Source organism: Streptomyces longhuiensis (assembly GCF_020616555.1).
GTDB classification, from domain to species: domain Bacteria; phylum Actinomycetota; class Actinomycetes; order Streptomycetales; family Streptomycetaceae; genus Streptomyces; species Streptomyces longhuiensis.
This window is the reverse complement of record NZ_CP085173.1, coordinates 9,764,353-9,816,795: the sequence shown is the minus strand read 5'-3', so window position 1 is coordinate 9,816,795 and position 52,443 is coordinate 9,764,353. Positions and strand designations below refer to the sequence as shown.

The following is a 52,443-nucleotide window of genomic DNA, read 5'->3' as shown; positions in this document are numbered from 1 at the left end:
TCACCCGGCCTCGGGCCGGTCCTCGTTGTTCTCCTCTTCTGCATCTGGTTGCACGGCCCGGCCTCGTTCCCCTCCGAGGGCCAGGCTTCCGGAGATCCGCTCTGCCACTGCGTGCGCCGTGGCTTCCGGGATCTCGGATCGCACAAGTTGCTCGACGATCAGGTCGTGCACGGAGCGGAGTTGGTCGCGGGAGAGGTCCGGGATCTGGTCCACCCCCCGTGGATGGCGAGGCACCCGGCGCAGCCAGGCGGTCAAGCGCGCATACAGTGACCCGGTCACCGAGGTGGTGACCGTGGTGACGCTTCCGGTGACCGCCACCATCAGCAGCGGGCCGAGCACCCCGGCGACCTCTGCGGCTCCAAATCCGAGCGGTTCACCGTGCCTGCGCCGACGCGACAGTCTCCGCACGACCCGGGCGTCGTTGGGGTCACGGAGCAGGGCGTCGAGCAGACGGCGCTCCTCGGGGGGAGCGAAGCCGTGCGACACCGCGAAGTCCACCGCGTCCTCCACGACATCACGTAGGCAGACTCCCGCGTGATTCAAGGTCACTTCACCCGCACCCCCGTATCCAGATGGCTTTCACAGAGTCGTTCCGTGCTGTGTGGTCAGCTTCGCTCCGGCAGGCCTCCTGCCCGCATCACCTTGTCGTTGCGTTCTCTCATCAAAGCGTATGCGTGCATCGCCTTGGTCAATTCTTCCACTGAACCAAGGAATTTCGGGCCGTCGGACGCTTTGAGGGCACGCATGCAGTTCCGGCTGCCTTGTGCGTTGCCGGTGACGAACGCGTTCCAGTGCACTTGCGCGCGGGCATCGGGGACGGGGAAGTAGTCGGCGGCGTCCCGGGTGACGGCCTGGAGCTGCCTGCAGACGCTGATTCCCTCGGATTCGTCGATGTGGCGGGGGTCTTTGAGGAGGAGGTCTTTCATTCTGGTCTGGGCGGTGACGTAGCGGCGGGCGAGTTCCAGTCCGCCGTATTTCTCCCAGGCGTACACCTGTAGTGCCCTGAGCCGGGGCGAGCCCGCGTTCCGTGCTTCGGCGGTCAGCCTGGCGTCGGACGGTGTCGAGTGCGGGATCACGGGTGCTATGAGGTCCGCCAGTGTGATAACCGTGACCATGACGCCCAGCACTGCCAGGACGAGCCTTGTGCGGAGGGGCTGGGGCTGCGTGTACGGGGGCGGGGGGCTCTGCCGGGTCGGCCCGATGCGGCGGATTCCGGTGACGGCCGCGGTGGCGATCGCTGCGACGGGTACGGCCAGCACCAGCACAGGCCCGACCATGAGGCGCAGACCCAGCCAGGTCGAAGGCGTGGGGTGCGGTTGGCAGTTCAGCCGTAGGGTGCTCAGCTGCGGGACGCAGCCGTCCAGCGAGGTCACCAGGATCGTGCCGGCGAGGCCGACGAGGACTGCGATCTGGGCGGCGATCAGCGCCCACAGCAGTCGATGGCTGTTTCCACGGACCGCGGCCGTGGTCCCGGCGACCGCGGCTCCCGTGAGCAGGGCGATGAACACCCAGGCCAGGAAGGTCCAGATCAGCAGTATCCGCGCGGTGAGGCTCGGCGGTGGCCAGGTGTGCATGTACGCCATGGACCCGGCGACGACGCACGTGGCGAGGATTCCGCCGAGCAGGCCGGGCAGCAAGATCTGCCCCAGGGGCGGCAGCGGATTCTGTTCGGGCAACCGGTCTGCCGTCTTTGCGGCGGCCCCGGTACTTCGCTGCCGGGCGCCGTCGGCGAAGCGGACCGCCCAGGCCGCGAGCGGTGTCAGCCACAGCAGCGCGACCGACACCAGGGTGAGCGGCCAGGTGGTGAACGAGGTCATCGGTGGCCACAGCGTGGATATCGCTGTGATGATGCCGTCCTGCTGTGCGACCTCGGCGGGGGCCGCTCCGTTCGTCAGCGATTGCCGCATCTCCTGCGTCGATGGCGACAGGCCGTTGGCGAACGTCACTCCGTACCCCTGCCACCAGGCGAACCAGGAGGAGAGGAGGACGCTTCCGACGAGGACGCCGAGGATCAGCACGGGGCGCAGGGCGGTTCCCGGCCATGTTCTGGACCACAACCGGGCGCACTGGGTGGTCCACCAGCCGAAGAACGCGCCTGCGCATACGGGTAGCAGCAGGGCCGGGGGAAAGGCGGGCAGCAGTGAGTCCAACCCCACCCGGTACCCGGCCAGTTCACCGGCTGCCATGCCTGCTCCGAGCCACAGCCCGGCCCGTGCCCCTGATGACGGTCGCCGCCCGGTGAAGACGGCGTTGATCGCCGCCCTCCACAGCGCGGTCCCGGCTACGCCTGCGACGAGCACCGCCGACAGGGCCCATGCGCCGTTGTCCAGCCACCCGAGGTGGAACACCGCACCGTACAGGGACAGTTGGAAGTCGAGGAGCGGGGCGAGGACGCCAGTGAGGAACATCGGCAGGGCTCTGGCGGCGTAGAGCGGGGCGGGATCGGACAGAGACTCCTGACGCAGCTCGCCCCGTGGGTGGGTGCGCCATGCCTCCCGGAAGGTCAGCAGCGCACGGTGTGTTCGCCGGGGCCCGCTGTCGGACGTATCGGCGAGGTGGGCCGCGCCGGTCCAGATGCGCGGGTCGGCCCCCCAGCGGACTGCAGCGAGGTCAGCGTACGTCTCCCGGGTGCGCAGGACGTCCGCGCGCGAGAGATGGACCAGCACCGCGAGTATCGCCGGTGTGGCGAGCAGTTTCACCAGGACGATGGGGAAGTCGCCGCCGAGCCCTCGCATCACTTCCGGGTCCAGGGGCGCGCGTACGCCGATGAAGAACAGTGCCATCCATACCGCGAGGGTGAGGAGGACAGCGAGGTAGGGCAGCAGCACCAGGCCGAGGAACGCTCTCCACAGGGCCACGGTGAGGTAGGTGAGCGTGATGTCACCGTTGCGGATGTGGGCGTACTCGTGGAGGACCACGGCGCGGAAGCGTTCCGGGTCGGTGTGCCGACGGACGATGAGCCCGCCGTGCAAGCGGATGGTCGGCCGGCGGTTGCTACCGAACACCACCGCACCGCCTGACACCGCCGCGGGATCGACGATCACACGCGGCAGGTGGTCGAGTCCGGCCACCGTGGAGAGTTGGCGCAGCACCGCGTGGATCTCCCCGTCGGGATCGACCGCCTCCAGCGGGACGACCCGGCTCCGTCGTGCCTTCCAGGCGGGTATCGCCCACATGAGTACGGCGGCCGCTGCCACGACGAGGAGCGGCCACACCGCGGACAGCCATGGGGACGGGTCCGAGGGGGAGGAGACCTTGTCGATGCAGGTGCGATAGGCGCTGGTGTCTTCCTGGGGCACGGGGCCACCGATGCGGCCGGGGTCTCCCCCGGCGGCCAGGTCGCATCCGCTGGAGTCGCCGATAGATGTGCTGCCGGACGAGGTGTGTCCCGCGGCGAGAGGCAGCAGGCTCATCCAGGCGCTGCTCACCAGGATCAGAACCACGAGTACGGCGAAGCGCAGTGTGGTCCCGGAGACCAGGACGCGCTCGTCCGGCCGCTGCGGTGCGCGGCGTCCGGCGCTCATCCGGTTCCGGTATCCCGTGCTGAAGCTTTCCGGGCGCCGCCGCGCCCTGGTAACCAGGCTGTGCCAGCGCCCACTTGTGCCTCCTCCGGCTCGTGCTGGCACTGCCAGCAGATCCAAGTTAGCGCCGGGGGACGGCTGCTCGCCAGGAGCACTTCCCCGATGCGCGGGAGAGCTCACGCGGCACGGGGCGAAGCCTTCAGCCGGTGCGGCCGTCTTCTCGAACGGCGGTCAGCTCCCGGGGCCCTGCAGCCCCTGGTCCGCGGGATCCCGCCGACCCGCTCCCGCCGCGGCCCACGCCGACGCAAGCCCGCCAAGCTGCACGCCGACAAGGCCTACGCCATCCCTCACCTGCGGCGATGGCTCTGGGGCAAGCGCATCGGGGTCCGCATCGCCCGCAAGAGTGTCGAGTCCAGCGAACGATTAGGGCGCCGCAGGTGGGTGATCGAGCGGACGATGTCGTGGATGACGGGCTACCGCAGACTCAGCCCTCGTTACGAGCGCCAACCTGCCAACTACCTGGCCTTTCTCGGCCTCGCCACAGCCCTCTGCTGCTACAAACGGCTCCTGAAACTCACCATGTAGGACACCGTCTAAGTCGCGGATCGTCGCGACGCTCGCGTTCGTCGCCGTGTCATCCGTGTTCTGGCGGATCGTCGTCTCATAGTGGCGGATGGTGCGCTGCGCCATGGGGTGGCCTCTCCTGCAGCGAGCCTCCGGTGGGCCCCTTCACCCCCTACGGCCGTGTGCCCGGCCCAGGGAAGGACCCATGCCTCACCGGTTCGCGAAACCGTCTTCTTCGATGATCTCGCCCGGGTGGGCGTTGAGCTCGATCCACCACATGACCCCAGCCGCGTCCTCGACCTCAACGGCGAATCGGTAGCGGCCGGGCGGGGTCTCGTCTGCGCCGTATTCGAACCCGAGGACATCTTTCCTTGCCGAATGCCGTGCAGCGGCGATCCCGCTCGAGCTCGTGGCGTGGCATGACCTGGCCGGACTCGACGATCTTCCGCGCCTCCTCGCTGTCGATGCGTCTCACATCGCCACGCTATGCGGCCTCCCCCGCTCGGCGGCCGATGCGCACGCCCCTGAGTTGGTCGCGTTCTGGTGCCCCCAGACACGTGCCGCCCACCTCACAGCCGAGATCGATCCCCGCGCTGACCGCGGTTCCAGAACTCGTGTGAACCAGTCCGCGGGTCGAAGGCCTTACTGGAGTGAAGGCAAACACAACAGGCTGAGGGAGCGGGCATGGTGGTTCAGATGATCCGAGCGGCGCTGTCGCTCGCAGGCGGCACCCGACATGGAAGGGAAGGTGGCATGTGGCACACGATCCGCAGCTGGATCGACGGTAAGAACGCGGCAGTGTTCGAGCGAGAGCGGCGTACGACTCTGCTCACGGCGCCACTGGCGATCGAGCAGGGCGGCAGGATCTACGACCAGCGGGCCGACGGCAGCGTCCTGGAAATCACCGTCCCCGCTCGGGAGGAACAGCTGGACGTCATTGTTGGCGAGTCCGTCCGCCGCGATCGCGCTGTATCTGCGCCCTCAAAACTCCTGCTGACCCGCCACAATGCTCTCATCGCGGCTGAGGAGAAGTGACCCATGTCCCTGCCCATTTCTCCCCCGCCGGCAGGGCCGTTGGCGGCCCACCGACTTGAGATTCCAGTCGGCACCCAGCTGTACCGGGTCCACAGCAAGCGCGTCTCGTCGACAGCCTTCAACCCTCGACAGGCGGACCTCTTCACAGGCGGGCGCTTCGACGGCACGCCAGCGGATCCTTATCCCCATCTCTACGCGGCCCCCACCCCCAAGGCGGCCGTGGCAGCCACACTGCTGAGGGCACTGCCATTCAACCCTGACACGGGGCTGCGAGTAGTGCCTTTTGCGGCGGTTAAGGACCGCCAGCTCACACAGCTGCGGACCACAGAGCCTCTGCAGCTCATCGATCTGACGACGGCGGTGTCCGTCCAGGCCGCCGGTGGCTCATCCGAACTCGTTCTCTCCGACAACTTGGTCCAAGCACGGGCCTGGTCTTCGGCGCTACGCCAGCACAATCCTTGGGCCCAAGGGCTCCTGTGGCCCTCACGCCTCCCCGGAGAGCGCCTGATGGTCATTTTCGGAGATCGCTGCGCCCCCAACTTCCTCATCGAACACATCACCTGGCCACTTCAGGAGAGCGCCAACGCATTGCTCGCCGATCTGCGAGCCGCAGTTCAGCTTCCCCTCCAACCGACCATGAGCTTCGACAACTTCTTCAAGGCTCACTTCCTGAAGGTCTGCCGCATCCTCAACGCCCGGCAGGACAACTGGGAGCTCGCGCAGGAGGCAGCCAGCCGAGCCTTCGAGATCGCCTACCGCAAGTGGGGCGAAGTAAGCGAACACCCCAACCCCGTCGCCTGGGTGGTCTACACCGGCCGCCGCCTCCTGAACAGGGCGCATCAGAAGCTGGCCAACCGTCCTGAGCGCGCCTTGAACGACTCGGACGCGGGCACGCCGTGCGATGGCCTCGATGTTGCGTCAACAACGGCAGACAAGATTGCGCTGTACACCGCGGTCGGGGCCCTGACGCGAGACAAGCGCGAGTGCCTGCTCATGCACTACCTGTACGGGTACAGCATCAACGAGGTCGCCGAGATGGTGAACATTGCCCCGGGCACCGTGAAGAGCAGGCTCAGCGCGGCCCGCAAGGATCTCAAGGAATCACTCGGCTACGACTTCCGTGAGGGAGGCAAGCGATGACGCACGATCCCGAACTCTACGTTGGCGGGTTCGACCAGACCCTGTCCGACGAAGAGGTGCTCAGCCGCCTGGCCGCGCTTCGACACCACGCCGCCTCGAGCACACCGATCCTTGACGATGACGACTACGAGGCAGCCCTAGAGGAGGCCGCGGACGAGATCGCCGGTCTCTTCAGCTGCGAACAGCGGACTGGATGAGTGGGCAGCAGGCCGTTGAGGCCGAGGGATGTCGCAACTCACCGGCCACGTCTGGGTTGTGGTCCCGGTGGATCCCGCCGGAACGGCGTCTGTCATCTTGCCCACGGCGACGGGGCTCTGCAGCAGCGTGCCGAGCCGACGGATCAGAAGCGCAGTTCCCGAAGGGCCACTGCCAAGGCGCGTCGTGTCCGACATACACGCCAAAGGAGTCTGGCGATGGAAGCCGAGACAGGGGACCACGCGACACGCCACAGTCTCCGTCACGCGGGCCCTCTGACACGGTTGCCCGGGGCAGCGTTGCCCGCGCGCATCACCGCACGGCCTGGAGCTTCCTCATCCGTCTTCAGGTCGGCGCGCATCGCGTGGTGGAGTCTGACCAGGGCTTCCGAATACTGCTCCTGGGCCTCTCCAAACTCGGTCGAGCCGCCGTCTGCACCCGAGCCGACTACGTCCCGAAAGTGTCGGAGTCGGCGGAAGCACGTATCGGACGCCTCGACGATGTGGGCCGGACCCTTGATCGTGACGTGGTAGCGCAGGGAGTATGCGTTCCCAGTCCGCCAGAAGTCGTGCGCTCGGCGTAGGAGGTGAGAACGATCCGCGTCCATCCCCAAGGTCCATAAGTCGTCGGCCACACGAGCAATCGCCGCGAGGTAGTCGGCATACAGCTGGTGACGCTGTGACTCCTGGCGCTGTGTTCGTTCCCTGGCCGTACGCATCCACTCAGTCAGGACGGTCGAACCAACGCCGATCTGTCCCTCCCCTCATAGCGTGAAGACTGCGGCTGCAGGGGAAGTTGGGAGTCATGGCGGAGAAGCGACGGAAGTTCGATCCGGAGTTCCGTGAGGGTGCGGTCCGGATCGTGACGGAGACCGGGAAGTCAATCACCGAGGTCGCGAAAGACCTGGGGATCAACGAGACGACCCTGGCCACCTGGGTGTCCCGGGCTCGGCAGGCCGGGACGAGACCGGCTGTCGGGAGCGAGGAGTTGGAGCGGCTGCGGCGGGAGAATGCCCAGCTCAAGCGGGACAACAAGGAACTGGGCATGGAGCGTGATGTGCTCAAACGCTGCATGGTCCTGTGGGTGAAGTAGCCGTGGCGGACCCGGCCCAAGTGGTCGGGGTGATCAGCGACTTCAGGACCGAGCACGGCATTTCGCACCGCGTCTCGTGCCGGGCTTTGGGCGTCAGCGAGTCGTGGTTCTACAAGCACCGCTCCCGCAAGCCCACCCGGCGGGAAGTACGCCGCCAGCAGCTGGCCGAGGCGGTGACCGAAGAGTTCACCGCCTCCGGCGGCACCTATGGCTCACCGAAGATCTGGATCCAGCTGGTGCGGCAGGGCTGGCGTGTCTCGGTGAACACCATTGCCAAAGTCATGGCCGAGCTCGGTCTGGTGGCCCGCACGGTGCGTCGCCGGCGGGGGCTGACTCGGCCCGGCAAACGGCTGGCCGCCCCTGACTTCGTGCACCGCGACTTCGCCGCCGAGGCCCCTGACCTGGTCTGGTGCGGGGACATGACCGAGATCGCAACCGGTGACGGGAAGCTGTATCTGGCCACGGTCATCGACCTGTTCTCCCGTCGCCTGCTCGGATACGCGATGGGTCCGCGGCACGACGCCGACCTGGTGGTCGCCGCGTTGCACATGGCCGCGGCCACCCGCGGCGGCGACGTCCGTGGAGTGATCTTTCACAGCGACCGCGGGAGCGAATACGGATCACGGAGATTCCGCCGAGCCTGCCGCAAGCTGGGCGTCTTCCAGTCCATGGGACGCGTAGGCTCGTGCTTCGACAACGCCGTCAGCGAAGCGTTCAACAGCGTCCTCAAGGTCGAGTACGTCCACCGGCACGCCTTCACCACCCGCACCGAGGCACGGATCCGGATCGCGACCTGGATCACCGACTTCTACAACACACGACGGCTGCACAGCGTGTGCGGTTTTACGAGCCCGATCGACTACGAACACGACTACTGGGCCAGCCTCAACGAGAGGCTGGCTGCATAAGAAGGTCTCCACGATTCGGGGGGATTGACAATCACCGCACCCAGAACCGTGGCAAACAGGGGGGCCAGCCCATCGATCGCCCCCAACGTCAATCGGCATGCCAGTGGGCCCAGCTGAGTTATCCACAAGCACGCCAGTTCCCTGATGCTTGGTCATAACGTGCTCTCCCTATGGACCAAAAGGGGACGGTTATGTGCATGCTCAGCACACACCACGTCGAGCTCGCCCGGGCGGCCGACGAGGCTCTGACCGCAATGGCGGACGACGTCCACTAGGTCGTGTCCGATGGGTCGCGTGACGCTCCCGCTGGGGACTCGTTCCGTGGGGCATGGGGCGGGGAGATCTGTCGGATGAAGAGTGGGCTCGGCTGGAGCCGCACCTCCCGGCTAATCGCGGGCGGGGCGGACGCTGGCAATGCCATCGTCGTGTGATCAACGGGATTCTGTTCCGGCAGCGGACCGGCCTCCCCAGGCGGGACCTGCCTCCCTGCTTCGGTAGCTGGAAGACGATTCACGACCGTCATCGAAGGTGGTCGGCGGACGGCACGTGGGAGAGAATCCTGCGGGCCGTCCAGGCCGACGCCGATGCCGAGGACCACATCGACTGGACCATGGTCAGCGTCGATTCCACGACCTGCCGCGCTCATCAGCACGCGGCTGGCGCCTCCGCTCGTGCCCCGAAGATCCCGGGTCGGCGCAGGAGCCCGGCGCGTCACCGCTCCGATGAGGCCCTGGGACGTTCGCGAGGCGGGCTCACAAGCAAGATCCACCTTGCCGGGGAAGGCGGGTGCCGCCCGCTCGGGATTGTCATCACGCCCGGCCAGTGGGGGGACGCACCGCAGATGATTCCCGTCCTGGAAGAGATCCGCGTGCCCCGGCAGGCTGGTGGACGGCCGCGCACCCGGCCCGACCACGTCGGTGGAGATAAGGCGTACTCGTCACGCCGCAACCGGCGTCACCTGCGCAGACGCCAGATCAAGCACACCATCCCCGAGCCGAGAGACCAGCGGGCCAACCGCCGGCGCCGCGGCAGGCAAGGCGGCCGACCCACAGGGTTCGACAAGGCGATCTACCGCCGCCGCAACGAAGTCGAGCGGAAATAAAACCGGCTCAAGAACTTCCGCGCCATCGCCACGCGCTTCGACAAGCGGGCATACGTCTTCTACGGGACGGTCACCGTGGGCGCCATCCGTCTATGGCTTCGTCCGCAGTGAAGCGCCGTGTTCAGAGGTCCTTGGCGCCAGGGTAGTGGTGGCGAAGTTCGCTGAGTACGCGCTCGTCGGCAGCCCTGACATCCCACGAGGAGCTGTCGAATTCGGTGAGGACGAGCACCAGCTTGTCCTCGGCGAACCCACGTGCTTCGGCGTCGATCAACTGGAGGAAGGGGGTCGTCAACGACAACAGTGTCAACGTGTCCATGCCGACGTCGGCGGACCATCTCTCCATCTCGACACAGCGAGGATCGACGATCTCGTCGAATTCGACGCGCCACGTCAGGTCCAGGCCGAAGCTGCCGAGGCGAACCAGTAGCTCAGCCAGGGTCACGTAGTGCTTTCTGTGCCAGGCAGGAAACGTGATCCCCTTCATCCCCGCCTCCGCTTCGGCTGTATCGCGCGACATGCGACCCCCCTTCGTTCAGCGAACACTAGGCCACGGCCCTGATCAGCTCACATGACCCATCGGACAGCCCCTAGCCCCATACCGAGGCCACCACCGCCCCGCCACAACCCGACCGCACACCCCACAGCACAGTCCAACCGCCCGGCGAAGGGCCACGGCTGCTGCACACCCACCACAGCCACAGCCCACCCGAGACCACCGACGGCGAGAGAAATTGTCGGCGCTTCCACGGCGCACCCTGCTCGTGTGGCTGACGGCCTAGTTCGGCAGGCACCGGCGGGGTGTTGGCCATACGGTCGCCATGAGCGCTCCTGACAGGAACAGCGTTCCTTGCGCGGCCCCGCGCACCGACGCACGCGCGGGGCCGTGCAGCGTTGAGAGGAAAGCCCTGGGAGCACCATCGCGGTGTACACAGCGAGCACGCTTCCCAGCACCCTGCTGACGACAGGAGACAGGACCCCGCAGAGCTACCTCGCAGGCATGCATCTCCGCGCCTCCATGATCTGGCTCAACGGCCTCACCCGAACCACCCGTTGATCAAGGCCAGTTACAGGCCTGGCCGGGAGGTCAGACGGTCAGCGCCGCAAGCTCCGCGTTGGCGCGCTCGGTGACCAGAGCGAGGACGCGGCCGGCGGCGGCCAGGTCCTCGTCGGGTATCCCGCCCCAGATGCGGGCGCTGATAGGGGTGCTCTCCGCGCCGACGGCGGCGAGCAGCTCGCGCCCTGCGTCCGTGGGACGAAGATGCGCGCCGTCCGTATCGAGCAGCTGCTTGGCGAGCAGCTCATCGAGAGTGGAGCGGATGTCGCCCGGATCAGCCTTGAGGGAGCCCTGGACCTGGGCGACGAGGTCGTCCGGCGCCTGCGGGGCGTCGGCGGTGAGGGCGGCGCGCAGGGCGATCTGCTGGTGGAACGTGATGCCGTGCCGGGCCAGGACGTGCTCCAGGACGCCGCGGGCGGCGTAGTGGGCCAGGCCGAGGGCGCGGGCGTCGGCGGCGGGTGCAGTGGTGGTCATGGTGATATCCCCTGAGTGCTCTCGTCGTTCGGGACGGATGGAGCGAGAGGTGCGTCGAGCAGGGTCGTCAGCTCGTCGGTGAACGTGCGGGTCCGCAGGGCATCGCGGCCGCCGAGCGGCTCCAGCAACTGCTGATGCAGCTCTTGGACCACCGCGATGGCCTGCCGGGCGACGGACTGGCCCTGTTCTGTGAGGGCGAGTTGCACGGCGCGCGGGTCGCGGGGGTTGCGGGTGCGTTCGATCAGGCCGGCCGACTCCAGGGCGCGCGCCAGCTTCGATACGTACAGCGCCTCCAGGCCGGTGTGGTCGGCGAGTTGGCGCTGGCTGGGCCGCTCGCCGAGGTGCTGCATGCCGTGCAGTGACGCGACCAGTGCGTACTGCGCGTGGGTGAGGCCCAGCGGAGCCATCGCACGATCGACCGCGACACGCCACTTGTTGGCGAGCCGCCACACCAGGAATCCGGGCGTAGGGCTCGGCAGAACCTTGCTCATGAAAAATAGAGTACATAGCTACTATGTCCATGGCTACTGTTTTCGGCGGATGCGACGATGCACCCGTCGCGGCGCCGCGACGGGCTGACGCAACGCATCCAGCGGGACCGCCGCCTTGTTGCGTGATCAAAACAGCACCTCGATGCTGCCTACCCTGCCAGTACTCCAGGGCTGTCAAACTCAGGCTCCGGCACGCATTCCGTGACGCGCACACATTGAGTAGCGCGGGCGGGCTGAGAGTTCGAGGTCAAGATCGTGCACAACACAGAGATGTCTGAGCCGAAGGCGGGAAACCCACCCGCCCGAAACCAGTGCACGTGATCTACCACTGGTCATGCCATTGCTACTGCCGGACCTCGACAACCGCCCTGGAGACGACCAGGGTGGCGGCCGGCGACGATGTGATGCGAGCGAGGCCCCGCGGGTCCCCCGGACCGCCAGGAAAGGCCACCAACAGGAAGGACGGCGCCGCCGGGAAGGACTCGACGGTTCCGGGACCGTCCGGCGCCGACTCGACGGTCGCCGGGCCGCCCGGTCCGGCCGGCCAGAACGCCACGGGGGCGCCGGGCAAGGACGGCACCGACGGAACGGACGGCACGAACGGCAAGCCGCCGTCGAGTTGGACGTTCCAGTACGGCGGCACGACGTACACCTGCACCCCTGTGGAGGGATTCGACCCCGACGATCCGCGCTACGAGTGCACGTCGCCGGAACCCTCCCCCGACCCCACACCGAGCCCGAGCGTCCTCGGGCTGCCGGCGGACCGCCGCCGCTCATGACGACTTGCGCCCCTGTCTGGTCTCACGGCCGGGCAGGGGCGCTTTCGTCGTGTCTGCGTGCAGCGGCTACGCGCCGAGAGTGTCGAACATGTGGTCGTCGAGGTCGGCGACGAAGTCCTCGCGCCGCCACGGCCGCAGGTCCCGGCGGGCTCGGCGCAGACGGATGGTAGGCACCCGGCCGCCCGTCGAGGCGGCGGCGTCGACGCACTTGTGCAGCAGCGCGGCCGCCGCTTGCGGATCTTCGAGACGAATACGCGCGGCTGCCTGGTCGGTCGACACGATCGCTCGTTGTACCCGCTCGCGCGGGGCGGACAGGGAGGCCGCCGACTTCGCGAAGTAGTCGTGTGCCTCGGACGCGTCGCCGACGTAGAGCGACGTCACCCCCTCGAAGCCCCGCAGGTGAGCGGGGGAGAAGCTCGTCGTCGCTGCCGCCGGGTCGCCGTCGCGGCTGCTCTCCATGTCGTACCAGGCGAGCCCGAGCGCAGCTTTCGCGTGCTTGCTCGAACCGGCCCGAGCCGCGATTTCTGCCTGCAAGGCATGGGCACGGGCGCGAACGGTCACGCTCTCACCGGCTCGTGCGTCGCGCACCGCGGCGTCGACGAGTGCCTTCGCGGGATCGAGCCCGGGGATCGAGTACAGCGTGACGAGCGCGTGACTCATGTGCACCATGGCCCGTCGCCACGGCGCCCCGATCGCACCGGCCGCCGTCGTGGCTGCGGAGTAAAGAGATTGCGATGCCTGGTCGTCCCGGGTCTCGAACGCGAAGCGCCCGGCGAGGGTGTACGCCTGTGCGGCGACCGTTTGAAGATCAGGAACGAAGACGTCGGGGACTGCTGCGACCTCGTCGAGCAGACGTCGACACGACTCGACGACCGGCGCGAGCAAGAGCTGTAGGCGCACGAACGGGATGCTGCCTACTTGCCCGTTGACGAGGTTGATCGAGATGCGCATCGCGTCGAGCACCCCCTCGTCGACTCGGGACGGGTCCGCAAGGGCAGCCGACAGAGCGCACTCGGTCGTCGGCCCGAGCAGTGCGAGCAGCCCGCCGCCGGCGTCTGTGGCTGTGCGCACGAGCAGAGTGCGCAGCTCGTAGAGGCGCTGCTCGCTCTCCCCGAGGTGAGCGAGCGCGTCGAGCAGCTCGGCGAAGTCCGAGCCAGGGCCGAGCGAAGCCTGCCCGGCGGCATCCTGCGCGTACCGGTGCCCGAGCAACAGTTGATAGCGCTTGCTCGGCAGGATGGGCGCCGTAGCGCTCTCCCACCGCGCGACTGATCGCTGCACGCTGGCGAGGCGGGAATCGAGCGGCTGCCCGAGCTGCGTAGCGGTGTCGATCAGGGCTTTCGCGGTGTCGCGCAGGGACCAACCGCGGCGTTGCCGAAGTCTCTTGAGAGTGGCGGCGCCGACGGCACTGTCGTGCGTGCTCATGTCCTCATGATGCCCGCCGAGCGGGTCATACGGGCACGATTAGACGAGGTTTACCCTGCTGTGCCCCGTAGTTGATCGTCTGCCAGGTTCCGGACGTGCCTTCCGTTCCTTCCCTGGGGAACCCGATCACCATGTCGGAGCGATCGACCATCCACCGGTTCCGGGCGTGGTACGCCGGGGTGCGCAGTTCCTCGGCGCCCAACTCGACGATCTCGACGATCCGTTCGCGGCACCGGTCGATCGCCTGCCGCGCCTCGGCCGGCTGCTGCGCCACAGTCCCGGGCGCGACGATGGTGATCTTCGACTTCGAGTTCCCGGCGAGCCACAACAACGTGAGGCTGTCGATTCCCTTCGCGCCCCCGATGTAGAAGTGCGATTCGTCGTCGGCAAAGGCGCCCAAGTACCGGGCGAACAGGTCCGCGTACCAGGTGAGTTCGTGGTGATCGGTTGACCGCGTGCCAGTAATAGTCAAGGTCAGAGGCATGATCAACTCCGTGTCATCGGTTGTCATATCCCGCGCCGCAGGCTGCTGCGGTGGGATCGGGGCATGGACGCGAACACCGCAGCCATTCTGGCGGAGCAACTTACGGCGCATGGCCTGTCCGTAACAAATATGGATGAAACGATAGTAAGTGTGTTGAACCCCCTGAACCTCGGCGTCGTCGAGGCGGTTGACCACCGCGACGGGCGCTATGTCACCGATTGGGGATACGAGCTCGGCGAGACCGGCGACGAGGAAGGCACGGCCCAACGGCTGGCCTACCTCCTGGGCCTTCCCCGGCGGTGAACATGCCGACGAACCTGACACGCGAAGGTGGGCCGCCCGTGCAGCAACCACGCGAGCAACTGTTCAGCCGCCAAACGGTATCCGTCGGACAAGCCCGTTCGTTCGTCGAGGCGGCGCTCACCGGCTGGGAGCCCGACGACCGACTCGACGACGTGAAGGTGTGCGTCTCTGAGCTCGCTACGAACGCGATCAAGCACGGCAGCCGCGCTGGCCGCGGTTTCCTCGTGCGGGTGGCGAGCCGAGACGAGCGGCTGCGGGTCGAGGTGTGCGACGGCGGCGGCAACGACGGACAGGACCCGTATGTGAAGGAACCGGCCGCAGACGTCGCCTCGGGCCGCGGTCTCTACCTTGTCGCGACCCTCGCGGACGACTGGGGCGTGAAGCGTCACGACGGTCCCGGTCACACCGTCTGGGCCGAGTTCAAGGTCGGCCCGCCCGACAGATGCGAGGGGGCAACGAAGTGACGACCGACCAACTCACCCCGGCTGTGCCGGCACCGGGCGTGATCGCGTCCCTGTCGGTCCGGCCGTGGGTCGACCACATCAGCGACGGCAAGGGGTTCGCTCCCATGCTAATCACGCACCCGACGCCGAGACGCGACGCCGACACCGCGGCCGTGATCGAGTCCCGCATGCGCAGCGTTGCGCACGCCCTCGGCGCCGCCCCGGCCGACCGGACGCTGCCCGATACGGGCGAGCGGATCGCCGTGCACAGCGGCGTCGTCCTGGTCCGCCTCGACGGCACCCCGCACGCGCTCACCACGCGCGCCGGGAACTGGGGGCGGGTGATCTGCGAGATCGGGCACGTGCTGCTCGCCGTCGGCCTCGACCCGCTGTCGCCCGCCGCGGTCGGCCCCGAGGTCGACGAGTACCTCGTCGCGTCGACCAAGTCCGGACGGCTGTACTTCGCGGCTGCGAGCGTCGCCGACTCGGCGCGGCTCATGCAGGCCGGGTCACACCCCTAAGACAGGGTCGCTCGGCGGTCGAGTCCTCCCCCGTGGCTCCCGCCGAGCGGCCCGACTACCTGCCCATGCGCACGCCCCCCACGATTCCCGCCCCGCTGCGGAGGTGCCACGGTGCCCAGACGTTATGCCTACCAGTGCGAGCTACTCGCCCGATCTCTCGACGGCACGTACGAGGCGATCCTCGCGATGTACCGAGCGACGACGCTCCGGCTCGCTGCCCGGTGGGCCCGGACGACGGTCGGCCGGTACGCCGAGCTGCTCGCCCCGGAGCCAGGCACGACGTTCCTCGCCGGGGCGCCCCTGGTCGAGGCGGCGCTCGACGGCCCGCGGCCCGACGCCGCTCTGCACGCGTGGGCCGACAGCCGCGAGCGGTACGAGCACGTGCTGCTCGCCCTCGGCGAGGGCCGCTCGTACGCGTTCACCGTCACGGACTACGGCGCTCGATACGAGCTGCGCGTCGACCCGCTGCCGGTCCGACGGGCCCCGCAGATACCCGCGTTCACCGGTCGCACCCGGCCCTCGACGGACCGGGGCAGGCATCGGCGGCCGCGCGTGCTGCGGCCCGTCCCCTGATCTCCGCCCCCGCCGCTGTACGAGCTGCCGGCGGGGGCGGTTGCTCCATCGCACGATCCGACCGAACCACCACCGAGAGGAACGCGATGTTCAACTACGCGGAACGCATCCCGACGGGAACCCCGCTGCCGCAGGGCCACCGCACGCCCCGCCCGTGGGGAACCCGCCGCTTCGTCCCGTACCCGGCCGTCTACGGCGAGAAGACCCGCGTCGAGATCGACCCGGCGACGCAGACCGGCCGCTACTTCAACATGGCCGGCGTCCCGGTCGCGTCGCCCGGTCACGGCACGAGCAGCGGCACCAACCCGTCGACGGGCACCTCGCCCGACGGGCAGGGCGGCGGCAGCACCGACTCGGACACGGGTAACGACACCGACCAGTGACACAAGCTGATGCGCGTCCGGTCTCGGTCGTCACGAACGATGACGACCCGACGGCCGACTTTGTGATTGCCGAGCTGCACGGCCGGGGCGTCCCGGTCGTGCGGTTCGACAGTGGTCACTTCCCCGCCACCCTGTCGTGCTCCGCCCACATCGGCGGCGGCACGACACGGTGGCGGGGCAGTCTCGCGACCCCAACCCGCGTCGCCGAGCTCGACGGCGTGCGGGCGCTGTACTACCGGCGCCCGTCCGGGTTCGCTTTCCCCCACCTCGACGACCAGGACGCGCGCTTTGCCGCAGCGCAGGCCCGGTACGGGCTCGGCGGCGTGCTCGTGTCGCTGCCCGACTGTCTGTACGTCAACCACCCGCACCGCATCGGCGACGCCGAGTACAAACCGGCCGGGCTCGCCGTCGCGGCCGAGGTCGGGTTCGTTCTGCCGCCGACCCTAATCACGAACCGGCCCGACGACGCCCGCGCGTTCGTCAAGGAACACGGGCCCGTGATCTACAAGCCGCTTGCGACCCCGCTGTACCTCGTCGGCGGACAAGCGCAGACCGTGCGCGTCGACGAGGTCGCCGAGGACGAGATCGACGACGGGGTCGCCGGGACCATGCACCTGTTGCAGGCCCGCGTCGACAAGGTCGCCGACGTCCGCGTGACCGTGATCGGCGAGCGGGTGTTCGCGGTGCGGATCGACTCGGGGCTGCTCGACTGGCGCACCGACTACACCACGCACACCTATGCGCCGGTCGAGGCGCCGCCCGGCGTCGAGCGCGCGCTGTTCGCGTACCTGCGACACTTCGGGCTCGTCTTCGGCGCGTTCGACTTCACTCTGTCCGACAACGGCACGTGGACGTTCATTGAGTGCAACCCTTCGGGACAGTGGGCATGGATGGAGCCCCCGACCGGGCTGCCCATGACTGCCGCGCTCGCCGATCTCTTGGAACGAGGCAACCACCCATGACCGAACCCGTTCTCGCGAACGAGCTGCGCCACCGGTTTGCCGAGCAGCTCGCCGCCGAGGGCAAGCTGCTGGCGGACTGGCGGGCCGCCGTCGAGACCGTGCCCCGGCACCTGTTCACCACGAAGTTCTACGTGCCCACGGACCCGCCGACTGGCGTCACGCGGTACGTGCCCATCACGCGCGAGCTCGTCGGCACCGAGGAATGGCTGCGTCGGGTCTACAGCGACCGCACGCTGATCACGCAGTTTGACGGGCGGGATATCGACTGGTCGGACCCGCAGCCGCTCGACGGGGGCGACCCGACGTCGTCCTCGACGCTGCCCTCGCTCGTCGTGCAGATGCTCGACGCCCTCGACGGCGACGACGAGACGACCGTGACCGAGTACGGCACGGGCACCGGCTACTCGACCGCCCTCATGTGCCACCGCTTCGGCGATCACCGGGTCACCTCGGTTGAGACCGACCGCGGCGTCGCCGCCCGGGCCCGGGTCGCCCTCAACTACTGCGGCTACTCTCCGAGCCTCGTCGTCGGGAACGGTCTCGCCGGCGCCGGGCTGCGCACCCCGGCCGCGCGGACGATCGCGACTATGGGCGTGCGCGGCATCCCGTGGGCGTGGCTGCGCGAGACGACGCCGGGCGGGCTCGTCGTGGCCACGCTCCGCGGTTGGCTGCGCTCCCTCGGGCTCGTACGCCTTGAAGTTCAGGACGACGAGCACGCAATCGGGCAGTTCATCGCGGCCGAGCCCGGGTTCATGATGGCGCGGCAGCAGCAGGCGCCGGCCAACCTCGGCATGCTGCCCGGCGACGACGACGGCAAGACCCGCGAAACCGGGGTCGGGCCCGAGACGCTTCACATGCCTGACAGCGGGTTCGTTGCACAGCTCGCCATTCCGAACGCCCGCAGCTTTTTCATGCCGGGCGACGGCGGCCGCATGCGGGCGTACGTCCTCGACGCGGCCAACGGATCGTTCGCCGTGCTGACCGAGGACGGTGACGGCTGGTCGGTCCGCGAGGGTGGCCCGGTGTCGCTGTGGGCCGAGGTCGAGCAGTCCCTCGCGCTGTGGCAGGCGGCGGGGTCGCCGCACGCGACCGAGTTCGGGGTGAGCGTCGAGCCGGACCGACAGCGGGTGTGGCTCGACGACGCCGAGGACGGCCCGAGTTGGCGGCTGCCGGTCGCGTGACTCGCGACCGCGTCGCCCCGACCCGCCTCATAGGTCGGGGCGGTGTCGTCTGCCCTGACAGACCCGCAGACAGCGATCTACGCAACCGTTACTCGGGGTACGGATCGAGAGAGGCGGCTGGGGCGCCACCGCTCCGTTCGCCTTGCACTGGGATTCCTCGGCCGAGGCCGTGGCGCGGTTGGCAGAGCGTGTGCCCACCGGCGATGGCGAGGTTTCGCTGTTCGACCTGCTCCTGGAGATCTTGGAGGAACGGGGCGTGAGCGTCATCCTTCCATGATCGATGGTCGGTTCCAGGCGCTGGCATGGGCAGAGTCATTGCGACTCGTTCGGACAGCGGCGTGCAGGGATGCCGAGGTCGACAACGGGTCGGCGTGCCATGGGCTGGGACTCGTCGCGCTTGGAGCGCAGGCAGGCGAGGGTGAGGTTCAGTCCTTCGATCTCATCGCAGGTGGTCAGCCGATGGGACGTGGGACAGGATTCTGCGGGCCGTTCAGGCAACGCGCTTTGACAAGAGGGCCTGCATTTTCCACGGCACCATCACCGTCGCCGGGATCCGGCTCTGGCTCCGCCCGCGAACAGAGCCCACCTCATCACTCGGTGCGTGACGGCCGGCCCACGGGCCGCCAAGCCGAGGGCCAGGCGACAACCCGGTTGACCGGACCGGTCACCCCCAGACTGGCCCGCGCGTACTCGAGGTACTTCCGCTGCGCGTCTCTGAACTCCAAGTACGCCTGTTCCCAGCTCTGTTCGGATTGCGTGGGCACGCCCCGCGCCAGGTGCTCCAGCCGCCACAGGCAGTGATTCAGCGTCTTGGACGCCGTGTTCGTGTCAGTGTCTCCCAACAATTCACAGGTCTCCCCCAGCGCAGAACGGCGGGACTCAGCCGCGCCGAGCTCGGCAAGTACTTCGGCGGTGAGCTCCAGCGGTGCCGGGCCGATCACCAGCCCGCGGCCCGCAGCGATGCGCTGATAGCTCCCCGCGAGTTCTTTGACCGCGTGGATGTACTCGCCATAGGCGTCCAGACGCCGCTCGTCCCAGCGTACGGACTGCTCACGCCGCCATCGTGCCCGGTCATTCAAACTGCTCGCCAGGAACGACGTGACGGCGCCCAGCGCAACACCCACCAACGGAAGTATCTGCCCCAACAGACTCACAAAGGCTCCGATCTCGTAGTCAAAACCGGTTCCCCATTCTCCCGACCGGAGCCCGGCGAAGTCGGGGATGCCGCCGTCCGCGACCACTGGTGACTCCTCGGACACGCCCTCGCGCCGGCACGCCGCGCGCGAGGTCGTCATGAGTTCCGGTGACAACACCGCGTCCACGGCAGCGAACGCCTGTGCCGCCGATAGCGTCATCGCGGTGAACACCGACACGCTCACCGCGTCCGAGGCCGAGGCCGAACGGCTCCGCAATGCCCTTGTCGACAAGATCCAGGCCGATGGCCACGCCCGCACCCCGGCGGTCGAGACCGCCCTGCGCGCCGTGCCCCGGCACCGGTTCGTCCCCCAAGCCCCGCTGGCCGACGCCTACGCGAACGCGACCGTCGACATCAAGTACGACACCGACAAGGTCTCAATCTCCTGCGCCTCCCAGCCCGACATTGTCGCCCTCATGCTGGACCAGCTCCAGGCCCAGCCCGGTGAGCGCATCCTCGAACTCGGTGCCGGCACCGGATACAACGCCGCCCTCATCGCCCACCTCGTCGGCCCCGACGGGCACGTGACGACCATCGACGTCGATGACGACCTGGCCGAGGGCGCCCGCGCCCGCCTCGCCACCACCGGCTTCACCAACGTCGACGTGCTGACCGGCGACGGAGCCCTCGGCCACGCCGAGGGGGCTCCGTACGACCGGATCATCGCCACCGTCGGCGCGCACGGCGTCCCTCATGCCTGGCTCGAACAACTCGCCCCCGGCGGCCGCATCGTCACCCCGCAGCGGCTCAAGGGCAGCGTCTCGCGTTCCATCGTCTACGAGCAACACGAGGGCCGTTGGGTTTCCCGCGGCAGCGCGATGAACACCTTCGTTCCGCTGCGCCGAGGCATCGCCGACGACGACGGCCGGCGTGACATCCCACTCGCCGCGGACAGCACCGTACGGCTCCACGCGCCTGCGGCCCAGACCATCGATGCCGACGCCCTGGCCAAAGTGCTGGAGAAGCCGCGCAGCGAGGAGTGGACCGGCATGACGGTCCACTCCATGGAGTCGCCGGAGTGGATGGAGCTGTTCGTCTCATGCAGCGTGCCGTCCGGCCTAGTCCGTATGCACTTCCCGCAGGCCGCCAAGGGCACCTTGCTGACGCAGGACCCCTACCCCTCGTCGACCGCGGCCGTTGACAAGGGTGCCGTCACCTATCTCGCCCGCCGCGTGTCCGACCACAAGACGTCCGAGGGCGGCACGTTGTGGGAATTCGGCGTCATCGGCCACGGACCCGGGAGTGACGAGCTGGCCGCGAAGGTCGCCGACGCCATCCGCACCTGGGATCGCGACTACCGCGGCCGGGAAGTCACCTTCGAGCTGCAGTCTCTCGACGCCCCCGCCGTCGAGGAGCGCCCCGGCCGGTTCGTCATCGACACCCCCCTGAACCGGGTCATCGTCGCCTGGCAATGACACCCCGCCCCAACGGTCGGTGCCCGTCGGCCACACGCCGACGGGCACCGTCGTTCCCGCACTCCTCCATTCTCTCCCCCAGGGAGACCCATCTGCGTGGCGGCTGACTGGACGTGGTGGGCCGCCTGCTCTGGGCCTCACCGGCCTTGCCCGGCTCGACCCACGATCTGGTCGCCGCCCGACAGCACGGAATGACGGGCTGGCGCCTACTTCGAAGACTCCGCTGCAGCACCACCCGCATCACCGACTTCGTGAAGGCTGTCCTCGACCTCCACTACGCCTCAACATGAGGATGGAAATCGCTCAGTGTTCCGCGCGACACATGGGCCTATTCTGACGGAAGTTGACGGAGCACGATCCAAGGAGGGGCCGTGGCGGCGCACATCGAGGGCGTGGAGCATCACAGCATTCAGGTCAAGGGCCTGACCCTGCATTACGCGGCTGCGGGCGACGCGGACGCTCCGCTGGTGGTGCTGCTGCACGGCTTCCCGGAGTGCTGGTACTCCTGGCGCCACCAGCTCACCGCGCTCGCCGCGGCCGGCTACCGCGCCGTCGCCCCGGACCAGCGCGGCTTCGCCCGCAGCGACGCGCCGGCGCTCGTCGAGGCGTACACGCTGCCGAACCTCGTCGGCGATGTCGTCTCACTGGTACGGCAGTTGGACCGCGAGCGCTTCGCCGTGGTCGGCCACGACTGGGGCGCCCCCGTCGCCTGGCTCACCGCGCAGCTGCGCCCGGACCTGGTGCGCGGCGTCGTAGGTCTGAGCGTGCCGCCGCCGGTGCCGGACCCCGGGGACACCCCGCCGCTCACCGCGCTGTCGGAGATGTTCGACGGCCGCTTCTACCAGAACTACTTCTGCCAACCGGGCGTGGCCGACGCCGAGTTCGCCGATGCCCCGGAGAACACCTTCCGCCGCTTTCTCTACGGAGCAAGCGGCGACAACCCTCAGACTGACCCGCCCCCGCAGCCCCTCGTGCCCCCGGGCAGCACCTTCCTGGAGACCCTCGCCGAGCCGAAGGAACTGCCGGCCTGGCTGACCGAGGACGACATTGCGGTGTTCACCGAGGAGTACCGGCACAACGGCTTCACCGGCGGTCTGAACCTGTACCGCAACATCGACCGCAACTGGGAGCTGGGTGCGGCCTGGGATGCCCTCCCGATCCAGGTCCCCGCACTCTACGTCGTAGGCGACCGCGACCTGGTGGGCGTCTTCCCCGGCATGGACCAGCTCCTGCCCGCACTCCAGCAGCTGAACCCGACACTCCACCCCACCGTCACCCTCCCCGGCTGCGGCCACTGGACCCAACAAGAACGCCCGGCCGAAGTGAACGCGGCACTGCTCAACTTCCTGGGCGGCTTGCCCGACTGAACCCGGCCGCCCGCCACGCGGTCAGGCTCCGGCCTCGGCCCCACCCTTCAGGGCAACGACTCCTCTATGCCCATACGGACCTGCGCAAACGCATCGATACCTTGCGCAGCCAGCAACGGACCGAGCACCAGTCTCCCCCGCAGGCGCCCTCATCCGATGACGGCACAGTGATTCACACCCTTACCGAAGCCCTCCGCCGTGAGCGCACCACCCACCGCGAGCGCGTGCAAGGGCTCGAACAACGACTGGCCGCGGCAAACGGCGAGATCCTTCGCTTGCAACGCGTGATCCAGTCACATGGCCCGAGGCCGTGACGGCACGCGCCTGGCTGCGGAGCTTACGATCCAGAACGCAATCCCAGAGCACTGTGCTCCACCACACCCGAGGGAAGATCGCTCTTTCCCGAAGCCCGTGCAGTCAGCTCCACGAGTCCGGCCCGGAGGTCGGCGGCTGGCTCACCGAGGACGATCGCGCTGATGATCAGCTCCATCATCAGACGGTCGTACTCGTCGCCCGTGCTCCGATAGCGCTCCCCATCGGACTCCATCACGGCAGAGGCGATCCTCATCCCACCACCAGTCGCGGGGGCGAAGGACGCCTCATAGATGCCACGACCGGTCCAACTCCGGTGCATGAAAAGGACGTTACCTTCGGCGAAGACGTTCCACTTCTCATCCATGTCCCGGGCTCGATATCCACGCTGGATCCGGTCCCAGTCCTCGTCAGTCCAGACGCGATCCGGCAACTGAGACACCGGCCTGGGCGTGTTAATCGGCTGGAGGCGCCGGAACGACTCTCGGATGAGCGGGGCATCAGCAGTCATGACGTGATCCTACGGATGCACCACTCCAACAGGACAGCGGATTACCTTCAAGCACAAGCACACTGGGCAAAGGGTGAACCTCAGCCACCTTCCAGACGCGTCCGAGACATCCTGAACAGCGACTTTGTCAGGCTCGTTCACCGCTACCCCAGATAACTGAACGACTTCGACTTCGCCGCTCAGCCAGGCGTCGACGAGAAACTCATCCGCGACCTGGCCACCCTGCGCTTTCTCGACAACGCCTCCAATGTCCTGCTTGTCGGCCCGCCAGGCGTCGGCAAGAAAATGCCGGGCCACACGGTGATCAAGTCCTTCTCCATCAGCGGCTCGGCCTCCAGGACTCGCCAGCGCACGGTGCGCCCGCAGACGTCGAGTTGAGCACCGGCGGCGTCGGGGTCGAACTCAGCCAGGACCCAGGTGCGCAGGGTGTGCAGCAGGTCCTTGGGGTCGGCGGCAAGCGGGCGCAGGAACTTGGCTGCCCAGGCCGACACTTCCTGGCCGGACAGGACCTCGTGCAGGGACGCGGTCGACGAGATGCGACCAGCCACGAGCAAGGCGCTGGCGCTGGTTCTGGTGGAAGGCCTAGAAGATGTGGCCCGTGCCGCTCACCAGGCGGTGCGCACGATGACTGCTTGGGCATGCGCCGCCGGCGTGTATCGACCTGGGCACCTCCTTGCGATCTCTCGTTCCGTACAGTCCGTGCTCCGCGACGGCCCGACCGACGTGGCCGGGCTGTCCGACTTAACTTGGAGGCGGGTTCGTGAGTTCACGTCGTAGCCGATCACACGGTGCCCCACCTCCACGGCGCGTACGGCCAGCGGAAGCCCTACGTATCCCTGACCAGCGACGACTATCTGCATGTCAGCTCCTACGCGATTGCGGTGCTTGAATGGACCGTCGTCCCTGATCTGGCAAGGAGATGTGCTGTGCCCCTGGTGTCTGTCGTGATGCCCGTCTACAACTCGGCGGCCACCCTCAGCGCGGCCGTCCGATCAGTTCTCACCCAGACGCACAGCGACGTGGAGCTGCTGGTCACCGACGACCAGTCCTCCGACGGTTCGATGGATCTGCTGCGCGAGTTCGCCGCCCAGGACAAGCGCGTTCTGCCGCAGACGGCGCCCGAGCGGGGCGGTGCGGGCAGAGCCCGCAACCTCGCGATCGAGCGGGCCCGCGGGGACTACGTGGCGTTCCTCGACTCCGACGACATGTGGCTGCCGGAGAAGACCGAGAAGCAGCTCGCCTTCGCCGCAGATAGCGATGCGCCGCTGACGTTCACCAGCTACTTCAAGATGGACGCTGACTACGACGGCGAGAGCACCGACTGGGTCCCCAACGGGCGGGTGATTCGCGCGCGGGAGCACGTGGACTACCGCGCGATGCTGGTCCAGGACCACATCGGTGCTCTCACCGCCATGTACGACCGCAACGCCCTGGGCACCAGGCTCATGCCGGAGATGCGCAAGCGCCAGGACTACGCGCTGTGGCTGAGCATCATGAGGGATGGTGCTGACGCCCGGGGCCTGGCCGAGCCGCTTGCGGTGTACCGGGCAGGTCAGGCGGGATCGCTGTCCTCCAACAAGCTGTCCTTGGTCAAGTACAACTGGTCGCTGTATCGCGAGCACGAGCATCTGTCGGTCCCGCGGGCAACGCGGGCGCTGACCGGCGCTGTGCGGCAATCGCTGCGCAACTCGCGCATCTGACGCGCACCGGCCCGACCGGGCCCCGCCCCGTGGCTGCGGAGCATGCTCGGGGCCTGGACACGGGGGCGAGACTCGGCGGGGCACCGGTACCGTCGGCTGACTACGCCGCCGAGCCATCGCCAGCCCTCGCGCGCAGGAACAACCGAATAGGCGAGAAGTACCAAACTCGCGGTGCTCGGAACTGAGGCGGTTCGGGAGGGGCGCCTCACGCTCACAGCAGCGGGGCAGGCGGCGTTCACGGGATCATGCCGTTCAGAGCGCGACCGTCACTAGAGATCGCGTAGCTGCGGGCCGCGCCCGCCTAGAGCGGCGCCCGCCCCCGAGGTGGTGACTCGGTTCAGCTCTGTTCGCGAGGCAGGACGATGTCGAAGCCCTTTCGGCTCGCGGGGAAAGTGCTGAAGCCGTTGATTTTGCCGTTGAGGACATTGACGCTGCAGAAGCGGTACGTGCTTGACGTGCTCAGTGCAGCGAAGCCCTTGTTGTCCTCGGTTCCCCGGTTATAGGAGATGTCGAATCCGGCCGAGAGGCGGGCGTTGGCACTGTGGTTTCCAGTGAGGCGAGGTCGCCCGCGTTGGTCACGTCCCGGTACGCGACCTCGCTGCCGCTTCCTCTTCTGGGACTTGGTGGGGCAGACAATGGTGCCAGCGACTGCCGGAGGCCGTGCCCTTGCTGCACACGGCACTCACGAGGTCGAACGGTCAGCGGTAGAGCGTCCGTCGCTGGGTATTGCCGCCGGTGCACTTGACGAGCGTGATGTGGGGGATGCTCCCCGACCCCTAGCCAAGGCAGAAAGTCAGCCCGACGACGATTGAGCCGACCGACCACCCACCACGTGTATCTCGCTCAATCCGGACCGGGCATCAGCCCTCAAGGGGCTGCCCTGCACAAAGTTCAACCCTGAATGCAGGATGGATCCATCACTCGATGGGAACATGAGCCATCACCCATGCGTACTATCGCTACGCTGCCACACCACCGTTCCCCGCGAAATCACCTGAACACGCGGGCCCACCTACTTCGGGCGCACTCACGATGGTGCGCCCGTACCCCCGAACTGAAAAGAGGCCAACACCATGACTGACAATCCCGTCACCGTCACCAGCGTGACATCTCAGTACGCCACTCAAGTCGCACAGGACCTCGATCTCAACACCAAGGAACAGGAACGTATCAGCGCGGAACTCTCCGCCCTGCAGGCGCAGTTGCGCATCCTGCAAGACGACCAGAATGTGCTGCAAAGCATCCAGAAGACGCTCGGCAACCGACCGGCATCCGCCCCGACAACTCCGAAGCCTTCGACGCCTCTCCCCCAGCAGGCATCCGGCAAGACCACCACCCGGCGTGCCCCGTCCAAGACCGCAGCCAAGGCCCCCCGCACGAAAAGGACCACCGTGCAGGCCAAGAAGGACAAGACCCAGGTCGTCGAGTCGAAGGCGGCTACCTCATCGGCGCAGCCCACGCTGATCGCGCTCATCCGTACTCACCTCGACCAGCAGAAAGAACCCCGTTCCACGGCGGAAGTCGCCTCGACACTGGCTGAGGCCCACCCTCAGCGCACCATCAAGCCGACCGTCGTGCGCACCACGCTCGAAAATCTTGTCGCCAAGAGCCAGGCCCATCGCTCGAAGCAGGGTGCCTCGGTCCTCTACACGTCAGTTGCCGTGCAGGCCCCGACCGAGAAGGCCCCGGCTCCCGTAATCTGACAGCCCGTGGCCGCCCACCCTCCACACGCTTCGACAGCTTTGCGGGTAACCGCGCGCTCCATGCTCGGCGACAGGCTGACAGGGCGTCTTCCAGGTCGGCTCTCTGCTGGTCCATCATCGGCCCGAGAACACAGACCGGGACCATCTTGCCTTGACGAGCGACGATGCTCCCCGGGTACAACGTGGGCCACCCCACTGGACGATAGTGCGGACGCTTTGCACCCTTCACCAGCTTGACGTGGATCCCCGTATACCGATGCAGGTGAATCGCCGCGCTGAAGAACTTCGCCCTCCCATCAATCTCCGCAATCGAGACCTTGTCCAGGTCGCTCCACCGCAATGCCTATCGGCGGCGCTGACCGTGTCGATGCCTTGCGGCCCGACTCTTAAGGACCAGACGGCGGTTCGGCGCAGGAAAGCCAGTACGGGCAGATAGATGAGGACAGCGACAGGGTGAACAGTGCGCAGACACCCGAAACCACGAGGAGAGCCATCCTCAAAGCGGTGGTCTCGCACGCATGCGGCGGAACGCGGGACCACCCAAGGAACGCTGTTCCTGCCCGTTCGGACCCCGATCACGCGGAGCGGCGCGCAGAGGCCGGATAGGCCGCTGCGCGCCGCCAAGCAATACTCGGCCGGCGTCTGCTTCACGGTCACCCCGGACACGGGGTCAGTGGCGGCCGCCCTGTCCAGCCTGACCCTGACCGCCCTGACCCTGGCCGTTCTGACCGCCCTGGCCGGTCTGACCCTGGTGACCGCCCTGGCCGCTCTGGCCCTGGCCGTTCTGACCCTGACCGCCCTGACCCTGGCCGTTCTGACCGCCCTGGCCGTTCTGGCCCTGGTGACCGCCCTGGCCGTTCTGACCCTGGTGACCGCCCTGACCGCCCTGGCCGGTCTGACCCTGGTGACCGCCCTGGCCGGTCTGGCCCTGGTGACCGCCCTGGCCGTTCTGGCCCTGGTGACCGCCCTGGCCGTTCTGGCCCTGGTGACCGCCCTGGCCGCTCTGGCCCTGGTGGCCGCGCGGACCGTGCTGGCCCGGGTGCACTCCCCCGAGGCCGCCGTGGTGCATTCCGTCACGGTGGTGACGACCACCGAGGTCACCCCAGCGCCAGCCGTCTCGGTTACGGTGGTGGCCGCCGAAGTTGCCCCAGCGCCAACCGTCACGGTCCCGGTAGTGACGGCCTCCCCAGGAGACCTCGTCGACGAACCGGCCGTCGTCGTTGCGCAGCGTGGCGGTGTCGGAGCGGTTGTCCCACACGTAGTTGCGGCGGTCCTGGTAGACGTCACGGTAGGTGTCGCGGCCGATACCGGTGTGCACACGGACGGTCGAGCGGCCGCCCAGGCGGTAGTGGTCGAAGGTGTAGGTGTGGCCGTCCTCGTCCGACAGCCTCCAGCCGTCCAGGTTCACACTGCGACGTGAGGTGTTGGTGACGTCGATCCACTCCCGGTTCAGGGAGTAGTTGGAACGGTCGTCGAAGCCCGGCGAGTCGTACTGCACGCCGCTGATCACCACAACCGACCGGTACGCGGCAGCGTGGTGAGGGCCGGACTGGGCGGAGGCCGGAAGCGCGGCCGCGCCAAGAGCGACGCCGGACGCGACAGACGCGGCGGCGAGGCGACGGATCGAACGAGAAGACATCAACAGTGCTCCCCTTGGAGTACGAGTCCGCCCCCGGACCAGCGTGGAGGGCCGGGAGCGGGCGGTGTGCGGATCCCGGCTGATGCCGAGGACCCACAGATTGACCACCCGCCCGACCTGATCCGAGTCGCGCCGGTTCGTGTCGCAATATCCGGATATTTCTGTGACAGTCGCCTGCAGCAGGCAACCAACTCCGAAGGCCGCAAGAACAGTTCACGGTCGACTGCACCCATCCTTTGACCATCGCGAGGGAAGCGGTTTCCAGCCCCCGCCCGTCCCACCCCACCACCCACCCGCCTCGCACCAAAGACACCCTTCGGCACGTAACAGGCAAATATGACCAATCAACGATCAATCCTTCGATAGCTCGTCAAATGTTCGTATGCATGTCGCGTCAGGAGCCTCCTGCCAGGCAGCGAGAACGGTCCCGGCCGCACCGCGGCAAAATGGGGCGCGCGGACTCACCACGCACCGCGCACGCAAACACAGTCAGCTGCCCGCATCAGGCAGCACGCCGATACCGAGGCCCGCCCTCAGCACCACACGGATCCGTTCCGACCCCCACGAACGGCGAAAGTCGAGCCGCTTCCTTGTTGCGGACGTCAAGCTGTCCGCGCTCTCAGGCACGTGGTGGGCTCTTCAGACCTTGACCTGAGTTCCCTTCAACGCCGTACTTGTCCGGCAGCCAGCAGCAGCGCGTGGCCGTCGCCCGCGCCCTCGGTGTTCTCAGCTCAAGGGGGACCGGCGGAGTAGCCCGCGGGCACTAGCCATCTTGTTCCGGGCTGCAGCCGGCACCGGTGCGCGTGCGCCGCCGGGTGGTCCACACGAGTGAACTGGCGGGCATGGGCCAATCCCCGACCCGGCAGGTTCCGGATTGATGCTGAGGAGCGAGCAGTTCCTTGCCCTCGCCATCACACCCGAGGGCTGTGCAAGCAGTGAGGAAAGTTCATGTTTCGTGTTCTGACGAGTGCAGCGGTCATGGCCGCGGTCGGTGGTGCGGTACTGGGAGGCGCGGGTGCCGCATCCGCAGACGCCGGTGCGCAGGGCGCCGCATGGGGCTCGCCGGGTGTCCTGTCCGGAAACGTCATCCAAATCCCGGTGCACATCCCGGTCAACGCCTGTGGCAACACCGTCAACGTCATCGGCCTGCTCAACCCGGCCTTCGGCAACAGCTGCTCCAACGGCTCCGGCAGCTGGAACAGCCGCTCCTGGGACAACAGCCTCATGGGCCAGCGTGGCTCCATGAACCACAGGCGCGGCATGGGATACGGCGACTAGAAGCAGCTTCCCGCCACCCGCGTTGAGCATCCCGTGATGCCCTGCGATGAATGATGCCCTGGCACCCCGACGAACGGCGCCAGGGCATTTCGCACCCGCGGACCACACCCAGGTGCCTCGCGCGGCTTCCTGCCGGTCCGGGAAAACTGCTCGACGGCACGCCCCCGCTTGAGGGCACTGAGGGTGAACGATTGCGGCAGGGAGCGCACGCCGGAAGAGTACGGCTTGAGGAGACCGGCGCTGGTGCGTCGCATTCAAGAGGCGGCTTCGACCAGGCCCGCCCTCAGTTCTCTGAGGGGACCGGCGACTGGAGCAGCCCGGCGGGCACTTGTGATCGGGCAGCCATACGGTCGGTGTGGGCGCCGCGGACGGCGTGCCGTCGGCGGCCTCGCGTCCCGTGCGCAACGCGGGGCCGCCATCTGCCAGGGCACCGCCCATGCTCGGTGGACAGGTCGACCCTGCTGCCGATCTGCCCCGGCCGCCAATCCGGTGGTCGCGACCGAAGCTCCAGAACCCCGGACCCTGCCGGCCACTGCACGGATACGGGGGCTCGCGCATTGCTGGCGTAAACCCTTCGCCTTTCATGGCCTGAACGCACCGCAGACGGAACTTACTTGCGCCCCGTGCCAGCCATGCGGCGCCCTGCGGCCCCGGTTTTATATTCCGCTTCGTCATTGAATTTAATTGACCGTTGGCCATGGATCGGGGCGATCGTTGGCCAACGGTTGTGGTGCGGAAGGCGCTTGACGGTGTGACAGGTGTGACGTGAGAGTCCGTTTGGCGCGGGTGCCGGAAATTGAATGTCGCAGTTGTGTCACGGGATTCGATCATGCTTACGCGTCACTGACCTGGCATTACCCTCCGTGGCCGTACCGGAGGGCACCCCTCCGGCAGGCATAGAAAGCTCTTTCAATGTTCAAGGACTGCACGGAACCTCCACAGTTGCTCCTATCATTTTTTCCATCCAACGGCCGTTCCCACGGGGGGGATATACGTATGCCTGGACACGCTCAGCTTGCGCAGACGAAGACTCCGGTTCTGCTGATCGGTGGCATCAGCCATCCGATCGGCGGCCGGGTGCTCGCCACCGCGGCGGGCCTGCTCCGCTCGGCTCTGCTGTGCATTCGTTTCGGGTTCCACCGCAATCTCGTCGCCGGCGAGGCCACGCCCACGTCCACGTCCACGTCCCCAGCGCGGCACGGCACGTGAGCCGCCGTCAGCGCAGCGCGCCGGTGCCGAGCGCCCATCAGCACCGGCCTGCGACCGTCGTCATGGGCATCATCGTTGCTGTGCCGGCCGCCGCGTGGGCCACACACCACGCAGCGGTCGCCTTCGGCACCGATGCCGAGACCCACAGCCGTCTCACCGTGGTCTGGATCAGCCTGTTCCTGGTGTTCCTGCCGCAGACCTTCATGCACCACCTCAAGCGGGTACCGCACCTGACCGACCGCGCCTGCCGCCGGCTGGACGCGCTGCACATCCCGATCCTGATACCCGCCTACAACGAAGACCCCGGCTACCTGCGGCTCGGCCTGGAAAGTTTCCTGCGCCAGACCCGTATGCCTGCAAGCCGGACCAAGGGGAGGACACCACCATGCACATCTGCGTACTAGGGCAGGGCTATGTCGGCCTGCCTCTGGCCCTGCAGGCCGCCGAGGCCGGCTACACCGTGACCGGCTACGAACCCGACCAAAGCCGCTGCCGGCGACTGGCCACCGGCTCGTCCTACATCGAGGACATCGACTCGAGTCGTCTGCAGGACGTGCTGCAATCGGGGACCTACACCCCGACCTCGGATCCGAAGGATCTCAAGGGTTTCGACGTCGCCGTCATCACCGTGCCGACACCGCTGACCGACCGTTCCCCCGACCTCAGCTGTGTGCGCGAGGCCGGCCGGACTCTGGCCAGATGGCTGGAGCCGGGCGCCACCGTGGTACTGGAGTCGACCACGCACCCCGGTACCACCCGCGACGTGCTCGTCCCGCTGCTGGAGGAGGGCTCGGGCCTCATCGCCGGCCGCGACTTCCATGTCGGGTTCAGCCCCGAGCGCATCGACCCCGGCAACACGCTCTGGCGCCTGGAGAACACGCCCAAGATCGTCGCTGGTCTCACAGAAGCCTGCCTGCGCCGCGTGAAGGCCTTCTACGACTCCGTCACCGACGTCACTGTGCCGGCCTCCGGTCTGGAAGAAGCCGAACTGGCCAAGGTGTTCGAGAACACCTACCGGCACGTCAACATCGCCCTGGTCAACGAACTCTCCCGGATGGCACACACCCTCGGCGTGGACGTCTGGCACACCCTGGAGCTGGCCGCGACCAAGCCGTTCGGGTTCACCAAGTTCCTGCCCGGCCCCGGCGTCGGCGGACACTGCCTGCCCATCGACCCCGTCTACCTCAGCCATCACGTCAAAACGCAGCACGGACAGACCTTCAGGCTCGTCGAGCTGGCCCAGGACATCAACGAAAGCCAGCCCGACTACGTGGTACGCCGCCTGCAGGATGCCCTCAACCGCCGCTTTCGCCGCAGCGTGCACGGGGCCCGCATCCTCGCCCTCGGCGCCGCCTACAAGCCCGGCACATCCGACGCCCGCCAATCACCAGCCATCCAAGTCATCGACCGGCTGCGCGCCATGGGCGCCGATGTCACCGTCGTCGACCCCTACCTGACCGAAGGGGGCCGCCGGGACATCCCCTTCGCAGCCACGGGAAACGGCACGAGCGTCGCCGACTTCGACGCCGTCCTCCTGCTCACCCAACACGGCGAATTCGACCTCACACAACTCGCCGCCGAGGCCGCCTACGTGCTCGACACCCGCGGCGTCATGACCCGCGCCCAGCACATCGAGCGGCTCTAGAGCACAGACGAACCGCAGCGGGAGAACTCCGCCCCGTCACGGCGGTCGAGCTCTTGGCGTGGGAGCCGCTGTGAACGTCCGCTGTGAATGTCCTGGACCCCCACGGACGACGTGGGGCGCCGGAGCGAGATCCCGGTCGAGGAGTACGACGCTGTGGTGCCACTCACGCCCCACGACACCCTCGACCTCACGAAAGCCGCCGGCCAGGCGGCCTCCGCTCCGGCACACGCGTGGTGCCATGCCTGCCCGCGACAACGTCGGGCGTCTTCGACGCCCGGAAAGGAGAAAACATGTACGGACACAATGGTGTGGGTGCCGCGATCGGCACCGCCACCGGAGGAGCCGCTCTCGCCGCCACGGGCGGCACGGCGCTGGGGTGGATCGTCTTGGGAGCCATGCTCCTCGTGATCAGCGGCGTGGCGGTCTTCCGCCTGGCGACCCGGAGCAAGCGGGTGACCGCTTGAGCACTTCATCACGGGCGAGATTCACCGTGGTGACTGCTGTGGTGGTAGCGGCTCTGGCCGCTACCACCGTGGTGGTCCACCTCCAGTCGAAGAGCCCGATCCTGACGTTCTACTGGTGGCTGGGCATGATGGTGATCGTGCTCTGCCTGGTCTCGTTCCTCAAGGGCCGGACCTTCACACACCTGCCCGTGGCACGCGGCCGCACGGTGGCCATCATCCCGGCCTTCGAAGAGCCCACGGACAAACTGCACCGCACCGTGTGGTCGCTGCTGGCCCAGACCCATCCCCTCGATGAGATCCATGTGATCGACGACGGCTCGCAGCAGCACCCCGTGGAGCCGTTCGACCACCCCCGGGTCTTCTGGCACCGCCAGGACAACAAAGGCAAGCGCGGGGCCCAGGTCACGGTACTGCGTCACCTCCAGGCGCAGGGCAAGCACTTCGACTTCGTCCTCACCATCGACTCGGACGGCGAGCCCTTCCCTGATGCCCTGGAGCAGCAACTCCGGGCCATGAGCAACCCGAGGATCCAGGCCACCACCGGCATGATCTACATCCGCAACTTCGAGGAGACCTGGGTCTCCAGGGCCGCGGACATCGACATCGGCACCTCGTGCGTGATGATGCGTTCCTCACGCTCCATGCTCGGAGCACTGGAGACCACGTCGGGCGCACTGGCCCTGTACAGGGCAGAGCTGCTCTACGACCACCTGGACGCCTACGAGGTGGAGTGCGGAACCGGGGACGACCGCTGGCTGGCGCTGAGGGCCCTCATGCGCGGAGAGGTCGTGGCCGTCAACGAGGCGGGCGTGGTCACCGACATGCCCACCACGCTGAAGAAGACCTACCGCCAGCGTCTGCGCTGGGCCCGGTCATGGTGGTGGATGCTGCCGTTCGTGTACTCGCGGCTGTCCCTCAAACAGCTCATCTCACCGACCTTCGGTCTCCTCCAACTCGTCATCACCCCCGTGATGCTGGCCTGGACCCTCGTGATGACGGTGATGACCCTGGGCGGCCGCTACCACAACCCCGGCGTGGCCCTGGTGTACCTCGCGGTGTACCTCGTCGTCCGATACGGCCAGTCAGGCCTGTACGTACTCATGCGCCCCGACATGACCACCCGCCAAAGATGGCACTCATGGCTCGTCGGAACCCCGTCCTCCGTATTCATGAACATCGTGCTGCTGTGCCCCACCCGCTACTGGGCCCTGTTCAAACTCCGCGACAACGCATGGCAATCCCGAGGACTCACCGCCAAAACAGCCCTCCCCAACGGACGCCACCGCGCCGAAACCAAGAAAATGATCAACGCCTGACCGTCCATGGGACGACACCGAGCCCATGGACGAGATCCCTCACCAGGCCACCGAGCTCAAGGCCAAGCCGTCCACCGCGGCTCCCCGGCGTACACGAGTCCGTCGGGGAGGTCATGGACTCTCGACCAAGCCAAGCCAAGGCAGCGCCGGCGACTGCGGACCCGGACCGTCTGCACCCTCACCTCGCGGCAGACCAGGTCTCAATTGACACGCTGGCCTGCCGACAGGCCAGCCTGTCGCGTCGAGACCGGTCACGGGCCGGCGCCCAGCGAAGGCGCCCTGCGCGTCGGCCGCCCGACCATCCGGCGAGAGCAAGGTTGTGCCAGCGGGCGAGCTCACGAAGATGCCCCAGCTCACTGGCATCCCGGTGAAGGGGCAAAGAGTTGCCTTCGGCGAGCAACAGTCGCCCACCAGGCGGGCGTACAGGTGCGCGCTAGGCCGTGTGCCGAAAGTGGATCTTGGACTGTGAATGACCGAGGCGACAGTCCTGATCGCAGCTCTCAACGAATGGCTTTGACCGGAGGTGACCTTCTCGTCCCCGTTCACCAGTCCCGGCCGGCGGTCAACTCGTCCGCATCCGCGTCCGCGAACCCGTATGCCGATGCGACGAAGCAGAACTCGTCGCAGATCCACTCGCGAGCGACCGTCTCGATCCCGCTCCCCGCCGCCACAAACTCCCTGTCCAGCAGGTTGAACTCCTCCGTCGCGGCCTGGGCGAGCCCATACAGCGTTTCCAGATCCGACGGCTGCCCGGCCTCAATGCGCTCGCACAGCCGCAGAAGGACCGCCTCCCCCTCGTCGACCACGTGATCAGGAAAGTACGAGTCGTCGTACATCTCCCGCAGGAACGCGTGTCCCGCCATCTGCTGGTTTGTGATCGGCATGGCACTTCCCTACCTCCGCGAAAAGCTGACGCGCCGATCATGCACAGGACCACTGACAACGCCACTACCCGATGGACGCCAGACCTCACGTGACCAGGACTCTCACAACAGGCCCTAGGACCCGCTCGTCCGGGCGGGTTCCGTTCATCGGCCTGGATCTCGGCAGCCTCGCTGCCCCGATCCAACACCGAGCAGCTCATACGCCCCAATGGACATGGGCGGCCCAACGCGTTGGTAGGTGCGGCGACTGCTCTCTCTGAAGTCTGATTGCTCGATGGATTGCTTCGGGGGCCCTGTCCGGGGTCGGCTGCGTCGTGCCCTCGGAGGTCAGTTCACGGTAGAACGCGCGGGCGATCTCCTCCGCGGCGTCGTCGGCGATGGGCCAGAGGGTTCCGATGACGTGGCGATATCCGGCGAGTTGGAACGCCGCGGTGAGCTGAGTGGCTTCGTCGACCTGCATGGGGTTGTTCTCCGTGGTGCTACATGCGGAGAGATAGGCCAACTGTGCGAATTGAAGATCTAGTCGGGTGAGGTCGTGCAGCTTCAACGGCTTGACGAGGTGGTCGTGGAGAACGAGTCGACTGCTCGACGGGTCGGTCCAGTCGGCCACGGCGTGGCAGGCCAGGTGGGCTAGATGGTGGTTCTGCAGCGCGTTGATGACGGACTCGCAGCTGGTCTGAGTGCCTTTCCGGGGAAGGACGGTGGCGCCCGGGACGAGATCCCGTACGGCTCGGACCTCGCGATCCGCAGCATTGAGCGGGGGACATTCGGGTGCGTCCGGTACGGCAACGACAACTGTCGAGCATGCACCCTCGCTGTCACGTTCGCGCAGGTGTGCCAGGGCCCGGACAGTCGGTGTGTAGGAGCTGATCACCCGATCCATGACCGCGTCGCCTCGGCCCCCCGGGCAGTGGCACCCGGCGGCATGCAGAGGGAGGAAGCCGGCAAGCCCCACGGGGCACCACCAGACTCGCGGCCATGAGTCCATTTCGGAGGCGTCGGTGGCATGGCCAAGAGCCCGTAGCACGGGCTCCGCGATGGCGTGCCAAGTCCAGTCCAGGACCTCAAAAATCAGCCTCTGCGCCATCTTGCGCCGACGGATGAGCCGATCGGCGGCGTCAGCACGTGCCTCGCGGAGTTTGGCAACCTGTTCATCGACCGCCAGCGCCGTGGCTCCCGCCGGGAGTTCGAGTAGCCGGACGGGCTGGTCCGGTTCATTGGCCAGTATGAGGGCGTAGCCGCGTTCTTCATGGACCGTGATGTAGATGACCGGTCCGTTCGCGGCCTGGGCACGCAGCTCTCCGATGGGCTGCGGTTGGAGAAACAACTCCAAGCCGTTCCGGCTCCGAATGCTGTCCAGCAGTTGCTCCCACTCCGAGTTCAGCTCCGCACGTCGGTCCGCCAGACCTCGTTGTCGTGCTCCGCGCTCGGCCGAGGGGAGCGAGTCCGCGATCTCGGTCGATTCGTGATCGAGAAGGTTGACGGTTCGCCGCAGTTCGTTGAACGCCTCGACCAGGTCAGGGGCCAGAGCACGCAGCTCGGTGATGTCGCTGCGCGTCTCAAGAGTTCCCGCCAGCACCAGCCCTCGGGTCTGCTCCAGCAGCTCGATCGCCCTGGCCGGGTCACCGGCAGTGATGGCGGTCGCGGCGGCTGTATCAGCAAGTCCATGCACGACGCGGAGGCGGTGCTCCCTGCTGGCGCGGTCTACATCGCGCAAGGCGATGTGCGGCACCAGCCCGACAGCGGTCTCGATCATCGCCATTGCCTGGTGACGTCGTCCGTTTCGTAGGTTCAGGCTGGCTGCGCGCTGCGCTGCGACGACGCGGGCCGTGGGCGAGACACTCTCCATGCGGGCGACATCGGAATACGCGCTCAACGCTGCTGTCAGCGAACGAGAGTCACCGGTCTGCGCATCCTGGAGGGTGAGGACATCCGCGAGGTTCACCATGAGCGCGGCGCGGTCGGGATGATCAGGAGGTGTCGACACGAGCGCGTTCCGCGCGAATTTGGCGGCGCTCCGCAAATCAAGCCCCGTAATGCCCGCCTTCGCTGCGGCCTCCCATACGATGCAGAGATTCGACAGGACCCGGGCTCGCTCAGGGTGGTCCGCCGGAGTTGATGCGACGGCGTTCTGCGCCGCGTGAACCGCACGGTCGAGGAACTCCCGTCGGTCCGAGCGGCGGTAGATCGACATGAGCGCGCCGATCAGGTCGGTCAGTCGTGCCACATACCGGGTGTGCTTGTACGGCGTGGCCTCCAGGGACTCTTGAGCTGATCGCGCCGCTTTGAGCATCATCTCGCGATCGTCGGTCAGGCCGGCGAGATACACGTAGGCACGGCTCAGGCTGGACAGACCGCTCGCGCGTTTGGGGTCTCCTGGTCCGAGCGACTTCAGTGCCTCGGCGCCCAGCCGCACCGCTTCGTGTGCAAGGGCCTTGTCCCCGATCCGCTCGGCCAGCAGACACAGGAGATCGACGAGGAGTATCTCGTGTGTCGCGCGATACAGGTGCGGGGGATCCGACGCCGCGATTGCGTCCCGCGCGGCATCGACGGCTTGTCGCAGCGTCGGCAGGTCGCCGGTGCGCCGGAACTGCGCCCCCAGTGCCTCGGAATAGAGACAGAGCCCGGCCGCACGATCCGAGTATCCGGACACCGACTTCTGGGCGACATCCAGCGCTTCGCATAGTTGCGCGTTGTCCCCCCTACGCTCGTAGTCTGCGAGCAGCGCATGACCCAGTTCGAGACGCAGGCGGGCCTGGTCCCCCCGGTTGAGCGTTGTCGTGCCAAGGCCGTGCCTGGCCAGGCCGATGGCTTCGTCGAGTGGGTTCGGGTCACCGGTCTCCGTGTACAAAAGCCTTTGCACGAAACAGAGTTCGACCATCGCTGCGTTGCGCTGAGCGGTGGTCGGAGAGTCGGTCGCACGCGCGTCCCTCAGAGCTGTCTCGGCTTCGGTGAGGTCTGAGATCTCCCCTAGCCATTGATACCCGAGCCTCAGGGTCGTACTGAGACCGAGCAGCATGCTTACGCGCTGCTCATGTCCGCCTGGAACGGCACGTACGATGGCGCGAGCCGTCTCGACCGCCACAGCCAGGCATGTGACATCAGCAGTGTGAGTGAAGAGCTCCGTGAACATCTGGACGGCCCCGAACTGTTCAAGGACCGATCCCGGCTCGTCGACAGGAGCCATGCCTCCCCCCTCCCCGAATGTGCCTTCCGGACCGTTCGCGGAGACTCGATATGGCCGATCCCGTCACTACCGGAGCCGAAAGACGGCACGATCGTAGCGTGAGGGACAGAGATAGAGACATCGAATCAGCGCTGCAACGGCTCGGGAACCTGTGCACCTATCTCCAGGCGGACGACGATCTTCGCGAGGTGCTGGAGAGCGATGGTCGACTCCTGGTGGACACGTGGACCGGGCTGGCCGAGGCCACAGGCCAGGACGATCCGGGCGGCCTTCTGCCGCTGCTCGACGCGGTGGATGCTGCGGGCAGGGCCGCTGGACTCGATGGCGTCACTTATACGACGCGCGAATACCGGCCTGGCCCGTTCCCACCCGGGCCTCGCGAGGTCACCGGCTGGCGCTGCCCACACCGGGTCGCTTGCGGGAGAGTCGAACTCAGCGCCGATCAGAGCGTCGAGCGCCGGTGCATGCTGACCGGTGATGCGATGACGTGGGCCAGCGTGAGCAGCGGGTGAACGGGCTGTTCGACGAACTGGGCAGGAAGATCGCCAACAAGTGGCTGACCACGCTGCTCATCCCGGGCCTGCTCTGGGTGTGCACCGCGCTGCTGGCCTGGCAACTTGGCTGGAGGCACGCGCTCGATCCGCACTCGGCCCTACCATTGTTCCGCCGACTCGACCCCGGCCATCTGGCCGGCAAGACCGTGATGCTCGCGGTCAGTGCCCTGATCGCCGCGGTAGGCGCGGGGATCGCGGCCGATGGCCTGTCCACGCCCCTCCGGAGTTTCTGGACCGCCCCTGTTCACAGCGCGCCCTCGCGGTGGTTGCGCAACGTCCGACGCGAGCGTTGGGAGCGGGCCAACCGCAACATAGAGGCCGTCAGCGAGCGCGCCCTGCGCACCGGTGACGGATCCGAGATCGACGCCGCCTGGGCACGGCGTGACGCCATCAGCCCGATCAACCCCGTGCACGCGACGTGGATCGGCGACCGGTTGCGCGAGAATCAACGACGCGTCCAGAGGGCCTACGGGCTGGACCTGGCCACCACGTGGCCACGCCTCTGGGCGGTCGTCCCTGATCCGATCCGGGCTGACATCGCCGTCGCGCAGGAGAACTTTGCGAACGCCGCCCGGATCGTCGCGTGGGCGCTGCTCTACGGCCTTGTCGGCCTGCTCTGGGGCCCCGCCCTCCTTATCGCGGTCGGCGTGCTGTACGTGGGAGCTCGGCGTGCTCGGTCAGCTACCGAGGTCCTCTGCCAACTCGTGGAGTCCTGCGTCGACCTGTATGCCGCGGACCTCGCGGAGCGGCTACGCATTCCGTGCGCCGGCGTGTTCTCCAGAGCAGTCGGCGAGTTGATTTCCGAACTCCTCCGCAAAGACCGAGCATGAGTCCGGCTTCTGCCACGGCCATCGTGTGTTCAGGACTGCCAGTCGCCGATCTTGTCCCACCACATATCGACGCTCCTCGCCACCTCGCGATTGTGCACGCTCACGCGCGCGTGCACGTCCTGCATGAGGCGCATGCCGCCTTCCCGGTGCAGCCGGTACCCGATCGAGCGCAGCTTGACCGTGTCAAGTATCCACTCCTCGACCCGTCCGTCGCTGAATAGGACGATATCCAGATGTCTCGCGTCGATGATCAGGTTCTGCTGAACCTCGGTAAGGCTGCGGAACCGTCGCTCGCTGGCCATGGCCAGCGCACCCACCCTGCGCGCAACCTGGTCCAGCAGCGGTTCCTTGACGTTGTCCCCCACCGGGACCTGGACCTCGTTTGCCTCCTTGATCAGCTCCGTGATCTGAGTGAGGTTGCGCAGGTTGAGCTGGCATTCCGGGCACCAAACGGTCGTCGGAATACGAGTCGACCCGCCGCACTCGTCGCACAGCGCGGACAACTCGCCTGTCTTGGGCACGTCGCGCTGACTGAGCCTACGGGCTGATCCGCAGACTGAGCACTGGAACGGAAAACTGATTGCGGGCTTCGCCCCTGACACGTGACACCCTGGGCAGATTCCCGGATCCAGCGGCAAGGAGCCGGCCTGCGCGGCGTAGCGTTCGGCCAGTCTCTCGTTGACGTCTGGCACGAACCATCTGCACACCCTGCAGAACAGGTCCGCGTCGTACTGGAATGTGCGCTGTTCACACTCGCTGCAACCGGCGAAATGGACGCCCTCCCGCGCCACGGCTGCCGCGACCGAGGGCACGATGATGTCCGGGTGGGCGGCGTAACAGGCCGGGCAGATCGGATGGACCGCCTCGCAACCACCCGGGTGCTCAAGCGCACAGTGACCACCATGCAGCGGACCGCACGCGTGGTCATGCGGAGCATGAGGGCAACCCTCACGCTGTCCGGCAGGTCCCGTCGCTCTCCGGCTTTCCTGTGGTGACACGGCGGATCCTTCTCCTAATCCCATCGGCTGCCGTCAATGCGCTGCATGACCGTCTTGATGATCTCCACCTCGTCGGGTTCCATCCCCTCTTGGAAGAGAGCAGGGCCGGAGGCGCCAAAAGCGAGCCTCTCCAACGAGGCAGCGAAGGGGCTGGAAGGATGACCGTAGTCCCGGCGCAACCAGTCGAGGATTCCCCGTATACCTGGGTCTTCGACGCGCCCCGCCATACGGCAGGCCACGAACCGGTCTACAAGCTCGGCGGCCGTAAGACCGGCATACGAAGCCCGAGGCGCCGTCCGATCACCCTCGAGAGTCGCTTGTCTTGGCCGCGACGGCGGACGAGACGGGGGCGAAACCGACTGAGCCGTTTGACGACGGGTCCCCTGGATCGTGATCTGACAGCTCTGTTCTCCGACCGAGCCCACATCACCACCGCAGCGATCGCACTGCGGGTGTTGGGGCTCGACGGGAATGTCGACGACCGGAAACACGCAGTCGATGCAGAGAATGCGACCACAGCGTTGGCAGTTGAGCGCGGTGCCGCGCAAGGTCTCAGGCGTCGAGAGCACCATGGTCCGCTCCGGTACCTGCCTTACGGTGACCTCGTTTCGACAGGCCCCGCATTCGACCAACTGTCCGTCCGCCAAGCTGTCACCCCCCGAACCGTTCGGCTCGGTCGGCCGACCGCACTCGGGATGTGCGGGGCCGGAGACGAGTTGGCGCTCGCCCATCCCGACGATCCCGAAGACATCGCCCTCGTGCAACGACTGGTTCTGACGCCGGTCGCCAGCGAAAAAGACCACGCGACACCCCGCCCACGTCCCACCGAGACGCTCGATGATCTGCCAGGCGAGGCTGGCCAAGTCAGATTCGCGTGCTTCGACGACGCCCTGGTGTCGGTCGGCTAACGCCCCTGCCTGATCCAAGAGATTCACCCAGCCGCCGTGACGCCGCTCCACCTGCACCCTGAAGGTAAAAACACGTGCAGGCGCATCCCGCTCTGAGCCCTGCCGTTTCGCGTCTCCCCGCGAACCTCGATCGCGGAAAAATCTCAAGGTCCGTTCCCACCCCTCGTTGAGCGAACCGGTCGTGCAAGGACTAAGCCCCTCACTAACACCGTGCCACGCCTCGCGTACACCCCGCAGCCGATTGCCAGTCGAGGATGCGAAGATTTGATGAATCGTTAGAAGGATCCATGGCGAGCATCCGGCATTCAGCATCTAGCCTCGATCGTTCATGAGTCCTCGTCGGTTCGCTGACGGGGGCTCTGCCCCTGTGGGGTGACGGTTTTCCGGCAGTGGGGCAGGGTGAGGGCCCGGTTGTCGCGTCGGGTGGGCGGGTTGCGCTCTCCGGGGGTGGTGCGGTTGTTGGGACGGTCGAAGTAGCTGGTCAGCCGGGGTTCGGCAGGGCCTGGAGGCGATCGATTGCCTGGGTGATGGTGTCGGTCCAGGGCCATCTCGGTCCCCAGTGACCGTTCTTCGCCGATGTTGGCGTGCAGGAAAGCAGCCATCGGTTTCAGGCCCTGTCGACGACTTCCTATGGCACGGTCCGGTTCCCCGGGCTCGGTGTAGTAGTTCGCATAGCGTGCGGGTAGTGGTCGCTCTCGAGTAACCCCATGGCGCGCTACCAGCGCAGAGTGTCAGGGAGGTCTCGGGTCCAAGCGTCGAGCGTGGCCAGGCCCAAAGCGCGTATGCGAGCTTGGGTCACGACTCCCACCGGGTGCGTAGACCGGAGAGCCGGTCCGCGCGCAGCGGCACGTGCGCGCAGTACCAGGCCCGCTCTCTGTGCGCCCGTATCCCTCCACACATCGTCGAGCAGTGCCGTCATGACCTGGCGGCGTCCGAATGCGTAGAGCGCCGGCTCGACGAACCAGCGGCAGAAACTGGGGGCCGGGTCGTAGATGGTTGTGGCTGTCAACGGGGCGAAGAACTCTTCGGGCAGGCTGGGGCGTTCGAGTAGCGGCTTGCGTACCACATGGGGCAGGTGCCGCGCGCGTCGGTCTTCCGGCAGGTCGACCGTGTGGCCGAGGTCCAGCGGCCGAGTTACCTCGGCCGCGCATGACAGGAATGAGCGTCTGCTGCCTGGTTGTGCCCTTCTTCGGCCATGGTTGTATTCTCGGCTGGCGCTGGACCAAGAGGTGTAGGGACTTTGGCTGGTGGTCCGTGAACCACGGCTTGTCGCTCAGCCGGTTCTACGCAAAGCAAAACGACGCCCCGCGGTCAGCCCGTCTCGCCACTGAACGCAGCACCCAGCTTCACCTCTGCCCAACGGGCGTCCGTTTGCGGAACTACGCCGCCGCCAGCCCGCCAAGAATTGACGCACAGCCAGAGACTGCACTTGCCCTCCTTGGTGACCATCGCCATCTCTCCGGCCTTTGCGAATTTCGGCAGTTTCGGGCGGGGATTTCCTTGAGCGTCCGCGCCGAAGGCAACCTCTCTGGGTACGAGCTGGATCTGTCCGCGCTCCTCGGACTTCGCAGTGATGCCCGGACCTTTCAAGCCGACGAAACTTCCGCCGGCTCCTTTTTCGCTCCAACCGACGACACCCTCGTCGTTGTGCCCCAGCCCGAGGACTCCGTATCCAAACCCGGGTCCCGGCAGAGTTACTTCTCCTACGACACCCGATACTGTCTTCAGCCCGAGCTGAGGATCTGTGCCAACTGAAGCCTCATTGGCCGTTGTTCCCTTGACACCGGCAGAGGCGGGAACTACGAAGTGCGCACCATCTCGAGGGGTTTCCTTGCTGTCGGTGAAAAAACCCCAGACCCCGAGTTTGCCGAAAGCCCATGCCCTTCCGGCCACTCCATGACCCGTTGCGCTCTGGCCAAAGACTCCGTGACCTGTGCCATTTGTTTCCCCGACAACGCCGTTGCCGTTAACGTCGTTTCCGCCATAGACCCCGGAGATCCCGTCCTGTTGTGACTTGCCAACGAGGTTGTCCGCCATGATCCCGTCATCCCTTCTGCGGGTATCCCTCACTTCTCCGGCACGGCGGCAGTCAGCCGTCGGTTCGCCGCCGGCCGGGGGCCGACATGGCCCTGCCACCAGGATCGGCCCTAACTGGCCCCGTCGCACCCGGAGGCTGCCCTTCGCGTGGAGGACGCAGTGCTGGCGTCACGCACGCCAAGGTCTTTGATGGGGCGGGAGCTATCTCGTGAGGGCGAGGGAGTGGAGGTGGGCGATGCCGAGCATCGCGGTGTGAACGTCGTCGCCCTTCAGACGGCAGTCGCGAAGGATCTTCCGGGTCTTCTTCCGCGCGAAGACGTGCTCGACGCGGGCCCGGACCGTGCGGTGGGAGGTGTTGTGTTCCTCCTTCCATGCAGGCAGTTCGGTCTGTCCGCGTTCGCGGCGGTGCGGGATGAGCAGGCCGGTGCCCCGGTAGCCGCTGTCCGCGATGACCGAGGCCCGGCCTACGGCGGCCTTCGCACCGGACAATTCCTACGCCTTGCACGTCATGCGCTGGTCCCCCGCTGCCCTGACCGCGAAGCTTCGGCGGCATGGTGCGTGTCCAGAACGGCTGGCTTGCCGCTTTCACTTGCGTCAGTGCCGTCCACTAGGGTTCTTGATCGCATGCGCAGCAACTGTGCGCCTGCGATCAAGGGCGTGGGGCACGGGGAGAGGTACGGGGATGGGTTACACGATTCCGGGCTGGCTGGACGAGATCCTGGACTTCATCGGGATCAATTTCCCGAACGTCGACGAGGACGACTACCGCGAAATGGCAGACGCCATGCGGGAGTTCGCGGAGAAGTTCGAGGGACACGGCGGCGACGCGCACAAGGCGTTCTCCCGGATCCTGTCCTCCTCCGAGGGCTGGGCCGTCGACTCCATGGAGAAGCACTGGAACCAGATCAAGGCCAGTCACCTGGAGAAGCTCCCTGAGCTGGCCCGGCTGTTCGCGGACGCCTGTGACGTCCTCGCCGAGATCATCGAGTGGATGAAGCACAAGGCCGAGGCCGAACTCGCCATCATGGCAGGCTCGGTGGGCCTGTCCATCGGGCTCGCCTGGGTGACGGGCGGTCTGTCGGCGATTCTCGGTGCGGCCGAGATCCAGGCGATGCGTCAGGTGGTCAAGCGGATCGTCGACGAAGCGGTCGACCGGATCGTCGACGAGGTGATCTCGAAGCTCACCGAGCCGGTCAATGCGAAGCTGGAGGCGATGGTCGAGGACATGGTCCTGGACCTGGCGGACGGCGCGTTCCACATGCCGCCGGCCAACGGTGGCGCCGGTGGCGGGCACGGCGGCAAGGGCGGAATGCATCTTGACTCGGCCGGCGATGCCAATACTGGCCCGGACAAGGTCACCCGTATCAATCACGTCGAGTTCGAGGACGGCGCGGGCAAGGTGTCCCGGCACGGCAGCGACATGCACACGGCTGCCTCCGACCCGCTGGGCCGGGTCAAGGGCGCGTTCGGCCGCAGCAAGGGCCGCGACCCCTTCACGAAGGCCTTCGACAGCGTGCTGCACGGCGCGATCAAGGGCTCGGAGAAGGCCCTGAAGAAGATCAGCACGCACATCACCGAGACCGTTCCGGAGCGGGTCAAGGGCGCGTCCCGGACCCACAAGGGCAAGGACCACGACGTCCGCGACAAGGTCAATGCCATCGAGGGCGGGAAGAAGGCCCGCGGTGAGGGCGGCGACGGTCAGTCGGGCGGGTATGGCGGCCACGGCAAGAACGTGCGCGACAGACTGAAGTTGGCCTCCGCCCAACTGGCCCAGCAAGCACGGTCGTTGAAGAACAAGTTCACCTGCGGCGACCCGATCGACATGGCCACCGGACAGATGATCCTCGCCCAGACCGACATTGACCTGCCCGGTGTGCTGCCCTTGGCTCTGCGCCGCACGCATCTGTCCGGCTACGCCGCGGGACGCTCCTTTGGTCCGTCATGGGCCTCCACACTCGACGAACGTCTTGAAGAGGATGAGTCGTTGGGCGGATTGTGGTGGTATCGGGAGGATGGCTCCGCGCTTGCTTATCCGCGCCTGCCCGACCTGCCTGGTGACTGGGTGGATCCGGCCCAGGGAGAGCCTCTGCCGCTCGCCTACGTGACGCGCGACAGCAGCTACGTTTTGACCGTGCAGGACCCGCACTCCGGGCTGATCCGGCACTTCGAACGCGCCACGGCGCAGGGCGGTGTGTGGTGGCTGGCTTGTGTTGAGGACCGTAACGGCAACGCGGTCACTGTGGAGCGCGACGAGCACGACGTCCCCCTGACTGTCACCCACAGCGGCGGCTACCGTGTGCAGGTCGACTCCGACCAGTCTCGCGTCACCGCCCTGTCGATGCTCACCGATAACGGGCCGGTTCGCGTACGGGCCTTTTGCTACGACCACGCGGGGGATCTCACTGAGGTCCGCAACGCTGTCGACGCGCCCCTGCACCTGGGCTACGACGCGGACCATCGAATAACCCACTGGCACGACAGCAATGACACCGCGTACACGTATGCGTACGACGAGCAGCACCGAGTCGTCGCCACCCGGGGTACAGACGGAATCCTGGACGCTCGCCTCATCTACGGGGGCCCTGACGCGGACGGCGCCACCATCGCCACGTATACCGACTCCCTCGGTAATGTCACGGTCTACCGCGCCAACCGGCTCGGCCAGATCGTCGCGATCACCGACCCGCTCGGCCACATCACCACCCAGACCTGGGACCGCCACGACCGTCTACTGACCCGCACCGACCCGCTCGATCGCACCACCCGCTGGGAGTATGACGACGCAGGCGACCTGGTGCAGGTCACCACACCCGACGGGGCGACGACCCGGATCGGCTACAACGAGCTGCACCTGCCGGTGGAACTGATCGGCCCCGACGGCGCCCGGATCCGCCAGGAGTTCGACACGCGCGGCAACCGAACCGCTCAGGTCTTCCCGGACGGCGCCGCGCTGCGTTTCACTCACCACCCCAACGGAGCTGTGGCGCAGGCCACCGACGCGGCCGGAGGCCGTGTGAGCGCCCTGGCGAATTTGGCCGGGCTGCCCACCGAGGTCACCGACGCGAGCGGCGCGACGAGCCGCTCCCGCTACGACGCGTTCGGCCGTCTCGTCGAACTCGTGGACCCGCTCGGGGAGTTCACCACGACGTGGTGGGACGCGGAAGGCCGGATGCTGCGCCGTTGCGCAGCCGACGGAGCCACCCAGTCGTGGGCCTGGGACGGCGAGGGCAACTGCACCAGCCACACCGATCCGGTCGGCGGCATCACACGCTACAGCTATGGTCCCTTTGACCTGCCGGCCTCGCGCGTTGCGCCCGACGGGGCAACGCACACCTTCCGCTACGACACCGAGCAGCGCCTCACCCACGTCACCAACTCGCTTGGCCTGAAATGGAGTTACCTCTACGACGCGGCCGGACAGCTGATCTGCGAGACCGACTTCGACGGCCTCACGTCCCGCTACGCCTATGACGCGGCGGGCCAGCCCGTCTCCCGCACGAACGCCGCGGGCACGACCGTCGCGTACACCTTCGACGCGGCCGGCCGGCTCAGCAGCAAAAACGCAGACGGCGAACACACGCAGTACCACTACGACGTGGCGTCCCGGATGACCCGCGCTGTCACCCGGGACCACGTCTTGGACTTCACGTACGACAGCGCGGGACGCCTCGCCGCGCAGGCCGTGGACGGCGCCAGGCTGCGGTTCACACACGACCGTGCCGGGCGCCGCCGCAGCCGGACCACCCCGTCCGGAACCGTCACCACTTGGACGCAGGGCGCGGACGAGGGCACCGCGCGCATGAGTGTGTCCGGGCGCGCCATCGACTTCACCTACGACGCTGCAGGGCGGGAAGTCACTCGCCGCATCGGCGAGTTCGCCACGTTGACCAGCAGCTACAATCCTGCGGGGCGGCTCGTGGTCCAGGCCGTGTCCGCGGGCCTCGAGCAGCAGCTCGTGCACCGCAGGACGTATTCCCACCGGGCCGACGGTCAGCTCACCGGCATCGACGACCTCCACTCGGGTCCCCGGCGCTTCGATCTCGACGCGGCCGGGCGGGTCACCGCGGTCCGCGCCGCGAACTGGAGCGAGACGTACGCCTATGACGTCATGGGGAACCAGACGGCGGCGTCCTGGCCCACCAGGCATGCGGGCCCCGACGCCATCGGCGAGCGTGCCTACACCGGCACCCGGATCACCCGCGCCGGGAGCGTGCGCTACGAGCACGACGCGCTCGGCCGCATCGTGGTGCGGCAGAAAACCCGGCTGTCCCGCAAGCCGGACACCTGGCGCTACGAGTGGAACGCCGACGACCAGCTCAGCGCCGTCACCACTCCGGAAGGCACCCGCTGGCAGTACACCTACGACGGACTGGGCCGGCGCACCACGAAGCTGCGCATGGCCGCCGACGGGAGGACCGTCACCGAGCGCACCACGTTCACCTGGGACGGTGCCACGCTGTGCGAGCAGACGGTGCACAGCAGCGGCTCGCCCGAGCTGATCACGCTCACGTGGGATCACGACGGCCGCGTCCCGATCGCCCAGACCGAAACCAAGTCACTCGCCGCTGCGCCCCAGGACGCCATCGACCAGCGGTTCTTCGCGATCGTCACCGACCAGATCGGCACCCCGACCGAGCTCGTGGACGAAGCGGGCATCATCGCCTGGCGCAACCGCGCCACGCTCTGGGGCGCCACCACCTGGAACAAGGGCGCCACCGCGTACACCCCGCTGCGGTTTCCCGGCCAGTACTACGACCCCGAGACGGGGCTGCACCACAACTACTTCCGCCATTACGACCCGGAATCCGCCCGCTACCTCACCCAGGACCCGCTAGGGCTGCTGCCTGCCCCCAACCCCGTCGCCTACGTCGAAAACCCGCATTCCCTCAGCGACCCGCTGGGCCTCAAACCGTGCGACGAAACCGACGTCACCTGGGGCGACCGGGTCCAGTACGGCGACCTCGGCCCCCACAACCGGGCCACCTCAATGCACGCCACCATCACCCGCGACATGCTGGGCGGGAAGACCGGCCCCAAAGTCGACCCGGCCGGCTGGGAGTCCGGTAAGGGCTACAACCGGGCGCATCTGCTCGCCGCAATGATCGGCGGATCCAACAAAGACCCGCGCAACTTCGTCACCATGCACAGCTACGCCAACTCGCCCGTGATGCGCCAAGTCGAACTCCAGGTCCGCAACGCGGTCCGCGACAACGACGAGATCATCCAGTACAGCGTGAAGCCCATCTACGCCGACGGTAATGCGAAGATTCCCCTCGGCGTGACCATCGAGGCCCACGGCAACAAGGGCTTCACCATGCACCCGCACGGCAGCGACAGCGGCGGGACCAACAGCGTCACCATCTGGAACCGCAAACACTGACGAAAGGAACTGACCGCGAGATGAGTCCCGAACTGAACCGGCTCACCGAGGTCCTGCCCCGGCCCTCCGCACCCACCCAGACGCCCGACTGGGACGCCGCCGAAGCCGCCCTGGGCACGGCGCTGCCCGCAGACTACAAAGAGCTCATCACCACCTACGCAGGCGGCTTCGTCGACGGCTACCTGCTGCTCCTGGAGCCGGGCTGCGCCAACGACGTGTACGACCAGCTCAAGATCTCCGCAGAGCGCGAGGAAGCCAATGACGCGCTGTGGCAGTACGAGGACAAGCCCGCCGAGATGGACGCCGATGGCAACCGCCTGGTCTGCTGGGCCACCACGGACAACGGCGAATACCTGTACTGGCTCGTCCAGCCCGGTGACACGCCCGACACTCGCCCGATCCTGATCAACGACGAGTCCGGGGAGGATTGGGAACGCTATGACATGACCGTGACCCAGTTCCTCACCGCCGTCCTGAGCGGCGAGGCCCGATCGCAGATTCTCTGGGACGAGTTCCCGCTGGAGCAACATCAATTCCGCCCTGCCCGGGAGATGTAAGATCACGAGCGCCAGGCCGTAATAGAGCCGACCGTCGACGACCAGGCCGCCATGCTTCCATGGGGGGCTCCGGTCAGCCAACGCTCACACCGGCCAGAACTACGCCACGTACCGCTCCACGCCCTTCGGTGTCTCGCCCTGTCGCCCCAAGAAGGATCACGGCTTCGCTCACAACCGAACTCGGCAACATCGGCGGCACTGGCTTCGACATCCCACGCCGGTGACGCCGAGATCAGCCGGGCGCAGGTGATATCGATCGTTGCGGACGCGCTGCGACGTGAGGCCCTCACAGAGGCTCTGGTCGCCACCTATGTGTGGGGGAAGGGCAAACGCGGCTCCCCCGGCGGCAGTGGCCCCGCCTCCCTGCAAAAGATCCTGACCGCCGAGGACCTGGATGCGGCACTGGCCCGTGCGGTCGCCACATTGAGCGAGCACGATGCAAAAGCTGCATACGCAGGGCTTCAAGGCCGCGTTTTCGAGCTTGGTCCGTCGTTCTACACCAAGTTCCTGTACTTCGCCGGCAAGACGGTTCCGTCATCAACCGGCCCCCAGCCGCTCGTCCTCGACCGGGTTCTGGCCCGGCGTCTATGGTCCCTGGCCCAGACAGTCGGCCGAGAGACCGGTCACGACCCCAACGGCTCGATCGCCAACTGGGTCTGGCGGGATGGGAACTGGTCACCGCACCGCTAACGCCGTCTACCTCTCCTTCATGCAGGCAGCCGCCGGCCTAGCAGCGGCAACGGGTCCCTGGCCATCCGACGCCTCGCCCGACCTGCTCGAATACGCCCTGTACAGCTCCTCATCGACATATACCGGCGGCCTGCCTGCGACCGAGGGAAAGCCCCTGAGACCGCTCTCCGCCTCAGGGCTCTCCCAGAAGCCCAGCAGTTCTCGTCAGCCACACTCGCGCCGATGACCGCGCATCAGCTCACTGCCTGCACAAGCCGATGATGCGCATGGCGTGGTCGAAGTCCAGCGCCATTCCTCATCCCATGGTCAGGCACAATGACCGTGCCCCCTCTGGAAACGCGCCCCGCTCGGCCACCACAATCACGCCATGGACGCAGGACTTGCAGGACTCCTCGGTGGCGTCATCGGCGCTGCGGTCGGCGCAGTCGGCGCCACGGCATCTGCCTGGATCGCCGGAAGGAAGGCAGAGCAGCAGGCCGAGATCCAGTCCGAGACGCAGCTGAGGCAAGCCCGCCTGCAGTTGGATGCTGAATGGACTCGGGCTCTTCGCGAATCGCGCAAGAGCGCCTACCTGGCCTTCGCTGAAAGCTGTCACCGGGTACACGGAACACTGAGCGAGGCAAGCCTCAAACTCGGAGGCATCGCAGCGAGCGACCCTCCCGAGGAACGCGAAGAGCGCCGCCAAGCCGCCCGCCGCCTCTGGAACGAAGCACGAACCATGAACCGCCAGCTCGATCGCCTTCAGCACATCGTTTTCATGGAAGGCCCCAGCGAGATGGGCACCGCCGCGCAAGCGGCAACAGGCTCCTTGGTGCCCCACTTCGCCGCAGTCATCGACTGGCTGCATGCGGTCGACAACGAAACAGAAACGCCACAGCACAGGGCAGACCTAGACAGAGCACACATCGAGGCATACGGAAAACTACTGGAGTTCCTCTATGCCGCCGCAGATACCACCCTGCCGGACATCCGGGACCGGTGAAGTGCAGTATCGGCAGTAAGCACCTCGAAGAATCACGCGTCCACCCCACGGACCGACGCGGCCAACGCGATGCGCGCCGGCCGCCGTGGAGAGCGGCCACCACGTCCTCGCCAACCAGTTGCAGATCCGGGCTCAGATACCGAAACCCCACTCCCCCGGGAGGCCGCCCCGCCTACAGCACCTCTTCCAAAGATGCCGCTGTCACAGGTCGCGAGTCCTGCCTCCGGACCTCAACCTGACGCGTCGCCCAGGCCTCGTCAGCGGCCTCGAAATGCAGCCCCTCGTCCTCGTCATAGGTGCAAAACCACGTCGTCATGCCGCCATCCTGACCCACGACCTTGACCAAACACATAGGAGCACCCCACGGACGGTGCCGGGAGCACCGACCTGGACCTCCTCATGCACCTGTGCGGCCAGACACCGCAGCAACTGACCGACCTACACAACCGGCTGACGAAAGCGCACCCGCTCGCCTCCTGGCACTGCGCACCCCAGGAAGCCGAAGTCGTGTGGCAGCAGCCGTGTTCCGAGTGAATCACCGAGCACTGACAGCCCCTGCACTCGGTAAATCGCAGGTCTCCATGCATGGTCGAGGGTTCACTCAAGCTGCGCAGGAGAGTTCACTCGATGATCAGCCACCTAGACTCGAGCAGGCCATAGAAGTTGCACCGTCCACTGCGCCGAGGCATGTCACGCCCCAGACACATGGCTGGTGGGCGCCCCAGCTTCCGCTCGACGCCCTGCCGAAGGGCCCTGCCATGCCGGACACTCCGGCCCCGCCTCCTCCCAGCTCACCTCAGACCTCGAGAACGTCGTAACGGAGATCGCCACGCTCGAACAGCAGGGGAAGACCCTGTGCCAGGAACGGGAGTTGCTCGCCGGGATACGGCAAACGGCACCAGCGAAACCAGCGGATCGTGATCGCCCGGGCCATCTCGGGACGGCAGATCCGATGACCGGCGGTTAGCGCACAGTGCTGATCGGAACGCACTGATCCAAGTCGCCCCCAAGTACAGCGGACCGGAAAGTGAAGCCGGCTTCGGCGGCCCGGTTCC

At 67.1% G+C, this 52,443-nt stretch carries 45 protein-coding genes and 6 pseudogenes; 33 read left to right on the top strand and 18 right to left on the bottom strand.

Annotated elements, in window-relative coordinates; genetic code table 11:
- Complete coding sequence (locus LGI35_RS44845; RefSeq protein ID WP_227300149.1) at positions 1–549, bottom strand: hypothetical protein; 549 nt, start codon at positions 547–549, stop codon at positions 1–3.
- A gap of 56 nt (positions 550–605) precedes the next feature.
- Positions 606–3,524 carry a M48 family metalloprotease gene (locus LGI35_RS44840; protein ID WP_227300148.1) on the bottom strand — a complete coding sequence of 973 codons (2,919 nt, stop codon included), beginning with the start codon at positions 3,522–3,524 and terminating at the stop codon, positions 606–608.
- Positions 3,525–3,767: 243 nt separating this feature from the next.
- Between LGI35_RS44840 and LGI35_RS44835 the strand changes: the two are divergent.
- The 7 genes and pseudogenes from LGI35_RS44835 to LGI35_RS44805 form a co-directional block, all read left to right on the top strand.
- Positions 3,768–4,106, top strand: a pseudogene (locus tag LGI35_RS44835) (transposase); the annotation flags it as partial.
- A 663-nt stretch (positions 4,107–4,769) separates the two neighbouring features.
- A complete protein-coding gene (locus tag LGI35_RS44830) occupies positions 4,770–5,120 on the top strand; it encodes a hypothetical protein (RefSeq protein WP_227300146.1) in 351 nt (116 codons plus the stop codon).
- Positions 5,121–5,123: 3 nt separating this feature from the next.
- On the top strand, positions 5,124–6,260 hold the full coding sequence (locus LGI35_RS44825; protein WP_227300145.1) for a sigma-70 family RNA polymerase sigma factor: 1,137 nt from the start codon (positions 5,124–5,126) through the stop codon (positions 6,258–6,260).
- On the top strand, positions 6,257–6,457 hold the full coding sequence (locus LGI35_RS44820) for a hypothetical protein (protein ID WP_227300144.1): 201 nt from the start codon (positions 6,257–6,259) through the stop codon (positions 6,455–6,457). Before LGI35_RS44825 ends, LGI35_RS44820 begins: the two co-directional genes overlap by 4 nt.
- An 802-nt stretch (positions 6,458–7,259) precedes the next feature.
- Positions 7,260–7,547 (top strand): transposase, encoded by a 288-nt coding sequence (locus LGI35_RS44815; RefSeq protein WP_227291901.1) that lies wholly within the window; start codon positions 7,260–7,262, stop codon positions 7,545–7,547.
- Entirely contained in the window at positions 7,535–8,455 is a 921-nt protein-coding gene (locus tag LGI35_RS44810) for an IS3 family transposase (protein WP_227291902.1), read from the top strand. The genes LGI35_RS44815 and LGI35_RS44810 overlap by 13 nt, the downstream gene beginning before the upstream one ends.
- 328 nt (positions 8,456–8,783) lie before the next feature.
- A pseudogene (locus LGI35_RS44805) lies at positions 8,784–9,668 on the top strand (IS5 family transposase).
- Positions 9,669–9,678: 10 nt separating this feature from the next.
- On the opposite strand, the gene LGI35_RS44800 reads toward LGI35_RS44805, so the two are convergent.
- The 3 genes from LGI35_RS44800 to LGI35_RS44790 form a co-directional block, all read right to left on the bottom strand.
- A complete protein-coding gene (locus tag LGI35_RS44800) occupies positions 9,679–10,074 on the bottom strand; it encodes a hypothetical protein (protein ID WP_227300143.1) in 396 nt (131 codons plus the stop codon).
- A gap of 567 nt (positions 10,075–10,641) precedes the next feature.
- Entirely contained in the window at positions 10,642–11,085 is a 444-nt protein-coding gene (locus LGI35_RS44795) for a MarR family transcriptional regulator (protein ID WP_227300142.1), read from the bottom strand.
- The gene (locus tag LGI35_RS44790) at positions 11,082–11,576 is read right to left on the bottom strand and encodes a MarR family winged helix-turn-helix transcriptional regulator (RefSeq protein ID WP_227300141.1); all 495 of its coding nucleotides are present in this window, start codon (positions 11,574–11,576) and stop codon (positions 11,082–11,084) included. The genes LGI35_RS44795 and LGI35_RS44790 overlap by 4 nt, the downstream gene beginning before the upstream one ends.
- Before the next feature lie 404 nt (positions 11,577–11,980).
- Here LGI35_RS44790 and LGI35_RS44785 point away from each other — a divergent pair, with 404 nt between their 5' ends.
- Complete coding sequence (locus LGI35_RS44785; RefSeq protein WP_227300140.1) at positions 11,981–12,355, top strand: hypothetical protein; 375 nt, start codon at positions 11,981–11,983, stop codon at positions 12,353–12,355.
- A 66-nt stretch (positions 12,356–12,421) separates the two neighbouring features.
- Here LGI35_RS44785 and LGI35_RS44780 read toward each other — a convergent pair whose 3' ends face one another.
- Both LGI35_RS44780 and LGI35_RS44775 read right to left on the bottom strand, forming a co-directional pair.
- The gene (locus LGI35_RS44780; RefSeq protein WP_227300139.1) at positions 12,422–13,777 is read right to left on the bottom strand and encodes an NsdA family TPR-like regulatory protein; all 1,356 of its coding nucleotides are present in this window, start codon (positions 13,775–13,777) and stop codon (positions 12,422–12,424) included.
- A 25-nt stretch (positions 13,778–13,802) separates the two neighbouring features.
- Complete coding sequence (locus LGI35_RS44775; RefSeq protein WP_227300138.1) at positions 13,803–14,261, bottom strand: DNA-processing protein DprA; 459 nt, start codon at positions 14,259–14,261, stop codon at positions 13,803–13,805.
- Positions 14,262–14,324: 63 nt separating this feature from the next.
- On the opposite strand from LGI35_RS44775, the gene LGI35_RS44770 reads away from it, so the two are divergent.
- The 7 genes from LGI35_RS44770 to LGI35_RS44740 all read left to right on the top strand — a co-directional run bounded on the left by LGI35_RS44770 (position 14,325) and on the right by LGI35_RS44740 (position 18,627).
- Complete coding sequence (locus LGI35_RS44770; protein ID WP_227300137.1) at positions 14,325–14,564, top strand: hypothetical protein; 240 nt, start codon at positions 14,325–14,327, stop codon at positions 14,562–14,564.
- A gap of 38 nt (positions 14,565–14,602) precedes the next feature.
- Positions 14,603–15,028 carry an ATP-binding protein gene (locus tag LGI35_RS44765; RefSeq protein WP_227300136.1) on the top strand — a complete coding sequence of 142 codons (426 nt, stop codon included), beginning with the start codon at positions 14,603–14,605 and terminating at the stop codon, positions 15,026–15,028.
- Positions 15,025–15,528 (top strand): hypothetical protein, encoded by a 504-nt coding sequence (locus tag LGI35_RS44760; protein ID WP_227300135.1) that lies wholly within the window; start codon positions 15,025–15,027, stop codon positions 15,526–15,528. The genes LGI35_RS44765 and LGI35_RS44760 overlap by 4 nt, the downstream gene beginning before the upstream one ends.
- 111 nt (positions 15,529–15,639) lie before the next feature.
- Complete coding sequence (locus tag LGI35_RS44755) at positions 15,640–16,101, top strand: hypothetical protein (RefSeq protein ID WP_227300134.1); 462 nt, start codon at positions 15,640–15,642, stop codon at positions 16,099–16,101.
- 86 nt (positions 16,102–16,187) lie between these two features.
- Positions 16,188–16,484: a putative ATP-grasp-modified RiPP gene (gene tgmA, locus LGI35_RS44750; RefSeq protein ID WP_227300133.1), complete on the top strand. Its 297-nt coding sequence runs from the start codon at positions 16,188–16,190 to the stop codon at positions 16,482–16,484.
- Positions 16,481–17,446, top strand: a complete 966-nt coding sequence (gene tgmB, locus LGI35_RS44745; RefSeq protein ID WP_227300132.1) for an ATP-grasp ribosomal peptide maturase — start codon at positions 16,481–16,483, stop codon at positions 17,444–17,446. The genes tgmA and tgmB overlap by 4 nt, the downstream gene beginning before the upstream one ends.
- Complete coding sequence (locus LGI35_RS44740) at positions 17,443–18,627, top strand: methyltransferase domain-containing protein (RefSeq protein ID WP_227300131.1); 1,185 nt, start codon at positions 17,443–17,445, stop codon at positions 18,625–18,627. The genes tgmB and LGI35_RS44740 overlap by 4 nt, the downstream gene beginning before the upstream one ends.
- Before the next feature lie 590 nt (positions 18,628–19,217).
- On the opposite strand, the gene LGI35_RS44735 is transcribed toward LGI35_RS44740, so the two are convergent.
- Complete coding sequence (locus tag LGI35_RS44735) at positions 19,218–20,000, bottom strand: hypothetical protein (RefSeq protein ID WP_227300781.1); 783 nt, start codon at positions 19,998–20,000, stop codon at positions 19,218–19,220.
- On the opposite strand from LGI35_RS44735, the pseudogene fxlM reads away from it, so the two are divergent.
- From fxlM to LGI35_RS44725, 3 genes and pseudogenes are all read left to right on the top strand, one after another.
- Positions 19,903–21,237, top strand: a pseudogene (gene fxlM / locus LGI35_RS44730) (methyltransferase, FxLD system); the annotation flags it as partial. The gene LGI35_RS44735 and the pseudogene fxlM sit on opposite strands and share 98 nt — an antisense overlap.
- Positions 21,238–21,347: 110 nt before the next feature.
- Positions 21,348–21,527, top strand: a pseudogene (locus tag LGI35_RS46770) (hypothetical protein); the annotation flags it as partial.
- A gap of 81 nt (positions 21,528–21,608) precedes the next feature.
- Positions 21,609–22,604 carry an alpha/beta fold hydrolase gene (locus LGI35_RS44725; protein ID WP_227300130.1) on the top strand — a complete coding sequence of 332 codons (996 nt, stop codon included), beginning with the start codon at positions 21,609–21,611 and terminating at the stop codon, positions 22,602–22,604.
- A 337-nt stretch (positions 22,605–22,941) separates the two neighbouring features.
- On the opposite strand, the gene LGI35_RS44720 is transcribed toward LGI35_RS44725, so the two are convergent.
- Positions 22,942–23,427, bottom strand: a complete 486-nt coding sequence (locus LGI35_RS44720; protein WP_227300129.1) for a hypothetical protein — start codon at positions 23,425–23,427, stop codon at positions 22,942–22,944.
- A gap of 156 nt (positions 23,428–23,583) precedes the next feature.
- On the opposite strand from LGI35_RS44720, the gene LGI35_RS44715 reads away from it, so the two are divergent.
- On the top strand, positions 23,584–23,805 hold the full coding sequence (locus LGI35_RS44715; RefSeq protein ID WP_227300767.1) for an ATP-binding protein: 222 nt from the start codon (positions 23,584–23,586) through the stop codon (positions 23,803–23,805).
- Between the two features lie 227 nt (positions 23,806–24,032).
- Here the strand turns inward: LGI35_RS44715 and LGI35_RS46765 are convergent, their stop codons facing one another.
- Positions 24,033–24,287, bottom strand: a complete 255-nt coding sequence (locus tag LGI35_RS46765) for a hypothetical protein (protein ID WP_376601074.1) — start codon at positions 24,285–24,287, stop codon at positions 24,033–24,035.
- A gap of 66 nt (positions 24,288–24,353) precedes the next feature.
- On the opposite strand from LGI35_RS46765, the gene LGI35_RS44705 reads away from it, so the two are divergent.
- Both LGI35_RS44705 and LGI35_RS44700 read left to right on the top strand, forming a co-directional pair.
- Positions 24,354–25,127: a glycosyltransferase family 2 protein gene (locus LGI35_RS44705; RefSeq protein WP_227300128.1), complete on the top strand. Its 774-nt coding sequence runs from the start codon at positions 24,354–24,356 to the stop codon at positions 25,125–25,127.
- A gap of 1,073 nt (positions 25,128–26,200) precedes the next feature.
- Positions 26,201–26,830, top strand: coding sequence for a hypothetical protein (locus LGI35_RS44700; protein ID WP_227300127.1), 630 nt, complete (start codon positions 26,201–26,203; stop codon positions 26,828–26,830).
- Positions 26,831–27,890: 1,060 nt separating this feature from the next.
- Here the strand turns inward: LGI35_RS44700 and LGI35_RS44695 are convergent.
- A pseudogene (locus LGI35_RS44695) lies at positions 27,891–28,469 on the bottom strand (lamin tail domain-containing protein); the annotation flags it as partial.
- A 948-nt stretch (positions 28,470–29,417) separates the two neighbouring features.
- Here LGI35_RS44695 and LGI35_RS44690 point away from each other — a divergent pair.
- The 6 genes from LGI35_RS44690 (at position 29,418) to LGI35_RS44665 (ending at position 34,381) form a co-directional block, all read left to right on the top strand.
- Entirely contained in the window at positions 29,418–29,747 is a 330-nt protein-coding gene (locus LGI35_RS44690; RefSeq protein WP_227300126.1) for a chaplin, read from the top strand.
- Between the two features lie 996 nt (positions 29,748–30,743).
- On the top strand, positions 30,744–30,956 hold the full coding sequence (locus LGI35_RS44685; RefSeq protein ID WP_227300125.1) for a hypothetical protein: 213 nt from the start codon (positions 30,744–30,746) through the stop codon (positions 30,954–30,956).
- Positions 30,953–31,360 carry a hypothetical protein gene (locus LGI35_RS44680; protein ID WP_227300124.1) on the top strand — a complete coding sequence of 136 codons (408 nt, stop codon included), beginning with the start codon at positions 30,953–30,955 and terminating at the stop codon, positions 31,358–31,360. The genes LGI35_RS44685 and LGI35_RS44680 overlap by 4 nt, the downstream gene beginning before the upstream one ends.
- Positions 31,342–32,601, top strand: a complete 1,260-nt coding sequence (locus tag LGI35_RS44675) for a nucleotide sugar dehydrogenase (RefSeq protein ID WP_227300123.1) — start codon at positions 31,342–31,344, stop codon at positions 32,599–32,601. The genes LGI35_RS44680 and LGI35_RS44675 overlap by 19 nt, the downstream gene beginning before the upstream one ends.
- A 290-nt stretch (positions 32,602–32,891) precedes the next feature.
- On the top strand, positions 32,892–33,065 hold the full coding sequence (locus LGI35_RS44670) for a hypothetical protein (protein ID WP_227300122.1): 174 nt from the start codon (positions 32,892–32,894) through the stop codon (positions 33,063–33,065).
- A 29-nt stretch (positions 33,066–33,094) separates the two neighbouring features.
- Positions 33,095–34,381 carry a glycosyltransferase family 2 protein gene (locus LGI35_RS44665; RefSeq protein ID WP_227300121.1) on the top strand — a complete coding sequence of 429 codons (1,287 nt, stop codon included), beginning with the start codon at positions 33,095–33,097 and terminating at the stop codon, positions 34,379–34,381.
- A gap of 542 nt (positions 34,382–34,923) precedes the next feature.
- Here the strand turns inward: LGI35_RS44665 and LGI35_RS44660 are convergent.
- A complete protein-coding gene (locus tag LGI35_RS44660; protein ID WP_227300120.1) occupies positions 34,924–35,265 on the bottom strand; it encodes a DUF5713 family protein in 342 nt (113 codons plus the stop codon).
- A gap of 196 nt (positions 35,266–35,461) precedes the next feature.
- Positions 35,462–38,452: a CHAT domain-containing protein gene (locus LGI35_RS44655; RefSeq protein WP_227300119.1), complete on the bottom strand. Its 2,991-nt coding sequence runs from the start codon at positions 38,450–38,452 to the stop codon at positions 35,462–35,464.
- Positions 38,453–38,502: 50 nt separating this feature from the next.
- Between LGI35_RS44655 and LGI35_RS44650 the strand changes: the two genes are divergently transcribed.
- Positions 38,503–38,964 (top strand): hypothetical protein, encoded by a 462-nt coding sequence (locus tag LGI35_RS44650; RefSeq protein ID WP_227300118.1) that lies wholly within the window; start codon positions 38,503–38,505, stop codon positions 38,962–38,964.
- Positions 38,940–39,836 carry a hypothetical protein gene (locus tag LGI35_RS44645; protein WP_227300117.1) on the top strand — a complete coding sequence of 299 codons (897 nt, stop codon included), beginning with the start codon at positions 38,940–38,942 and terminating at the stop codon, positions 39,834–39,836. The genes LGI35_RS44650 and LGI35_RS44645 overlap by 25 nt, the downstream gene beginning before the upstream one ends.
- Before the next feature lie 29 nt (positions 39,837–39,865).
- On the opposite strand, the gene LGI35_RS44640 is transcribed toward LGI35_RS44645, so the two are convergent.
- The 4 genes and pseudogenes from LGI35_RS44640 to LGI35_RS44625 all read right to left on the bottom strand — a co-directional run.
- Entirely contained in the window at positions 39,866–40,357 is a 492-nt protein-coding gene (locus LGI35_RS44640) for a hypothetical protein (protein ID WP_227300116.1), read from the bottom strand.
- Positions 40,358–40,848: 491 nt separating this feature from the next.
- Positions 40,849–41,799, bottom strand: coding sequence for a hypothetical protein (locus tag LGI35_RS44635; protein WP_227300115.1), 951 nt, complete (start codon positions 41,797–41,799; stop codon positions 40,849–40,851).
- Positions 41,800–43,053: 1,254 nt separating this feature from the next.
- Entirely contained in the window at positions 43,054–43,779 is a 726-nt protein-coding gene (locus tag LGI35_RS44630; protein WP_227300114.1) for a hypothetical protein, read from the bottom strand.
- 201 nt (positions 43,780–43,980) lie between these two features.
- Positions 43,981–44,271, bottom strand: a pseudogene (locus tag LGI35_RS44625) (transposase); the annotation flags it as partial.
- Between the two features lie 190 nt (positions 44,272–44,461).
- Here LGI35_RS44625 and LGI35_RS44620 point away from each other — a divergent pair.
- The 4 genes from LGI35_RS44620 to LGI35_RS44605 all read left to right on the top strand — a co-directional run bounded on the left by LGI35_RS44620 (position 44,462) and on the right by LGI35_RS44605 (position 51,388).
- Positions 44,462–49,159: a DUF6531 domain-containing protein gene (locus LGI35_RS44620; RefSeq protein ID WP_227300113.1), complete on the top strand. Its 4,698-nt coding sequence runs from the start codon at positions 44,462–44,464 to the stop codon at positions 49,157–49,159.
- Positions 49,160–49,179: 20 nt separating this feature from the next.
- Positions 49,180–49,716, top strand: a complete 537-nt coding sequence (locus tag LGI35_RS44615; RefSeq protein WP_227300112.1) for an SMI1/KNR4 family protein — start codon at positions 49,180–49,182, stop codon at positions 49,714–49,716.
- Positions 49,717–49,767: 51 nt separating this feature from the next.
- Positions 49,768–50,406 (top strand): 8-oxoguanine DNA glycosylase OGG fold protein, encoded by a 639-nt coding sequence (locus LGI35_RS44610; protein WP_341483490.1) that lies wholly within the window; start codon positions 49,768–49,770, stop codon positions 50,404–50,406.
- Between the two features lie 367 nt (positions 50,407–50,773).
- Complete coding sequence (locus LGI35_RS44605; RefSeq protein ID WP_227300110.1) at positions 50,774–51,388, top strand: hypothetical protein; 615 nt, start codon at positions 50,774–50,776, stop codon at positions 51,386–51,388.
- Positions 51,389–52,184: 796 nt separating this feature from the next.
- Here LGI35_RS44605 and LGI35_RS44600 read toward each other — a convergent pair.
- On the bottom strand, positions 52,185–52,322 hold the full coding sequence (locus tag LGI35_RS44600; protein ID WP_227300109.1) for a hypothetical protein: 138 nt from the start codon (positions 52,320–52,322) through the stop codon (positions 52,185–52,187).
- Positions 52,323–52,443 lie beyond the last annotated feature (121 nt).

Coding starts and splice junctions, on each gene's coding strand:
- LGI35_RS44700 (WP_227300127.1), top strand. CDS start 26,201: ATGACTGACAATCCCGTCACCGTCACCAGCGTGACATCTCAGTACGCC.
- LGI35_RS44620 (WP_227300113.1), top strand. CDS start 44,462: ATGGGTTACACGATTCCGGGCTGGCTGGACGAGATCCTGGACTTCATC.
- LGI35_RS44610 (WP_341483490.1), top strand. CDS start 49,768: ATGCTTCCATGGGGGGCTCCGGTCAGCCAACGCTCACACCGGCCAGAA.
- LGI35_RS44840 (WP_227300148.1), bottom strand. CDS start 3,524: ATGAGCGCCGGACGCCGCGCACCGCAGCGGCCGGACGAGCGCGTCCTG.
- LGI35_RS44790 (WP_227300141.1), bottom strand. CDS start 11,576: ATGAGCAAGGTTCTGCCGAGCCCTACGCCCGGATTCCTGGTGTGGCGG.
- LGI35_RS44615 (WP_227300112.1), top strand. CDS start 49,180: ATGAGTCCCGAACTGAACCGGCTCACCGAGGTCCTGCCCCGGCCCTCC.
- LGI35_RS44660 (WP_227300120.1), bottom strand. CDS start 35,265: ATGCCGATCACAAACCAGCAGATGGCGGGACACGCGTTCCTGCGGGAG.
- LGI35_RS44740 (WP_227300131.1), top strand. CDS start 17,443: ATGACCGAACCCGTTCTCGCGAACGAGCTGCGCCACCGGTTTGCCGAG.
- LGI35_RS44685 (WP_227300125.1), top strand. CDS start 30,744: ATGCCTGGACACGCTCAGCTTGCGCAGACGAAGACTCCGGTTCTGCTG.
- LGI35_RS44605 (WP_227300110.1), top strand. CDS start 50,774: ATGGACGCAGGACTTGCAGGACTCCTCGGTGGCGTCATCGGCGCTGCG.
- LGI35_RS44650 (WP_227300118.1), top strand. CDS start 38,503: ATGGCCGATCCCGTCACTACCGGAGCCGAAAGACGGCACGATCGTAGC.
- LGI35_RS44775 (WP_227300138.1), bottom strand. CDS start 14,261: ATGCCTCTGACCTTGACTATTACTGGCACGCGGTCAACCGATCACCAC.
- LGI35_RS44780 (WP_227300139.1), bottom strand. CDS start 13,777: ATGAGCACGCACGACAGTGCCGTCGGCGCCGCCACTCTCAAGAGACTT.
- LGI35_RS44720 (WP_227300129.1), bottom strand. CDS start 23,427: ATGACTGCTGATGCCCCGCTCATCCGAGAGTCGTTCCGGCGCCTCCAG.
- LGI35_RS44825 (WP_227300145.1), top strand. CDS start 5,124: ATGTCCCTGCCCATTTCTCCCCCGCCGGCAGGGCCGTTGGCGGCCCAC.
- LGI35_RS44830 (WP_227300146.1), top strand. CDS start 4,770: ATGGTGGTTCAGATGATCCGAGCGGCGCTGTCGCTCGCAGGCGGCACC.
- LGI35_RS44670 (WP_227300122.1), top strand. CDS start 32,892: ATGTACGGACACAATGGTGTGGGTGCCGCGATCGGCACCGCCACCGGA.
- LGI35_RS44785 (WP_227300140.1), top strand. CDS start 11,981: ATGCGAGCGAGGCCCCGCGGGTCCCCCGGACCGCCAGGAAAGGCCACC.
- tgmA (WP_227300133.1), top strand. CDS start 16,188: ATGTTCAACTACGCGGAACGCATCCCGACGGGAACCCCGCTGCCGCAG.
- LGI35_RS44795 (WP_227300142.1), bottom strand. CDS start 11,085: ATGACCACCACTGCACCCGCCGCCGACGCCCGCGCCCTCGGCCTGGCC.
- LGI35_RS44675 (WP_227300123.1), top strand. CDS start 31,342: ATGCACATCTGCGTACTAGGGCAGGGCTATGTCGGCCTGCCTCTGGCC.
- LGI35_RS44800 (WP_227300143.1), bottom strand. CDS start 10,074: ATGTCGCGCGATACAGCCGAAGCGGAGGCGGGGATGAAGGGGATCACG.
- LGI35_RS44630 (WP_227300114.1), bottom strand. CDS start 43,779: ATGGCGGACAACCTCGTTGGCAAGTCACAACAGGACGGGATCTCCGGG.
- LGI35_RS44770 (WP_227300137.1), top strand. CDS start 14,325: ATGGACGCGAACACCGCAGCCATTCTGGCGGAGCAACTTACGGCGCAT.
- LGI35_RS44600 (WP_227300109.1), bottom strand. CDS start 52,322: ATGGCCCGGGCGATCACGATCCGCTGGTTTCGCTGGTGCCGTTTGCCG.
- LGI35_RS44690 (WP_227300126.1), top strand. CDS start 29,418: ATGTTTCGTGTTCTGACGAGTGCAGCGGTCATGGCCGCGGTCGGTGGT.
- LGI35_RS44820 (WP_227300144.1), top strand. CDS start 6,257: ATGACGCACGATCCCGAACTCTACGTTGGCGGGTTCGACCAGACCCTG.
- LGI35_RS44655 (WP_227300119.1), bottom strand. CDS start 38,452: ATGGCTCCTGTCGACGAGCCGGGATCGGTCCTTGAACAGTTCGGGGCC.
- LGI35_RS44815 (WP_227291901.1), top strand. CDS start 7,260: ATGGCGGAGAAGCGACGGAAGTTCGATCCGGAGTTCCGTGAGGGTGCG.
- LGI35_RS46765 (WP_376601074.1), bottom strand. CDS start 24,287: ATGCAGATAGTCGTCGCTGGTCAGGGATACGTAGGGCTTCCGCTGGCC.